48 protein-coding genes (1 of these 48 running past the window's edge) are annotated in these 57,671 nt (G+C 72.1%); 22 read left to right on the forward strand and 26 right to left on the reverse strand.

The annotated features are described in order from the left end of the window. The 4 genes from ACFYV1_RS26690 to ACFYV1_RS26705 all read left to right on the forward strand — a co-directional run. Positions 1-192 carry the 3' end of a diiron oxygenase gene (locus ACFYV1_RS26690; protein WP_389398127.1) on the forward strand. Its footprint begins 744 nt before the window's first position, so the window shows 192 of its 936 coding nt (coding positions 745-936); the start codon falls outside the window, past its left edge; it ends in the stop codon at positions 190-192. 42 nt (positions 193-234) lie between these two features. Further along, positions 235-963, forward strand: coding sequence for a TetR/AcrR family transcriptional regulator (locus ACFYV1_RS26695; protein WP_389398128.1), 729 nt, complete (start codon positions 235-237; stop codon positions 961-963). Positions 964-973: 10 nt separating this feature from the next. Further along, complete coding sequence (locus ACFYV1_RS26700; protein WP_389398129.1) at positions 974-1,249, forward strand: hypothetical protein; 276 nt, start codon at positions 974-976, stop codon at positions 1,247-1,249. Between the two features lie 464 nt (positions 1,250-1,713). Then, positions 1,714-2,610, forward strand: coding sequence for a hypothetical protein (locus ACFYV1_RS26705; protein WP_389398130.1), 897 nt, complete (start codon positions 1,714-1,716; stop codon positions 2,608-2,610). Here ACFYV1_RS26705 and ACFYV1_RS26710 read toward each other — a convergent pair. The 5 genes from ACFYV1_RS26710 to ACFYV1_RS26730 all read right to left on the reverse strand — a co-directional run bounded on the left by ACFYV1_RS26710 (position 2,583) and on the right by ACFYV1_RS26730 (position 8,662). Continuing rightward, positions 2,583-3,818, reverse strand: a complete 1,236-nt coding sequence (locus tag ACFYV1_RS26710; protein ID WP_389398131.1) for a styrene monooxygenase/indole monooxygenase family protein — start codon at positions 3,816-3,818, stop codon at positions 2,583-2,585. The two genes, ACFYV1_RS26705 and ACFYV1_RS26710, sit on opposite strands and share 28 nt — an antisense overlap. A gap of 120 nt (positions 3,819-3,938) precedes the next feature. Then, on the reverse strand, positions 3,939-4,598 hold the full coding sequence (locus ACFYV1_RS26715) for an ATP/GTP-binding protein (protein WP_389398132.1): 660 nt from the start codon (positions 4,596-4,598) through the stop codon (positions 3,939-3,941). Further along, complete coding sequence (locus ACFYV1_RS26720; protein WP_389398133.1) at positions 4,579-4,977, reverse strand: DUF742 domain-containing protein; 399 nt, start codon at positions 4,975-4,977, stop codon at positions 4,579-4,581. The genes ACFYV1_RS26715 and ACFYV1_RS26720 overlap by 20 nt, the downstream gene beginning before the upstream one ends. After that, a complete protein-coding gene (locus ACFYV1_RS26725) occupies positions 4,977-5,486 on the reverse strand; it encodes a roadblock/LC7 domain-containing protein (RefSeq protein WP_389398134.1) in 510 nt (169 codons plus the stop codon). The genes ACFYV1_RS26720 and ACFYV1_RS26725 overlap by 1 nt, the downstream gene beginning before the upstream one ends. Beyond that, on the reverse strand, positions 5,483-8,662 hold the full coding sequence (locus ACFYV1_RS26730) for a nitrate- and nitrite sensing domain-containing protein (protein ID WP_389398135.1): 3,180 nt from the start codon (positions 8,660-8,662) through the stop codon (positions 5,483-5,485). The genes ACFYV1_RS26725 and ACFYV1_RS26730 overlap by 4 nt, the downstream gene beginning before the upstream one ends. A 370-nt stretch (positions 8,663-9,032) precedes the next feature. Here ACFYV1_RS26730 and ACFYV1_RS26735 point away from each other — a divergent pair, with 370 nt between their 5' ends. Next, complete coding sequence (locus ACFYV1_RS26735) at positions 9,033-9,821, forward strand: hypothetical protein (RefSeq protein WP_389398239.1); 789 nt, start codon at positions 9,033-9,035, stop codon at positions 9,819-9,821. 112 nt (positions 9,822-9,933) lie between these two features. Here the strand turns inward: ACFYV1_RS26735 and ACFYV1_RS26740 are convergent, their stop codons facing one another. Beyond that, positions 9,934-10,365, reverse strand: a complete 432-nt coding sequence (locus tag ACFYV1_RS26740; protein ID WP_389398136.1) for a MarR family winged helix-turn-helix transcriptional regulator — start codon at positions 10,363-10,365, stop codon at positions 9,934-9,936. A gap of 283 nt (positions 10,366-10,648) precedes the next feature. Here ACFYV1_RS26740 and ACFYV1_RS26745 point away from each other — a divergent pair, with 283 nt between their 5' ends. Then, a complete protein-coding gene (locus ACFYV1_RS26745; RefSeq protein WP_389398137.1) occupies positions 10,649-11,473 on the forward strand; it encodes a lysozyme in 825 nt (274 codons plus the stop codon). A gap of 76 nt (positions 11,474-11,549) precedes the next feature. Here ACFYV1_RS26745 and ACFYV1_RS26750 read toward each other — a convergent pair whose 3' ends face one another. Both ACFYV1_RS26750 and lon read right to left on the reverse strand, forming a co-directional pair. Further along, positions 11,550-12,353 (reverse strand): pentapeptide repeat-containing protein, encoded by an 804-nt coding sequence (locus ACFYV1_RS26750; RefSeq protein ID WP_389398138.1) that lies wholly within the window; start codon positions 12,351-12,353, stop codon positions 11,550-11,552. An 83-nt stretch (positions 12,354-12,436) separates the two neighbouring features. Next, the gene (lon, locus tag ACFYV1_RS26755; RefSeq protein ID WP_389398139.1) at positions 12,437-14,848 is read right to left on the reverse strand and encodes an endopeptidase La; all 2,412 of its coding nucleotides are present in this window, start codon (positions 14,846-14,848) and stop codon (positions 12,437-12,439) included. A 139-nt stretch (positions 14,849-14,987) separates the two neighbouring features. On the opposite strand from lon, the gene ACFYV1_RS26760 reads away from it, so the two are divergent. The 6 genes from ACFYV1_RS26760 to ACFYV1_RS26785 all read left to right on the forward strand — a co-directional run bounded on the left by ACFYV1_RS26760 (position 14,988) and on the right by ACFYV1_RS26785 (position 23,634). Continuing rightward, entirely contained in the window at positions 14,988-15,812 is an 825-nt protein-coding gene (locus ACFYV1_RS26760) for a nucleotidyltransferase domain-containing protein (RefSeq protein WP_389398140.1), read from the forward strand. Between the two features lie 145 nt (positions 15,813-15,957). Then, positions 15,958-16,605 carry a GNAT family N-acetyltransferase gene (locus tag ACFYV1_RS26765; protein ID WP_389398141.1) on the forward strand — a complete coding sequence of 216 codons (648 nt, stop codon included), beginning with the start codon at positions 15,958-15,960 and terminating at the stop codon, positions 16,603-16,605. A gap of 244 nt (positions 16,606-16,849) precedes the next feature. Further along, positions 16,850-17,545: a spermidine synthase gene (locus ACFYV1_RS26770; RefSeq protein WP_389398142.1), complete on the forward strand. Its 696-nt coding sequence runs from the start codon at positions 16,850-16,852 to the stop codon at positions 17,543-17,545. Positions 17,546-17,648: 103 nt separating this feature from the next. Then, the gene (locus ACFYV1_RS26775; RefSeq protein WP_100111355.1) at positions 17,649-18,386 is read left to right on the forward strand and encodes a response regulator transcription factor; all 738 of its coding nucleotides are present in this window, start codon (positions 17,649-17,651) and stop codon (positions 18,384-18,386) included. Beyond that, positions 18,383-19,489: an ATP-binding protein gene (locus tag ACFYV1_RS26780; RefSeq protein ID WP_389398143.1), complete on the forward strand. Its 1,107-nt coding sequence runs from the start codon at positions 18,383-18,385 to the stop codon at positions 19,487-19,489. Before ACFYV1_RS26775 ends, ACFYV1_RS26780 begins: the two co-directional genes overlap by 4 nt. 323 nt (positions 19,490-19,812) lie before the next feature. Then, a complete protein-coding gene (locus tag ACFYV1_RS26785; RefSeq protein ID WP_389398144.1) occupies positions 19,813-23,634 on the forward strand; it encodes a multifunctional oxoglutarate decarboxylase/oxoglutarate dehydrogenase thiamine pyrophosphate-binding subunit/dihydrolipoyllysine-residue succinyltransferase subunit in 3,822 nt (1,273 codons plus the stop codon). Between the two features lie 336 nt (positions 23,635-23,970). On the opposite strand, the gene fxsT is transcribed toward ACFYV1_RS26785, so the two are convergent. From fxsT to ACFYV1_RS26820, 7 genes are all read right to left on the reverse strand, one after another. Beyond that, entirely contained in the window at positions 23,971-27,000 is a 3,030-nt protein-coding gene (gene fxsT / locus ACFYV1_RS26790) for an FxSxx-COOH system tetratricopeptide repeat protein (RefSeq protein WP_389398145.1), read from the reverse strand. Between the two features lie 55 nt (positions 27,001-27,055). Then, entirely contained in the window at positions 27,056-28,330 is a 1,275-nt protein-coding gene (locus ACFYV1_RS26795) for an aKG-HExxH-type peptide beta-hydroxylase (protein ID WP_389398146.1), read from the reverse strand. Positions 28,331-28,388: 58 nt separating this feature from the next. Further along, positions 28,389-28,583, reverse strand: a complete 195-nt coding sequence (locus ACFYV1_RS26800) for a hypothetical protein (protein WP_389398147.1) — start codon at positions 28,581-28,583, stop codon at positions 28,389-28,391. Between the two features lie 96 nt (positions 28,584-28,679). After that, positions 28,680-31,724 (reverse strand): SAV_2336 N-terminal domain-related protein, encoded by a 3,045-nt coding sequence (locus ACFYV1_RS26805; protein WP_389398148.1) that lies wholly within the window; start codon positions 31,722-31,724, stop codon positions 28,680-28,682. Positions 31,725-31,730: 6 nt separating this feature from the next. Beyond that, the gene (locus ACFYV1_RS26810; protein ID WP_389398149.1) at positions 31,731-32,720 is read right to left on the reverse strand and encodes an AAA family ATPase; all 990 of its coding nucleotides are present in this window, start codon (positions 32,718-32,720) and stop codon (positions 31,731-31,733) included. A 99-nt stretch (positions 32,721-32,819) separates the two neighbouring features. Beyond that, complete coding sequence (locus tag ACFYV1_RS26815; RefSeq protein WP_389398150.1) at positions 32,820-34,856, reverse strand: trypsin-like peptidase domain-containing protein; 2,037 nt, start codon at positions 34,854-34,856, stop codon at positions 32,820-32,822. A gap of 136 nt (positions 34,857-34,992) precedes the next feature. Continuing rightward, positions 34,993-35,388, reverse strand: a complete 396-nt coding sequence (locus ACFYV1_RS26820; RefSeq protein WP_389398151.1) for a CU044_2847 family protein — start codon at positions 35,386-35,388, stop codon at positions 34,993-34,995. A 134-nt stretch (positions 35,389-35,522) separates the two neighbouring features. Between ACFYV1_RS26820 and ACFYV1_RS26825 the strand changes: the two genes are divergently transcribed. Then, positions 35,523-35,705, forward strand: coding sequence for a DUF6104 family protein (locus ACFYV1_RS26825; protein WP_003961784.1), 183 nt, complete (start codon positions 35,523-35,525; stop codon positions 35,703-35,705). A 51-nt stretch (positions 35,706-35,756) separates the two neighbouring features. Here the strand turns inward: ACFYV1_RS26825 and ACFYV1_RS26830 are convergent, their stop codons facing one another. Next, complete coding sequence (locus tag ACFYV1_RS26830; RefSeq protein ID WP_389398152.1) at positions 35,757-36,539, reverse strand: hypothetical protein; 783 nt, start codon at positions 36,537-36,539, stop codon at positions 35,757-35,759. 158 nt (positions 36,540-36,697) lie between these two features. On the opposite strand from ACFYV1_RS26830, the gene ACFYV1_RS26835 reads away from it, so the two are divergent. Both ACFYV1_RS26835 and ACFYV1_RS26840 read left to right on the forward strand, forming a co-directional pair. Then, the gene (locus ACFYV1_RS26835; protein WP_389398153.1) at positions 36,698-37,567 is read left to right on the forward strand and encodes a DUF4097 domain-containing protein; all 870 of its coding nucleotides are present in this window, start codon (positions 36,698-36,700) and stop codon (positions 37,565-37,567) included. 1 nt (position 37,568) lies between these two features. After that, positions 37,569-38,567, forward strand: a complete 999-nt coding sequence (locus ACFYV1_RS26840) for a helix-turn-helix transcriptional regulator (protein WP_389398154.1) — start codon at positions 37,569-37,571, stop codon at positions 38,565-38,567. A gap of 228 nt (positions 38,568-38,795) precedes the next feature. On the opposite strand, the gene ACFYV1_RS26845 is transcribed toward ACFYV1_RS26840, so the two are convergent. From ACFYV1_RS26845 to ACFYV1_RS26870, 6 genes are all read right to left on the reverse strand, one after another. Further along, on the reverse strand, positions 38,796-41,552 hold the full coding sequence (locus ACFYV1_RS26845; protein ID WP_389398155.1) for an ABC transporter substrate-binding protein: 2,757 nt from the start codon (positions 41,550-41,552) through the stop codon (positions 38,796-38,798). Positions 41,553-41,682: 130 nt separating this feature from the next. Beyond that, the gene (locus tag ACFYV1_RS26850; protein WP_389398156.1) at positions 41,683-42,051 is read right to left on the reverse strand and encodes a hypothetical protein; all 369 of its coding nucleotides are present in this window, start codon (positions 42,049-42,051) and stop codon (positions 41,683-41,685) included. Positions 42,052-42,113: 62 nt separating this feature from the next. Further along, positions 42,114-43,079, reverse strand: a complete 966-nt coding sequence (locus ACFYV1_RS26855) for a zinc-binding dehydrogenase (protein ID WP_389398157.1) — start codon at positions 43,077-43,079, stop codon at positions 42,114-42,116. A 113-nt stretch (positions 43,080-43,192) separates the two neighbouring features. Then, positions 43,193-44,764 carry an alkaline phosphatase D family protein gene (locus ACFYV1_RS26860; protein WP_389398158.1) on the reverse strand — a complete coding sequence of 524 codons (1,572 nt, stop codon included), beginning with the start codon at positions 44,762-44,764 and terminating at the stop codon, positions 43,193-43,195. After that, positions 44,761-45,339, reverse strand: a complete 579-nt coding sequence (locus ACFYV1_RS26865) for a phosphoesterase (protein WP_389398159.1) — start codon at positions 45,337-45,339, stop codon at positions 44,761-44,763. Before ACFYV1_RS26865 ends, ACFYV1_RS26860 begins: the two co-directional genes overlap by 4 nt. Before the next feature lie 660 nt (positions 45,340-45,999). Then, the gene (locus ACFYV1_RS26870; protein ID WP_389398160.1) at positions 46,000-47,211 is read right to left on the reverse strand and encodes an NADP-dependent malic enzyme; all 1,212 of its coding nucleotides are present in this window, start codon (positions 47,209-47,211) and stop codon (positions 46,000-46,002) included. A 525-nt stretch (positions 47,212-47,736) separates the two neighbouring features. Here ACFYV1_RS26870 and ACFYV1_RS26875 point away from each other — a divergent pair. From ACFYV1_RS26875 to ACFYV1_RS26885, 3 genes are read left to right on the forward strand one after another with little or no spacing between them, the layout of a single operon-like run. Next, positions 47,737-48,684, forward strand: coding sequence for an ABC transporter substrate-binding protein (locus tag ACFYV1_RS26875; RefSeq protein WP_389398161.1), 948 nt, complete (start codon positions 47,737-47,739; stop codon positions 48,682-48,684). A 44-nt stretch (positions 48,685-48,728) separates the two neighbouring features. After that, entirely contained in the window at positions 48,729-49,697 is a 969-nt protein-coding gene (locus ACFYV1_RS26880) for an amino acid ABC transporter permease (RefSeq protein WP_389398162.1), read from the forward strand. Positions 49,698-49,705: 8 nt separating this feature from the next. Continuing rightward, a complete protein-coding gene (locus ACFYV1_RS26885; protein ID WP_389398163.1) occupies positions 49,706-50,470 on the forward strand; it encodes an amino acid ABC transporter ATP-binding protein in 765 nt (254 codons plus the stop codon). A gap of 68 nt (positions 50,471-50,538) precedes the next feature. Here ACFYV1_RS26885 and ACFYV1_RS26890 read toward each other — a convergent pair whose 3' ends face one another. Further along, a complete protein-coding gene (locus ACFYV1_RS26890; RefSeq protein WP_389398240.1) occupies positions 50,539-51,228 on the reverse strand; it encodes a class I SAM-dependent methyltransferase in 690 nt (229 codons plus the stop codon). Positions 51,229-51,404: 176 nt separating this feature from the next. Between ACFYV1_RS26890 and ACFYV1_RS26895 the strand changes: the two genes are divergently transcribed. Next, entirely contained in the window at positions 51,405-52,034 is a 630-nt protein-coding gene (locus ACFYV1_RS26895) for a CGNR zinc finger domain-containing protein (protein WP_389398164.1), read from the forward strand. Here ACFYV1_RS26895 and sodX read toward each other — a convergent pair. After that, positions 51,938-52,357, reverse strand: coding sequence for a nickel-type superoxide dismutase maturation protease (gene sodX / locus ACFYV1_RS26900; protein WP_389398165.1), 420 nt, complete (start codon positions 52,355-52,357; stop codon positions 51,938-51,940). The two genes, ACFYV1_RS26895 and sodX, sit on opposite strands and share 97 nt — an antisense overlap. Positions 52,358-52,507: 150 nt before the next feature. Here sodX and sodN point away from each other — a divergent pair, with 150 nt between their 5' ends. Both sodN and ACFYV1_RS26910 read left to right on the forward strand, forming a co-directional pair. Then, positions 52,508-52,903, forward strand: coding sequence for a superoxide dismutase, Ni (sodN, locus tag ACFYV1_RS26905; protein ID WP_100109020.1), 396 nt, complete (start codon positions 52,508-52,510; stop codon positions 52,901-52,903). Positions 52,904-53,071: 168 nt separating this feature from the next. Continuing rightward, positions 53,072-54,619 (forward strand): glycosyltransferase family 39 protein, encoded by a 1,548-nt coding sequence (locus tag ACFYV1_RS26910; RefSeq protein ID WP_389398166.1) that lies wholly within the window; start codon positions 53,072-53,074, stop codon positions 54,617-54,619. A 76-nt stretch (positions 54,620-54,695) separates the two neighbouring features. On the opposite strand, the gene ACFYV1_RS26915 is transcribed toward ACFYV1_RS26910, so the two are convergent. Further along, positions 54,696-55,676, reverse strand: a complete 981-nt coding sequence (locus ACFYV1_RS26915) for a LysR family transcriptional regulator (RefSeq protein ID WP_389398167.1) — start codon at positions 55,674-55,676, stop codon at positions 54,696-54,698. 193 nt (positions 55,677-55,869) lie between these two features. On the opposite strand from ACFYV1_RS26915, the gene snpA reads away from it, so the two are divergent. After that, entirely contained in the window at positions 55,870-56,526 is a 657-nt protein-coding gene (gene snpA / locus ACFYV1_RS26920; RefSeq protein ID WP_389398168.1) for a snapalysin, read from the forward strand. A gap of 181 nt (positions 56,527-56,707) precedes the next feature. Here the strand turns inward: snpA and ACFYV1_RS26925 are convergent, their stop codons facing one another. Continuing rightward, the gene (locus ACFYV1_RS26925) at positions 56,708-57,151 is read right to left on the reverse strand and encodes a DUF6304 family protein (protein ID WP_389398169.1); all 444 of its coding nucleotides are present in this window, start codon (positions 57,149-57,151) and stop codon (positions 56,708-56,710) included. Between the last annotated feature and the right edge of the window lie 520 nt (positions 57,152-57,671).

The following is a 57,671-nucleotide window of genomic DNA, read 5'->3' on the forward strand; positions in this document are numbered from 1 at the left end:
TTCATCAACCCGCGGGTGTACGACAACGTCGGCCTCGACCGCCGCCAGGCCGTCGCCCAGGTGAAGGCGAGCGGCCACCGGCGCGAGGTCATGCAGAGCGGCGCCCGCCGGCTGACCGACTTCCTGGACGACATCGGCGTGCTGCGCGGGCCCGGCCGCAGGCTGTGGAAGAGTTCAGGCCTTGTCGCATGATCGTATGAGGAGGTCATGGACGCTGCGGTTACGCTGCGGAGCATGACCAGTCCCGCTCCCGCGACCCGCGCGTACCGACGGCTCAGCGTCGAGGAGCGCCGCGAGCAGCTCCTCGCCGCGGCGCTCACCCTCTTCGCGCACCGGCCGCCGGAGGAGATCTCGCTCGACGACGTGGCGGAGGCGGCCGGGGTGTCGAGGCCGCTCGTCTACCGGTACTTCCCCGGCGGCAAGCAGCAGCTGTACGAGGCGGCCCTGCGCTCGGCCGCGGACCGGCTCGAGCAGTGCTTCGCCGAGCCGCAGGCCGGCCCGCCGACCGAGCGCCTGACCCGGGTACTGGACCGCTACCTCGTCTTCGTCGACGAGCACGACGCCGGCTTCAGCGCGCTGCTGCGCGGCGGGAGCGTCGCGGAGACCTCCCGTACGACCGCGATCGTCGACGAGGTCCGGCGGGCGGCCGCCGAACAGATCCTGGTCCATCTCGGCGTGGCCCGGCCCGGCCCGCGCCTGGGGATGATGGTCCGCACCTGGATCGCGGCCGTCGAGGCCGCCTCACTGATCTGGCTGGACGAGGACAAGAGCCCGCCGGCACACGAGCTGCGCGAGTGGCTCGTCGACCATCTGGTCGCGCTGCTGGCGGCGACGGCGGCGACGGACGCCGAGACGGCGGCCGTGGTCGCGGACCTGCTCGCCCAGGAGACACCGGACGGCCCCGTCGGCACGCTGGTGGGCAGGCTCGGGCCCGTCGTCGCCGGCGGCGCGCACCTGCTGTGAGACTGGTGCGGTGAGAAGCGAGAACACCCCCTTCGAGGGCGGCCCCCTGGACGGGCGGGTGCTGCCCGTGCTCGTCGGCCCCACCGGCCACCCGCCCAAGTGGTACAAGGTCCCCGTACCGAACGACGACGGCTCCCCGCCCACGGTGCACGCGTACCGCCGGGTGCCGTCCGGCCACACCAGGCGGCTCGGGCTGCAGCGCGGCTGGAAGTACGAGTACGCGCCGGGCGGTGTGGAACGGCCGGAGGTGCGGTGGCCGTGGTCGAAGCCGGGCGGCGCGACCTGACGGGTGCCCGGTTCCCGGGCCCTGCCGGGGTGTGAACACACTCCTGGGGGACCGACGGGCGCCGTGAACCCGACCGGGCCGGTCGGCGAGGCGGCACGGTACGGGCCGGCAGACCCGCCGACCGCTCCCCCGGGCCCCGCTGCCGAAGGCCCCTCGGCCGAAGCGCCCGGACGCGTCGGGGAGGACACCGAGGGGAGCAGGGGAGCATGTCCACGACGCGGGCCGGGCGGGCGGGCGGAATCGGTCGTGGCACGTTCCGCGTCGCGGGGACCGGCCCCGCGGTGGCGGGGACCGGCCCCGCGATGCCGGGACCGTACGGCAAGCCGACGCGCCGCAGGGTCGCACATCGTCCCTGCGAGAGTGATCGCGTTGCGCCGCGACGCGCACCCCGGTCGCCGGCCGGCCGTGCGCGGCGCAGCCTCCGGTAGGGCGGAGAAGCCGCCCGTACGACCGGAGGTGATGAGGTGTCAGGAAGGTACTCGTTGCGCGCCGTCGTCGTGGGTGCGCTCGTCGTCGCCGCGACGGCCACGACGCTGCCCGCGGCGGCGGACGGCCCGGAGCCCCGCAAGGGGGCCGTGGACAAGGTCCTCGGCGAACTCGGTGACGCCGTCATGGAGCAGTTCGACGCCGGGGGAACCGCTGCCGGCCCGCCGCTCCCGCTCCTCGGAGAACCGGCCGGCGCGCCCGACATGACCGGTGTGCTGACGCGTCTGCGGGAGCTGTACCGGCAGGCCGAGGAAGCCGGTGCCGCGTACCGGAGCATCGAGGCCGCGCTGCGGGCGCAGCGCTCGGAGACGGCACGGTTGAACAGGGCGGCCGACAGGGCCCGGGGCGCGCTCGCGCTGAGCCGCGCGGAGGCGGGGCGGATCGCCCGCGAGCAGTACCAGGGAACGTCCGAGCTCTCCGCGTACCTGGAACTGCTGCTCGCCCGCGAGCCGCAGCGGGCACTGGACCAGCGTCATCTGATCGAACGGGCGGCGGCCGGCCGGATCGCCACCATCGCCCGGCTCGAGGCGGGCGAGAAACGTTCCGGGGAGCTGGCCGCCGCCTCGCGCAGGGCACTCGAGCGTGAACTGGTGCTCGCGGCCCGGCAGCAGCAGGCGCGTGACCGGGCCACGGCCCGGCTGCGGTCCGCGGAGGGGCTGCTCGCCTCACTGTCCGCCGGGGAGCTCACGGCCCTGGCCGCCGAGCACGGTACGTCGTCGTACGCCCCGCCCGAACTGCCGCCCGGCGTGACGGGCGGCGGCTCGGGGGCAGGGACCGGCGGCTCGGGGACGGAAGCCGGCGGCTCGGGGACGGAAGCCGGCGGCTCGAAGGCGGGGACCGGCGGCGGTCAGGCGCTGGTGACGGAGGACAGGTAGGCCTCAGTCTTCGCCGGGTCGTAGAAGAAGTTCTCGAAGTCCGACGGATCGTTGAAGGCGTTGGCGAAGCGGTCCGCGACCGGCTGGAGCCCGTTGCCGGCGCCGATGAGCTCCAGGACGTGCTGCGGCGGCACACCGAGCATCGCGTTCGTCCACTTGGTGACGTGCTGCGCCGTCTCCCAGTACCGGTCGAACGTGGCCTGCATCCACTGCTCGTCGAACGGCTTGTCACCGTGCTCGATGATCGAGCCGAGGTAGGCGGCCGCGCACTTCGAGGCGGAGTTGGAACCCTGGCCGGTGATCGGGTCGTTGGCGACGACGACGTCCGCGACGCCGAGGACGAGTCCGCCGCCGGGCAGTCGGCCGATCGGGTTGCGCACGGTCGGCGCGTACCGGCCGGCGAGCGTGCCGCCCGCGTCGGTCAGTTCGACCTTGGTGGCCCGCGCGTACTCCCAGGGAAGGAACCGCTCCATCAGCTCCAGCGTCAGGGCGAGGTGTTCCGCGGGCTCCTTCACGCCCTGAAAGACGTCGAGCGGACCGCCCGGGAGTCCCTCCCAGAAGAGGATGTCGGCCCGGCCCGAGAGCGTCAGCGTCGGCATGACGAACATCTCGCCGACGCCCGGCACCAGGTTGCAGCGCACCGCGTCGTAGTCGGGGTGCTCGGGGCGCGGGCCCATACCGTGCACATACGCGACGGCGAGCGCGCGCTGCGGCTGCGTGAACGGGGAGCGAGAGGCGTCCCGGCCGAACATCGAGACCAGTTCGCCCTTGCCTGCCGACACCAGCACCAGGTCGTAGGCGCGGGAGAAGTAGTCGAGGTCGGAGACCGCCGCGCCGTGGATGACGAGCTGGCCACCTCGCTGGACGAAGGTCTCCATCCAGCCGGCCATCTTCACGCGCTGGTCGACGGACTGCGCGTATCCGTCGAGCTTGCCGACCCAGTCGACGGCACGGCTCGAGTCGGGGGCGGCGACGGAGACGCCGAGGCCCTCGATCCGCGGGGCCTGCGACTCCCAGAAGTTGATGCCGAGGTCACGCTCGTGCTGGAGGGCGGTGTGGAACATGCACTGGGTGGACATGACCCGGCCGGACCGGATCTCGTCCGCCGTGCGGTTGGACATCAGGGTGACCTCGTAGTCCTGCGACTGGAGGCCGAGGGCGAGCTGGAGCCCGGACTGACCGGCTCCGACTATGAGTATCTTCCGCATGGCGGGGGTTCTCCGTGGTTCTGCGTCGCGGCTCGGGGCGCGCTTACGGGGCGGGGTTCGGGGGGCGGCGCGGTCGGGGATCGCGGGTCGGGCGGCGCGGGGGGCGCGTGTCCGTCCGAGCTATTCGGGAGTGGCGTCGAGGGCGTGGGCGACCAGCGCCAGCAGCGACTCGATCACCGTGATCCGGTTACGGGCGTCCATGATCACGACGGGGACGTGCGGTGGCACGGTCAGCGCCTCCCGTACGTCCGCCGCCTCGTACACGGTCGTCCCCTCGAACTGGTTGACGGCGACGACGTACGGCAGCCCGCAGCTCTCGAAGTAGTCGAGCGCCGGGAAGCAGTCCGGCAGCCGCCGGGTGTCCGCGAGGACTATCGCGCCTATCGCCCCGCGCACCAGGTCGTCCCACATGAACCAGAACCGCTGCTGACCGGGCGTGCCGAAGAGGTACATCACCAGGTCGTCGTCGAGCGTGATCCGGCCGAAGTCCATGGCCACGGTCGTGGTGACCTTGTCCGGCGTGGCGGTGAGGTCGTCGGTGTCCTCGCTCGCGCGGGTCATCAGCGCCTCTGTCCGGAGCGGCGTGATCTCGGAGACGGACCCGACGAACGTCGTTTTGCCGACACCGAAGCCGCCCGCGACCACGATCTTCGTCGCGGTGGGCGCACGGGTGGTGTCCAGCTGCCAGGCCTGCGGCGCCTCTTCGGGATCGGGCGGACCGTCGGCCCCGGGGCCGGCCTGGGGGTGGACGAGGAGCGTGTCAGAGGCGGCGGAGTCCACTCAGCACCCTTTCGAGCAGTGCGCGGTCGGGCTGACCGGTTCCGTGACCGGTTCCGTACACGCGGATCTTTCCCTGGTCCGCCAGGTCGCTGAGCAGCACCCGGACGACACCGAGCGGCATCTTGAGCAGCGCCGAGATCTCGGCGACGGTACGCATCCGGCGGCACAGCTCGACGATCGCCCGCAGTTCGGGCATGACGCGAGAGGTGAGGTTGCCGCCGGGAAGTTCCTGACGCTCGGGCGGTGCCTCGAGCGCGGCGACGAACGTCTCGACGAGCAGCACGTGCCCGAAGCGGGTCCGGCCGCCGGTGAGGGAGTACGGACGGACCCGGGCGGGGCGTTTGCCGTCACCGCGTACCGGAAGTTTTGGGGCGGACATCAGAGGCCACTCTCCATGGACTTGCGCAGTTCGCTGCGGACTTCGGGGGTGAGTACGTGTCCGGCACGGCCCACGAAGAGAGCCATGTGGTACGCGACGACACTCATGTCGCAGTCGGGTGTGGCGTGCACGCCGAGCAGGGAGCCGTCGCTGATCGACATGACGAAGACGCTGCCCTCCTCCATGGCGACCATCGTCTGCTTGACGCTGCCCGCGTCCATCAGGCCGGCGGCTCCGAGGGTCAGGCTGCCGATTCCGGAGATGATGGTGGCGAGGTCCGCGCTCGAGCCTCTCGGGCCCCTTGGGCCCTTCGGTCCCTTCGGTCCCTCGGGCGAGGCACCGGCGGCGGGAGCGTCGGTCTGCTCGGGGTCGGACGAGAGCAGCAGCAGCCCGTCGGAAGAGACGACGGCGACGGAGTGCACCCCTGGCACCTCCTCCACCAGGTTGCCCAGCAACCACCGCAGGTTGCGGGCCTCGCGGCTCAGGCCGAACGTGCCGGTCGCAGTCAACTGCGTGCCTCCTCGACTGTGTCCCCCGCTTCCACTTCGGTGTTTGAGCTCTCGGAGCTCTCGGAGCTCTCCGCGACCTCTGCCTCGGCGTCCCGGCGGCCGTCCTTCGCGCCCTGCTGGAAGCCGCCGAGACGGCGGCGCAGGGCCTCCGCGTCGACGCTCCCGGTCCGTCCGGAGGGGACGGTGGCGGGCTGGACGGACTGGGGGGTCCGCTTGGGCAGGCCCTTGTCGGTGACGCGGTCCCACGTCACCGGGGCTTCAGACGCCTGCGGCGCCGGCTCCGGCTCCGGCTCTGTGAGTGCCGGCTGCGGCTGCGTGAGGGTCGGCTCCTCGAGCGGCTGCGGCAGGCGCATCGCGAACGTCGCCTGGTCGATGCCGGTGGCCTCCGGCTCACCGTCGGCGGTCCGCTCGTGCGTGTCGGGCTCGGCGGCGGCAGCGAGGATCGCCCGCTCCGCGGCCTCGACGAACGGGTCCGGCTCGAGGTCCGGGCCGTGGCCGTGTCCGGCCACGTCGAGGTCGTCGTCCACGAAGTCGACGTCCGCGTCGACGTCCGCGTGGTCGGACAGGGCCGGGTCCGATGCCTCAACCGGGTCCGGTACCTGGTCGGCGTCCGCGTCCGCATCCACACCACGGTCCAAGACCTCCGCCGCTGCCGGCTCCGGGTCCTCGTGACCGGACGGCTCCGAGTCCGGTACCTGCTCCGTGTCCGCGACCACGTCCGCGTCCACGGCACGGTCCAAGACCTCCGCCGCTGCCGGCTCCGGGTCCTCGTGACCGGACGGCTCCGGGTCCGGTACCTGCTCCGCGTCCGCGACCTGGTCCGGGCTCTCCGCCGCTGCCGCGGCGACGGTGTCCTCCCGCTCGGAGCGGTCCGCTTCGGCGTCCGCCTCCGGTGCCGCGCTCCGGGGACTCTGCGGCAGCGCGTTGGAGTTGGCCTCTGCCACCGAGCCCGGAAGGTTGAGCGCCGGAGCGGCGCCCGGAACCTGGACCCGGGGCCCGGCCGCGGCCGGCGGCCCCGTCGGCAGCAGTGTCTTGGGCACCACGACGACGGCGGTGATGCCGCCCTGCTTGTGCTCGCGCAGCTGGATCCGTACGCCGTGGCGCGCCGCCAGCAGCGCGGCGACCCGCAGACCGAGCCCCTCGCCCTCGCGCCCGGCCGGGGGCTCCGCCTCGTACGACTCCGGGTCGTCGAGTCGCGCGTTGACGTCGGAGATGCGGCCCGCGGTCATGCCGATGCCCGCGTCCTGGACGGAGAGCATCACCTCGCCGCTCGCCAGCAGCCAGCCGGACAGTTCGACCCGGGAGTCCGGCGGCGAGAATGAGGTGGCGTTCTCGAGCAGTTCGGCGACGAGATGGCTGAGGTCGTCCGCGGCGAAACCGGCGACCTGGGCGTGCGGCGGCAGGGACTGGATGACGACCCGCTCGTACCGCTCGATCTCGCTGACCGCGGCGCGCAGCACGTCGACCAGGGGTACGGGGCTCACATGCCCGTGGCCGTGTTCCGTGCCCGCGAGGACGAGCAGGTTCTCGCTGTGCCTGCGCATCACGGTGGCCATGTGGTCGAGCTTGAACAGCGTTGCGAGACGCTCGGGGTCCTGCTCCCGTTCCTCGAGCTTCTCGATGACGCCGAGCTGGCGCTCGACGAGGCCGAGGGTGCGCAGCGAGAGGTTGACGAAGGTGTGGTGGACGGTGTGGCGCAACCGTGCCAGCTCGGTGGTGATCTCGTCGGTGCGCTGCCGCAGTTCGGTGCGCGCGGCGGCCAGTTCGGCCTCGAGCGCCTCGCCCGATGCGACGAGGTCGCCGCGGCCGCTCTCCAGCTGCTCGGCGCGTGTCCCGATGTCGCGGAGCCGGCCGTGCAGGGTGTTCAGGGACCGAACGACCTGGGCGAACTCGTCGTTGCGGCCGGTGAAGCGGATCGGCTCCTCGGTCTGCGGGGCTGCGGCGTCGGCGAGCCTTGCGGAACCGATGCGCAGGACTGCGAGGGGGCGGGTGAGCGTGCGGGAGACGGCGGAGAGCACACCGATGGTGACGACGACCAGTCCGCCGAGGAGCGCGATGCGGATCTGGAGGGTGGTGAGGTCGTCGTCGCGCAGCTGCTCGAACCGTTCGGTCCGGTCGGTGGCGAGTGAGGACTCCGCGCCCCGCATCTGCTCGATGCGCGCGGTGAGCGCCGCCTCCAGCTTGACCGGGTCGGTGCCGCGTTCCGTGTCGGAGAGGCTGGGCTGGTCGGTGAGGCGGGCGAGGTAGCCCTCCGCTGCCTTGACCTCGGGTCCGGTGACGGTGGTGGCGAGCCTGTCGCGGGCGGTCTTGCCTGCGGCCTGGCCGAAGTCGGCGAGGGCGGCGAGTTCGCGCACCCGGGCCTGCTGCGCGGCGGCGGTGAGGGCCGCCCGGGTACGGGCGTCGGCGCCGGTGTCCTCGCCGGGGCTTTCCACGGGGAGGCCGGTGATCGGGTCGTAGCCGATCACCGGATCCGGCTGCGGCACGGCGAGCGCCGCGAGCAGCAGCCCGCGGGCCGCGGACGCCTGTTCCACGGCGAGGCCGAGCTCCGCGGGCGCCCTGGTGGCCTCGGCGGCACGGGACGGGGTCCGGTCGGCGAGCTCACCGGCGAGCGCGTGCAGCGCGGAGACGACGGCGGTGTAGGCCTGGTGGGCGTCCATCGCGGTGCCCTTGCCGGTGATCGCGGCACGGCGGACGGAGGGCACGGAGGCGAGCGACTGGCGCAGTTCCGCCCGGTCGGTGCCCAGGGCGTCGCGGATCTCGTCGATCTGCCGGTCGACGCGGGCCGCGAGGGTGCCGGAGATCTTGCGACGGTCCTCCTTGTCGCCCTCCTGGTCTTCGCGGCCCGCCGCGATGTACGCGGTGACCTCGTCGCGCTCGTCGGCGAGCGAGTGGGCGAGGGTGACGGCCTGCCGGTCGAGCGCGGCCAGCGTGACGAGCCGCTGGGACTCGGTCAGGTCCGCCGAGGTCCCGAGGATGCCGGGGGTGCCGGCCGCCACGACCCCCAGCACGGTGACGGCGACACCGGCGACCAGCCGGTTGCGCACACGACGGGGTCGGCCTGCCGGGGCCTGTTGGGGAGAAGCCGGGGCCTGTGGATCGTCCGGGGCTCCTGTGGTCGGGGCTCCCGCGGACGGGGTTCCAGTGGGCCTGCCGCCTTTGCCCCGAGGCCGCTTCATCTGCACCGGTGCTCGCAATCTTGCTCGACTCGTCCACCCTTGAAGCAGAGATGACGACCGGTCACACGCGTAAGCCCCACCCCTGGTACGGCTTCCGACCATTCCAGTGCCTTTGGGAGGGAGGCGCGCATCGGCCGCTCCGCCACCCGAACGAGTGAACAGCACTCAGGAGTTGAGGAACAACTCCCCGCGGTGGCCGGCGCACCCGCGCGAGGCTCGCGGGTTGGACCTTCGGGCCCCCCTTTGGCAGGATGCGCGCCCGCAGCTTCGCGCAGTCGCCCATTCGGGGCGAAGCACCACGTCTGACCTGCTGGTACGGGCCAATCGGTCACCACATGGCCGGCGGGAGGGTCTCATGCAGACTGGAGGCATGCGCATCGAGCTCGCCACCGCCCCCGGCTCCCCCGAACGCCCCAACGAGGACTGGGTGTCCGTGGCCCTGCCCGCCTCGGGCCAAGGGGGAACACTCGTGGCCCTCGACGGCGTCACGCCTCCGCGGGGCGACGACGGGTGTACGCACGGGGTTCCGTGGTTCACGACACGTTTGGGCGGCGCCCTGGCCGAACTGTCCGGTTCACGGCGCGATATGACACTTGTCGACGTTCTCGCGAAGGCAATCCGGCGCACCGCGGACGCCCATCGCGACTCCTGTGACCTTTCTCACGTGCGTACGCCGCAGGCGACGGTCGTCATGGCGCGTTGGGGCGGCCCGGATCAGGACGTGGAGTACCTGGTGCTCTCCGACTCGACGCTGCTGCTGGAGTCGCCGGACGGAGCGGTCCGGGCGGTGCTGGACGACCGCCTGGACCGCCTGCCGCGCGAGGCACTGCGCACCCATGCGTCGGCGGACGCGCTGCGGAACGCGGAGGGCGGCTTCTTCACGGCCGCCGCCGATCCTTCCGTGGCCGTCCGCGCGGTCACGGGCAGCGTTCCCCGTGACCGCGTGCGCGCCGTGGCAGCGCTCACCGACGGCGCGTCCCGCTGGGTGGACATGTTCGGCGAGGGCGACTGGGCGCAGTGCGTGGCCCTGCTGCGCAAGGAGGGGGCGCAGGGGCTGATCGACCGGGTGCGGGAGCTGGAGGAGACCGCCGGTACCCGTACCGCGGTGATCCGCTGGAAGCTCCACGACGACGCGTCGGCGGTCTTCGCCGAGCTGTGACGGGGACTGCGGGGCGGTGCTCCGGTTCGCCCGGCAGGAGCGGATGCTCCGGTTCGCCCCGCAGGGGCGTGTGCTCCGGTTCGCCCCGCAGGGACTGCCGCGGCGCCGCCCGTCAGCTCTCCGCGCGGGCGTTGAGCTGGTGCAGCAGGCGGGCGAGTTCCGCGACCTCGCCCCGGTCCCAGCCGGCGAGCTTGTCCATGTACCGCTCCCTGCGGGCGTCGCGCACATGCCGGAACCGGGCCACGCCCTCACCCGTGAGCCGTACGAGGGAGGCGCGCCCGTCGGCGGGGTCCGGTTCGCGGGTCACCAGTCCGAGTTCCTCGAGAGCGCGCAGTTGACGGCTCATGGTCGCCTTGCCGACGCCGAAGTAGCCGGCCAGTTCGGTCGCCCGCTGCTGCCCGGCCTCCTCCAGCCGTACGAGCAGTCCGTAGGCGGCCGGCTCGAGATCGGGGTGGACCTCGCGGGCCATTTCACCGGAGGACGCTCTCGCCCGCCGCAGGAACACGGACAATTCCCGTTCCAGCGCGAGGAATTCGTGGTCCACACCACTCCTGTCCTTCGGGTCGGCTTCACCCGCCGTACCGCCTTCGTGCACGTCAGCACCCCTCGCGCGCTTTCCGGTTCGTGAAAGTTTCTTCCGGCGGCCGGTATCGCCGCAGCTCCGCCAGTATTTCGCAGGCATAGACCAACGGCGGCGGCCGGTCCCTCTTCCTCCGCGGGGTCTACGTGCGTAGCGTCCTTCGTGACATGTCCACACCAGCACATTCCTCCACCGTGACGTGTCGGCACGACGTCGAGTCCCCCCACCGAGGCCTTCGGAGGCACGCATGCCCGTGCACAGATCCGGAACGAACGACCGCAGGCGCGCAGCCGCGATCGGCACTCTCCTCGCAGTCCTCTCCCTCCTCCTCGCCCTCCCCGGCACCGCCACCGCCGACCCGAAGCCCGAACGCGGCTCGGCCCACATGGGCATGGGCGTCGTCCCCCACGACGGTCAGGGCGGCCCCCCGCGCGACACCCGCGCCGTCCAGACCGAAGGCGTGGACGTCTCCAGCCACCAGGGCAACGTCGACTGGGCCGCACTGTGGAACAGCGGCGTCAAGTGGGCCTATGTGAAGGCCACCGAGGGCACCTACTACAAGAACACGTACTTCACACAGCAGTACAACGGCTCGTACAACATCGGCATGATCCGGGGCTCGTACCACTTCGCCACCCCCAACACCACGACGGGCGCCGCGCAGGCGGACTACTTCGTCGACAACGGCGGCGGCTGGTCCCGCGACGGCAAGACCCTCCCGGGCGTGCTCGACATCGAGTGGAACCCCTACGGCGCCGCCTGCTACGGCAAGTCGCAGTCCGCGATGGTCACCTGGATCCGCGACTTCGTGAACCGCTACAAGGCCCGCACCGGCCGGGACGCGGTCATCTACACGGCGACCAGCTGGTGGACGCAGTGCACCGGCAACTACGGCGGCTTCGGCTCCACCAACCCGCTGTGGATCGCCCGCTACAACACCACCCCGGGCACACTGCCGGCCGGCTGGGCCTACTACACGATGTGGCAGTACACGTCCTCGGGGCCGATCGTCGGCGACCACAACAAGTTCAACGGCGCGTACGACCGCGTCCAGGCACTCGCCTACGGCTGAAGCGACCGGTCCACACGGCCGACGCCGCCCGCCTACGGCTGACGCGGCCGCCGCGTGGCCGACGCCGCCCGCCCCGTCACGCCCAGTGCGCGGGGCGGGTGAGCCCGTCCGGCAGACGGGTCGCCCCGTCGCCCCTGGCCGCGTTGAGCTGCGGCTGGGTGAGGAAGATGCAGCCGGTCAGGTCCGCGCCCGACAGATCGGCGTCCCTGAGGTCCGCGCCGATGAGATCGGCGAGCCGCATATCGGCGCCCGTCAGGTCGGCCGCGATCAGATACGCGCCGCGCAGGCTGACACCACGGAGATCGGCGTTCCTGAGCCTGGCACCCATCAGGTCCGCTCCCCTGCGGTCCTTCTTCCTCCGGCCGGTCCCCGCACCCGCGCGCACGAGCTCACTGGTGCGCAGCAGAAGGACGTTGACCTCCTGGCGGCGCGCGGCGACGTCCAGTTCCAGCAGGGCCTCCGGGGCGAGCCGGGTGAGCTCCTCCACGATCTCCAGCTGCCGCCGCAGCTCCCCGTGGAGCTCACGGGCGGCGCCCAGCGTCCGGGCCTGCGTCAGGTACCAGAGCAGTTCGTGCAGCTGCCGTACGACGGGGAAGACGTCGAACATCTGCCGTGCCGTGTCCGGGGCCTCCCGCCAGCTCGTCCCGCCGTAGGTGACCTGCGAGACCTGCTGACCGGCGCCGAAGCAGTCGTAGACGGTGCAACCGGAGTAGCCGCTGTCGCGGAGCCGTGCGTGGATGCCGCAGCCGAAGTCCTCGCGCAGGTTGGCGCAGGGCGTGCCGGCGTTCTTGTTCACCGCGAAGTCGGCGGAGGCGGCGAAGGGCAGTGCGACACAGCACAGCCCGAAGCAGTTCGAGCAGTCGGCCCGCAAAGTGGTCATCCGATCATTGTGCGGGACGGACGGAGTCGACCGGCGCCCGGCGGTGGTGATCCACCGCCGGGCGCCGTGTGTCCGCCGACCGGTCAGGCCGCCGCCGTCACCGGGACCTCGGCCGCGGACAGCGCGAGCTCCAGCACCTGGCGGACATCGGTCACCGGGTGCACCTCGAGCTTCTCGAGGATCTCCGCCGGGACGTCGTCCAGGTCCGCCTCGTTCCGCTTGGGGATCACGACCGTCGTGATGCCCGCCCGGTGCGCCGCGAGCAGTTTCTGCTTCACACCGCCGATGGGCAGCACCCGGCCGGTGAGAGAGACCTCGCCGGTCATCGCCACGTCGGTGCGCACCTGGCGTCCGGAGAGCAGCGACGCGAGCGCCGTGGTCATCGTGACGCCCGCGCTCGGCCCGTCCTTGGGCACCGCGCCCGCCGGGAAGTGGATGTGCACACCCCGGTCCTTGAGGTCGGCGACCGGCAGCTCCAGTTCGGCGCCGTGCGAGCGCAGGAAGCTCAGCGCGATCTGCGCGGACTCCTTCATCACGTCACCGAGCTGACCGGTCAGGGTCAGTCCGGACGCGCTGGTCTCCGGGTCGGCGAGCGACGCCTCCACGAACAGGACGTCACCGCCCGCACCGGTGACCGCGAGCCCGGTGGCCACGCCCGGCACCGCCGTGCGGCGCTCGGCCGGGTCCTGGGCGGACTCGGGTACGTGGTGCGGCCGGCCGATGAGCCCGCGCAGCTCCTCGTGCGTGACCGTGAACGGCAGCTCCTGGTCCCCCAGCTCGTGCTGTGCGGCGATCTTCCGCAGCAGCCGCGCGATCGACCGCTCCAGGTTCCGCACGCCCGCCTCGCGGGTGTACTCGCCCGCGAGCCTGCGCAGCGCCGACTCGTCGAGGGTCACCTCGCCGGTCTCCAGGCCGGCCCGCTCCAACTGGCGCGGCACGAGGTGGTCCCGGGCGATGACGACCTTCTCGTCCTCGGTGTATCCGTCGAGCCGTACCAGTTCCATCCGGTCGAGCAGGGCTTCGGGGATGGCCTCGAGCACGTTGGCCGTGGCGAGGAAGACGACGTCGCTGAGGTCGAGTTCGACCTCGAGGTAGTGGTCGCGGAAGGTGTGGTTCTGCGCCGGGTCGAGGACCTCGAGCAGGGCGGCCGCCGGGTCGCCGCGGAAGTCGGAGCCGACCTTGTCGATCTCGTCGAGGAGGATGACCGGGTTCAGGGAACCGGCCTCCTTGATCGCCCGGACGATCCGGCCGGGCAGCGCGCCCACGTACGTACGCCGGTGGCCGCGGATCTCTGCCTCGTCCCGTACGCCGCCGAGCGCGACGCGGACGAACTTCCGGCCCATGGCGTGCGCGACGGACTCACCGAGCGAGGTCTTTCCCACGCCGGGCGGGCCGACGAGCGCGAGAACCGCGCCCCCACGCCGCCCGCCGACCACGCCCAGCCCCCGGTCGGCACGCCGCTTGCGCACCGCCAGGTACTCGGTGATCCGCTCCTTCACGTCCTGCAGCCCCGCGTGCTCGGCGTCCAGGACGGTCTTGGCGCCCCGGATGTCGTAGGCGTCCTCCGTGCGCTCGTTCCACGGCAGTTCGAGCACCGTGTCCAGCCAGGTGCGGATCCAGGAGCCCTCGGGCGACTGGTCGCTCGCCCGCTCCAGCTTCTCGACCTCCTTGAGCGCGGCCTCGCGGACCTTCTCGGGCAGGTCCGCGGCCTCGACCCGGGACCGGTAGTCGTCGGACTCGTCGCCCTCCGACTCGCCGTTCAGCTCGCGCAGTTCCTTGCGCACCGCGTCGAGCTGGCGGCGCAGCAGGAACTCGCGCTGCTGCTTGTCGACGCCCTCCTGGACGTCCTTGGCGATGGACTCGGCAACGTCCTGTTCGGCGAGGTGCTCGCGCAGCTGCTCGGTGGCGAGCCTGAGGCGGGCGACGGGGTCGCCGGTCTCCAGCAGCTCGATCTTCTGAGCGGTGCTCAGGAAGGGTGAGTAGCCGGAGTTGTCGGCGAGCTGCGAGACGCCGTCGATCTGCTGCACCCGGTCGACGACCTGCCAGGCGCCACGCTTCTTCAGCCAGGCGGTGGCCAGCGCCTTGTACTCCTTGACCAGTTCGGTCACCGCGCCGGGCAGGGGGTCGGGAACGCTCTCCTCGACCACGGTCCCCTCGACCCACAGGGCAGCGCCGGGCCCCGTCGTACCGGCGCCGATGCGGACGCGGCCGACGCCGCGGATCAGCGCACCGGGGTCGCCGTCGGAGAGCCGGCCCACCTGCTCCACGGTCCCGAGCACGCCGGTCGCGGCGTACGTGCCGTCGACGCGGGGAACGAGCAACACCTTCGGCTTGTTGCCGGAGGGACGGGCGGCAGCCTGGGCGGCCTCGACCGCGGCCCGTACATCGGCGTCGGACAGGTCGAGCGGCACGACCATGCCAGGCAGCACGACCTCGTCGTCGAGCGGCAGCACGGGCAGTGTGAGCGGTGAATTCGCCTTGATATCGGCAGCCATGATCTCCCCTTAGGCAGTCAAGTTGAGCTGTATCGACTCAATGGTTGTGAGCCGCCGAATGTTCCCCTCCGCGTGTTCGCTGTGAGCGATCAGCGAAATCCGGAGGACGATTCCGCTACCGGTGGGCGAAAGTGACCCGATGGACGACAAGGGGTTGAATCCGGACGGGACCATCGCGCGGGAGGGCTCACTGGAACGCGTGACGCCGACCTTCGCGCCGGTGGTGGCGGCCGCCCGCGAGGAGATCACCGAACGCTTCGGCGACGACCGGCTCCACAGCGCCCATCTCTACGGCAGCGTTCCGCGCGGCACGGCCGTGCCCGGTGTCTCCGACCTCGACCTGCTGCTCGTCCTTCGCGAGCAGCCGACCGTCCGCGACCGGGCCGACGCCGACGCCGCGGAGCGCGCGCTCGACGGGGCCTTCGACGCGATCGACGGCGCGGGCGTCCTCCTGGTCGGCGTCCAGGCGGCGCTCAGCGAGCTCGAGCGCTACGACCTGGGCTTCTTCATCTCGTGCCTCTGCACGCCTCTGCTCGGCGAGGATCTCGCCACCCGCCTCCCCGCCCAGCGCCCCACTGCACTCCTGGCGCGCGAGACCAATGGCGACCTGGCGCTCGCGGTGCCGCGCTGGCGTGAGCGGATGCGGGACGCCGGGACAGGGACGGACACCGGGGCGCAGACCGCGCGGCGAAAGCTGTGCCGTACGGCCGCGCGGCGCATCGTGCGGTCGGGCTTCACGCTGGTGATGCCGCTCTGGGGCGGCTGGACCAGCGATCTCGCCGAGTCGGCCGAGGTGTTCGCCGGCCACTACCCGCGGCGGGCGGAGCAGATGCGGCTGGCCGCCACGGTCGCCCGCAACCCGACGTCCGACCCGGCCGTGATCCACACCCTTGTCGAGGACCTGGGGCCGTGGCTGGCGGCGGAGTACACGGCGGTGCACGGGGAGAAGGCCGCGCGGACCTGACCAGGTCGAGGCCCTGGCTGATCGATTCGGACGACAGAGCGCCGACCAGTAGCGGGCCCGGAGACTCGTGTGTAATAGTCTCTCTTGCTTAGCATCTATTACTAACCCCAGCTGAAGTTCGAAGAACGCTGCCGAGGAGTCCCGTATGTCTTTCGAGTCGACGGCGGAGATCGTCCACGCCTGGGTTCAGGGCTGGGTCGTCTCGCGCGGAGCGGCGGACCCGGTGCACAGGCCCTGGGGCCTCACCGTCGACGTCGGCCAGGTCAAGCAGGCCACCCGCCACGTCCTGACCGCGGCCGACGAGGCCACGGTGCGCAAGGTCGCCGCCGAGGTGGCCGCGCCCACGGTGTGGCTGAAGGTCTTCGCCGACCCCGATGCCGTCGTCGAGTGGGCCGGCCCCGACTGGACCGTCGACGAGCCCGGCTGGCTGATGCACGCACGGCTCCGGCGCACCCGGACCGTGGTGCCGGACGGCTACACCCTGCGGACCTGGACCCGCGGTGGCGTCGTCCGTGCCCTGGTCGTGGCCGCGGACGGCTCCTTCGCCGCGCGCGCCCAGATCGCCCCGACCGGACGCACCGCGGTCGTGGACCAGGTGGAGACCGCTCCACAACACCGCCGCAAGGGCCTCGGCAGGCTCGTGATGGACACCCTCCACAACGCCGCCCTCGACCACGGCGCCACCGTCGGCGTGCTCGGTGCCACGCCGGACGGCCGCGCCCTCTACGAGTCCGTGGGCTGGCAGGTCCGGGTACCGCTGGTGAGCCTGTTCCACGCACCGGCCGGGACCTGACCGGGCAGGCGGGCGCGGACCGTGGCCGCCCGCCCGGTCACGACGCCGCGCGGCGCCGGTGGGCGGCAGCGGCGGCGGGGACGTGTGACCGGCGCGCGGACGGGCAGGAACCCGTCCGACCGCTGCCGCGTCCCTCCCCGTGGAAGGGGCGGCGGGGCCGATGGTTTGTCCGTTCACTCGGCACCCGGCCAAAATGGCCCCGGTCCGTGTCGTCATCCCACAGCCGCACCGGAGGCCGATAGCCATGCCGTTCCCCGCCACCGACGCTCCCGTCACACTGGACCGGCGCGAGGGCCCCTTCGGGGAGGTGGTGCTCCGCAGCCGGGGGGACGGCGACGGGAAGGTCTACGAGATCATCGCCAACGGCTGCTTCCTGATGGACACCTCCGACGGCCGGTCGGAGCGGCTGCTCGTCGACGCCGCCCACCAGGCGATCGGCACCGGCAACGTCGCGCCTCGGGTCCTCATCGGCGGCCTCGGGGTCGGCTTCTCGCTCGCCCACGCCGCCGCGATGCCGTCATGGCGACGGATCGCGGTGGTCGAGAGGGAACAGGCGATCATCGACTGGCACCGCGGCGGACCGCTCGCCGCGATCTCCGGCGAGGCGCTCGGCGATCCACGGTGCGTGATCCTTCACACGGATCTCATGAGTCACCTGACCTCGACTGCGGACCGTTACGACGCCCTGTGTCTGGACATCGACAACGGCCCCGACTGGACCGTCACCGAGGACAACGAGGACCTCTACTCACCGGCCGGACTCGCGGCGTGCCGAGCTGCGTTGGAGCCGGGCGGAGTGCTTGCCGTATGGTCCGCAAAGCCGTCCGCGGCCTTCGAGGAAGCGATGCGGAATGCCGGATTCAGCGGGGTAAGAACCGAAGAGATCCACCTTGCCCGGGGCGTACCGGACGTCGTCCACCTCGGCGTTCGCCCTGCGTAGCCGGGACGACGTCGCTGCCTTTACGCTGCTGGACTACACACCGAATCCACCTTCGAAGCAGAACCAGATGCAGCACGCAGAAAACGCGTACAAGGGCGGGGCGATGGAGCAGACACACACCACGCAAGGCGGCGTCGCGGCCACTCCCGGCGCCCAGCGCCGGGTGCTGGTGGTGGAGGACGACGCCACGATCGTCGACGCCATCGCCGCACGACTGCGGGCCGAGGGCTTCCTGGTCCAGACGGCGCTCGACGGCCCTGCCGCGGTCGACGCCGCGGACGCATGGCAACCGGACCTGATGGTCCTTGACGTCATGCTGCCGGGCTTCGACGGGCTCGAGGTCTGCCGCCGGGTGCAGGCACAGCGGCCGGTACCGGTCCTGATGCTCACCGCGCGTGACGACGAGACCGACATGCTGGTCGGCCTCGGCGTCGGCGCCGACGACTACATGACCAAGCCGTTCTCGATGCGGGAGCTCGCGGCCAGGGTGCACGTCCTGCTGCGCCGCGTGGAGCGGGCGGCGCTGGCGGCGGTCACCCCGCGCAGCGGGATCCTGCGCCTCGGCGAGCTGGAGATCGACCACGCGCAGCGCCGGGTGCGGGTGCGGGCCGAGGACGTCCACCTGACGCCGACCGAGTTCGACCTGCTGGTCTGTCTGGCGAACACGCCCCGCGCGGTCCTCTCCCGTGAGCAGCTGCTCGCGGAGGTCTGGGACTGGGCGGACGCGTCCGGAACACGCACGGTCGACAGCCACATCAAGGCACTGCGCCGCAAGATCGGCGCGGAGCGGATCCGCACCGTCCACGGGGTGGGCTACGCCCTGGAGACGCCGGCGCCATGAAACGGCGGCGGCCGTGCGGCACGCGGCGCAGAGGGCTGAGCACAGCGTCCATCACGATCTCGATCAAGACGAAGCTGAGCACGCTCGTCGTCGTCTCGGTCTTCATCACCACCGGTCTGATGCTGATGGCCTTCCACAGCAAGACCGAGGTGCGGTTCATCACGGTCTTCACGATCATCGCCACGCTGCTGATAACCCAGTTCGTGGCGCACGGTCTGACCGCGCCGCTGGACGAGATGAACAAGGTCGCCAGGGGCATATCGCACGGCGACTACACCCGCCGGGTGCGCGGCGCCGACCGCCGCGACGAGCTGGGCGACCTGGCCTCGACGATCAACCGCATGGCCGACGATCTCGAAGCCGTGGACCAGCACCGCAAGGAACTGGTCGCCAACGTCTCGCACGAGCTGCGCACCCCGATCGCCGCACTGCGCGCGGTGCTGGAGAACGTCGTCGACGGAGTGTCCGCCGCCGATCCGGAGACGATGCGCACGGCGCTGAAGCAGACGGAGCGGCTGGGCCGCCTGGTCGAGACACTGCTCGACCTCTCCCGCCTCGACAACGGGGTGCTGCCGCTGCGGGCCTCCCGTTTCGAGGTGTGGCCCTATCTGTCCGGCGTGCTGAAGGAGGCCAATCTGGCGTCCTCGCGGCGCGGCCTCGCGTCCGGCTCCGGGCATCACACGCGTACCGACGTCCATCTGCACCTGGACGTGTCCCCGCCGGAGCTGACGGCGCACGCGGACGCGGAGCGGCTGCACCAGGTCGTGGCGAACCTCATCGACAACGCGGTGCGGCACTCCCCGCCGCACGGCCGGGTGACGGTACGCGCGCGGCGCGGGCCGCACCCGGAGTCGCTCGACCTGGAGGTGCTGGACGAGGGCCCGGGCATCCCGGAGCAGGAGCGCCACCGGGTCTTCGAGCGTTTCAACCGGGGCAGCGTGCCCTCGCCGCACGGGCCGGGCAGCGACGGCGGTACGGGTCTGGGGCTGGCCATCGCGCGCTGGGCGGTCGATCTCCACGGTGGGCGCATCGGTGTGGCCGAATCCGTACATGGCTGCCGCATCCAGGTCATCCTTCCGGGGATCAGGTCGGCACGCAGTTGACGTAGGGTTCGAACCGGAAGCACAGATTCTGCGTGTAAGAGGTCACTACACGGGAAGCCGACGGACCGAGCAGCGGAAAGCAGCCGGTCAGAACGTCGCCGGGCATCCGACAGGGACGCGGGCCGAAGGCCCGCGACCGCCGTCAGGCGTACCCCGGCTCTACCGAACCATGCTTGTTTCCCGCCATTCCCAGCCCCGAAACGCGCCGTTCGGTGTGACTTGCACGACGTTGACCGGCCCGGCCTGCACCTCCCGGCCAGGGAGGCGTAGCCTTTATTTCCGCTGTCCATCACCTTGTGAAGCGGAAGAGGGCGGTTCTCGCCGTGTCGTCTCAGTCCCCCAGTAACTCGAGTCTCTCGACCGACCAAGCCGGGCAGGGTCAGAACCCTGCCGCCGCGTTCGGCGCGAATGAGTGGCTCGTCGACGAGATCTACCAGCAGTACCTCCAGGACCCGAATTCGGTCGACCGTGCCTGGTGGGACTTCTTCGCCGACTACAAGCCGGGGGCGGCCGCCACGGCCGACGCCCCTGCCGCGGGGGCGAAGCAGACTCAGAGCGACACCGGCACGGCGGCACCCGCCCCGGCCGCCGCCGCTCCGGCGCAGCCCGCGGCCCCGGCGCAGCCCGCGCCCGCCGCTTCGGCCCCCGCCGCCCCCGCACCGCAGGCGCCCGCTCCCGCGGCCCCCGCCAAGGCGGCCCCCGCGGCCGCCCCGGCGCAGCCCGCGAAGGCCGCCGCCAAGCCCGCGGCGGCGGCGAAGGCCGACGCCACGCCGGCCGACGGTCCCGAGTTCGTGACGCTGCGCGGCCCCGCCGCCGCGGTCGCGAAGAACATGAACGCCTCGCTGGAGCTGCCCACGGCCACGTCCGTGCGCGCCGTCCCGGTGAAGCTGCTCTTCGACAACCGCATCGTCATCAACAACCACCTCAAGCGCGCCCGCGGCGGGAAGATCTCCTTCACGCACCTCATCGGGTACGCGATGGTGCAGGCCATCAAGGCCATGCCGTCGATGAACTGGTCCTTCGCGGAGAAGGACGGCAAGCCGACCCTGGTCAAGCCCGACCACGTGAACTTCGGTCTGGCCATCGACCTGGTGAAGCCGAACGGCGACCGCCAGCTGGTCGTCGCGGGCATCAAGAAGGCCGAGACGCTGAACTTCTTCGAGTTCTGGCAGGCCTACGAGGACATCGTCCGCCGCGCCCGCAACAACAAGCTGACGATGGACGACTTCACCGGCGTCACCGTCTCGCTGACCAACCCCGGCGGCCTCGGCACCGTCCACTCCGTGCCGCGTCTGATGCCCGGGCAGTCGGTCATCATGGGCGTCGGCTCCATGGACTACCCGGCCGAGTTCCAGGGCACCTCGCAGGACACCCTGAACAAGCTGGGCATCTCCAAGGTGATGACCCTCACCTCGACGTACGACCACCGCGTCATCCAGGGCGCCGCCTCCGGCGAGTTCCTGCGGATCGTCGCGAACTTCCTCCTCGGCGAGGAGAACTTCTACGACGAGATCTTCGAGGCGCTGCGCATCCCCTACGAGCCGGTCCGCTGGCTCAAGGACATCGACGCCTCCCACGACGACGACGTCACCAAGGCCGCGCGGGTCTTCGAGCTGATCCACTCCTACCGGGTCCGCGGCCACGTCATGGCCGACACCGACCCGCTGGAGTACCGCCAGCGCAAGCACCCCGACCTGGACATCACCGAGCACGGCCTCACGCTCTGGGACCTGGAGCGCGAGTTCGCCGTCGGCGGCTTCGCCGGCAAGTCGATGATGAAGCTGCGCGACATCCTGGGCGTGCTGCGCGAGTCGTACTGCCGCACCACCGGCATCGAGTTCATGCACATCCAGGACCCGAAGCAGCGCAAGTGGCTGCAGGACCGGGTCGAGCGCGCCACCAGCAAGCCGGAGCGCGAGGAGCAGCTGCGCATCCTGCGCCGGCTGAACGCCGCCGAGGCGTTCGAGATCTTCCTGCAGACGAAGTACGTCGGCCAGAAGCGCTTCTCGCTGGAGGGCGGCGAGTCCGTCATCCCGCTGCTCGACGCGGTCATCGACTCGGCGGCCGAGTCGCGCCTGGACGAGGTCGTCATCGGCATGGCCCACCGCGGCCGTCTGAACGTCCTCGCGAACATCGTCGGCAAGTCGTACGCGCAGATCTTCCGGGAGTTCGAGGGCAACCTCGACCCGAAGTCGATGCACGGCTCCGGCGACGTGAAGTACCACCTGGGAGCCGAGGGCACCTTCACCGGTCTCGACGGCGAGCAGATCAAGGTCTCGCTGGTCGCCAACCCCTCCCACCTGGAGGCCGTGGACCCGGTCCTCGAGGGTGTCTCCCGCGCCAAGCAGGACGTCATCAACAAGGGCGGCACGGACTTCACGGTCCTGCCGATCGCCCTGCACGGTGACGCGGCCTTCGCCGGCCAGGGTGTCGTCGCCGAGACGCTCAACATGTCGCAGCTGCGCGGCTACCGCACCGGCGGCACGGTCCACGTCGTCATCAACAACCAGGTCGGCTTCACCGCCGCCCCGGAGTCGTCGCGTTCCTCGATGTACGCGACGGACGTGGCCCGCATGATCGAGGCGCCGATCTTCCATGTGAACGGTGACGACCCGGAGGCCGTCGTGCGCGTGGCGCGGCTCGCCTTCGAGTTCCGCCAGACGTTCAACAAGGACGTCGTGATCGACCTCATCTGCTACCGCCGCCGCGGTCACAACGAGGGCGACAACCCCTCGTTCACCAACCCGCAGATGTACAACCTGATCGACAAGAAGCGCTCGGTGCGCAAGCTCTACACCGAGTCGCTGATCGGTCGCGGCGACATCACGCTGGAAGAGGCGGAGCAGTCGCTCCAGGACTTCCAGGGCCAGCTGGAGAAGGTGTTCGCGGAGGTCCGCGAGGCCACCAGCCACCCGGCCCCGGCCCACGTCCCGGACGTCGAGGCCGAGTTCCCCGTCGCGATCAACACGGCCGTCTCCCAGGAGATCGTCAAGCGGATCGCCGAGTCCCAGGTCAACATCCCCGACCACATCACCGTGCACCCGCGGCTCCTGCCGCAGATGCAGCGCCGCGCGGCGTCCGTCGAGGACGGCACGATCGACTGGGGCATGGGCGAGACGCTCGCCATCGGCTCGCTGCTGATGGAGGGCACCCCGGTCCGCCTCTCCGGCCAGGACACCCGCCGTGGCACGTTCGGCCAGCGCCACGCGGTGCTGGTGGACCAGGAGACCGGCGAGGACTACACCCCGCTGCTCTACCTGTCCGAGGACCAGGCCCGCTACAACGTCTACGACTCGCTGCTCAGCGAGTACGCGGCGATGGGCTTCGAGTACGGCTACTCGCTGGCCCGTCCGGACGCGCTGGTCATGTGGGAGGCGCAGTTCGGTGACTTCGTCAACGGCGCCCAGACCGTCGTCGACGAGTTCATCTCCTCCGCCGAGCAGAAGTGGGGCCAGCACTCCGGCGTCACGCTGCTCCTGCCGCACGGCTACGAGGGCCAGGGCCCGGACCACAGCTCCGCGCGTCCCGAGCGTTTCCTGCAGATGTGCGCGCAGGACAACATGACGGTCGCGATGCCGACCCTGCCGTCGAACTACTTCCACCTGCTGCGCTGGCAGGTCCACAACCCGCACCACAAGCCGCTGATCGTCTTCACCCCGAAGTCGATGCTGCGTCTGAAGGCGGCGGCGTCGAAGGCGGAGGAGTTCACCACCGGCGGCTTCCGTCCGGTGATCGGCGACGACTCCGTGGACCCGGCCGCGGTCCGCAAGGTCGTCTTCTGCGCGGGCAAGGTCTACTACGACCTCGAGGCCGAGCGTCAGAAGCGCGGCGACAAGGAAACGGCGATCATCCGCCTCGAGCGTCTGTACCCGCTGCCGGGCGCCGAGCTCCAGGCCGAGATCGCCAAGTACCCGAACGCCGAGAAGTACCTGTGGACGCAGGAGGAGCCGGCGAACCAGGGTGCCTGGCCGTTCATCGCGCTCAACCTGATCGACCACCTGGACCTGGCCGTCGGCGCGGACATCCCGCACGGCGAGCGTCTGCGGCGCATCTCGCGTCCGCACAGCTCGTCCCCGGCGGTGGGCTCCGCGAAGCGCCACCAGGCGGAGCAGCAGCAGCTGGTCGACGAGGTCTTCGACGCCTGACGCGGCACCGCACGACGCCGGAGGGCCCGGCACCCCTAGGACAGGGGTGCCGGGCCCTCCGGCGTCCCGGCCGGGACGCACGCACCGGACCGGGGAATCGCGCGGAGCCCAAACCGCGCGCGCCCGAGCCGGAGCCCGGTCGGCACGGAGCCCGGACCGGGCGGCAGGGCGGCAGGGCGGGACAGACTGCCCGAGCCCAAACCGGACCGTGCAGGCCCCGACCGGGCCGCGCGGCCCGAGCCCGGAACGGACTGCCCGAGCCCGGAACGTACGGCACCGACCCCAGCCAGACCGTACGGGCCCCGAACCCGGCCGCGCCGGATCGGGCCGCGGGCCTCAGCCCAGGTAGGGCTCGAAGTCCCAGTAGGGGCGGATCCGCTGGCGGGCGGAGAGGGTGTGCTGATGCTGCGCGCCCATCGTCCGCGTCAGCTTCTGCAGCGTGTCCTCCTCGACCTTGCCCGCCTCCTCCCGCTCGCCCACCGCCCGCAGATCCGCCGCGAGAGCGGTCTGGCTCGACAGGGTCATCGGATGGTCGATGCCGAGCACCCTGCGCGCACGGGCGACGGTGTCCCTGCTGAGCTCCACCGCGTCGTCCAGCCGGCCGGAGAGATTGCGTCCCCCCGCGGCGTTCAGCGCGCAGCCCAGCGTCCACGGATGGTCCTCGCCCAGCACGGTGCGCAGCCCGGTCAGCGCCTGCTCGAACATGTTGAGCGCGCCGTCCCGGTCGCCCTCCGCCTGCAGGAGCAGCCCGGTGTTGGACTGCATTCCGGTGGGTACGGGGTGGGCCTGGCCGACGAGCCGGCGGTAGCTCTCCTCCGCCTCGCCGATCAGCTCCCGTGCCAGGCTCAGGTCCCCGTGCACCCGCAGGTAGTTCGCGTAGTCGGTGACCAGCATCAGGCTGTTGTGGTGGCCCTTGCCGTAGACCCGCTCGTGGCGCTCGAGCAGTTCGGCCATCTGCGGGCCGATGTCCGGACCGGGCGTGCCGGCCCGGCGCCGGCACATGATGAGGTTGTGCTGCGACCACAGGGTGTGGGGGTGGCGTTCGCCGAGCACCTGCAACTGGAGCCGCAGGCCCAGTTCCTGACGGGCGAGCGCGTCCTGGTAGAGACCCATCAGACGCAGGTCACGGGCGCAGGCGCTGCCCGAGTGGAGCGTCTCGGGGTGCCGGGCGCGCAGCACGAGCTCCCGTTTGCGGAGCGTGTCGAGGTCGATCTCGTACGCCTCCCGGTACCGGCCCTGGAGGCGCAGGACCACGCCGAGGTTGTGCTGGGCGCGCAGCGTGGTCCACTCCTCGGCGCCGAGCATGGCGCGGGCGGTCGTCACCACCTCGTCCTGCAGCCGGTACGCCTCGGGGTACCGGCCGAGGAAGCGCAGGTCGGACGCGACGCTGCTGTGGGCGTTCATCAGCGCGATCTCGTCGGCGCCCGGCTGCTCGCCCAGCCGCGCGAGGGCGGCCTTGTCGATCTCGTACGCCTCGTGGAAGCGGCCGCTCGCCCGCAGGATGACCGTGTGCTCGGTGATCAGGTCGAGCAGCGGCTGCGCGGTCGGCTCGAACAGGGTGCTCCACGAGTCCCTGACCCGCTCGGCGAGCTCGATGCCCACCTTGAACTCCCCGCTGACATGGCAGTACCTCAGGCAGCGCAGCACCAGCTTCACGGTGCGGTCGTCGGTGCTGGCCAGGGCCCCCGAAGGAGTCAGCTGGGGCAGGATCTCGGCGAAACGGGGCCACAGCCTGCTGTCGGACGGCTCGCCGGGGTCGGCGTCGACCAGCACCTGCCGGATCACCGCGCGGTACATGTCGCGGTCGTCGCCCGCGGTCAGTTCGGTGACGATGCCGTGCACGACCCGGTGCATGTGGACCGACTCGTCGCGCAGACCGGCCTCGCCGCCGGAGGCCACGTTGAGGCTGCGGGAGTCGCGGGTGATCACCGAGTAGTTGACGAGCGCGTCCAGGGCGCGGGGCCACTCCGGGGTGTGCCCGGCGATCCAGCGCAGTTGCTCGGGCAGGTCACCGGCGGACACTCCGCGGACCAGGCCGATGGGGATACGGCCGGGCGCGAAGCAGGCGCAGAGTTTGAGGACCTCGAGGGCGCGCGGTTCCGAGTCGACCAGGCTGTTGAAGAGGATCGACCAGGAGGTCAGCGAGGACTGCGGGTAGTCGCCGAGCTCGGTGACGCCGGAGTCGAGCGGGTTGAGCTCACCGGTGCGCACCTTGTCCAGGTACTCGGCGACGGGCATACGGGACACGGCGAGCAGGGCGGCCGCGTGCGCGAGCTGAAGCGGCAGGTCCTGGAACTCGACGGCGACCCGGTCGGCGTCCGCGGCGCTGATGTGGGGCGCCCGGCGCATCAGATAGCCGGTCGACTCGGAACGGAGGAAGACCGGCACCTCGAGGACGTTCGCCGTGCTCCGCCAGCCGTGGTTGCGGGAGGTGATCAGTACGTGGCCGGTGCCGCTCTGCGGCAGCATCTCCAGGGCCTCGCCGACCTCCTCCCAGCCGTCGAAGACGATCAGCCAGCGGCCGTGGGGCTCGCCGCGCCGCAGCGCGTCCCGTACGGCACGGATCCGTTCGCCGGGCTCGGAGCCCGTACGCAGCCCCAGTACGGGGGCCAGCTCGCCGAACCGGTCACGGCGGGTGCCCCGCTGGTCGGAGTTGACCCACCAGACGACGTCGTAGTCGGGGCTGAAGCGGTGGGCGTACTCGGTGGCGATCTGGGTCTTGCCGATGCCCGCCATGCCGACCAGGGCGCACACCGCGCCGCCGGGCTCGGCGTCGTTGAGGGAGTGCTGGATCTGGTTGAGCAGTTCGTCGCGGCCGGTGAACCGGGCGTTGCGGCGGGGTACTTCGCCCCACACCGGGGGCGCGTCGCTCGGGTAGCGGGAGCCCGCGGCGGAGGGCGGCAGGGTCACGCGCGGTACGACTTCGACACCGAGCCTGGCCAGCAGCCGTCGCTCGGCCTCCTGTTCGGTGATGCCCCACAGGTCGACCGGTTCGAGCACCGCGGTCGAGGGCAGCAGCGCGCGGTTGGTGAGGTTGACCGCGGCGAAGCGGTCGGCGTTCGCGGAGACGAAGCCGCGCAGCACGTCGTTCCACTCGCCCTCACGGCGTGGGCCCAGCTGGAAGAACCAGTCACTGAGCACCAGGAGCACCCGGCCGCTGGCCAGCAGCAGGTCGCCGAGCGCTTCCTCCAGCGGCTGTTCACGGTGCGGGTCCCAGCGGTGCGAGGTGACCCGGTGGCCGTGTGCTTCGAGCCGGTGCGCTATCCAGTTGGCCCACGACCTGTGGTAGCCCGGGAAGGCCACCACGAAGTGTTCGGACTCCCGAACGGGCGCACCGCCGTCCGCCACGTGCCGCTGAGCGCCCATGCGCGCGTCTCCTCATCATCGGCCCGCGTCACTCTCCGGTGACGCGACAGGAATGTTACCGAACGTCACCATCCGACTGCACGTCGTCGGGGCGTGCGAACGAGGTACCGGCACGTATCCCGAGATGCGCGTGATGCCTCTGCATGCCCATGACGAACTGCCGTCCCTCAACGGTGAGTTCACCTGATTCCAGCAGGATCGGCAGTGCCTGCGCGACCTGTTCGCGATACTCCTCACGGCGGACGCGGGAGCGTCTGCGCGCGGCGGGCGCGGCACCGGGACGGCCCGCCACCCGGTCCCACAGATCGGCGAGCGCCAGATGCGCGTACGTACCCTGCAGCACTCCCTCGAACGGCCGCGGGTCGGCCCGCCAGGCGACCCGGTACCGGGGGACCCTGTCGGCGCGGTGGAGGCGGACCAGGTCGCAGAGCACATTGAGCTTGCTGTGCTGCAGTTCGTGCACCAGCACCTCGGCGAACCGCCGCGCCGAGCCCGGCAGTACGGTGTGCACGGCCCAGGGCTCGGCCCGGAGACTGCCGCTGGACGGGCCGCCGCGGCCGCCGGCCATCGGCACCACGGAGCGCGTCAGGCCGGTGATCTCGGCCGCGCGCCGCGGGTCGGCCGCCTCGAGCAGGTTCACCGCGCCACGCCACTCGGCCCGCCAGGCACGGGCGGGCTCCACGGCCGTGCTCCGGTGTCCGACCACCGCGTCCGGCGCCCGGTGCACGGCGATGTCGTCGAGCCTCGCCCGGCTGCCGGGCAGCACCGGAAGGCCCCGCCAGCCGGGGCCCGTTCCGCGTCCGCCGCGCCACAGCAGGACCGTGGCGGTCTTCCGTCCGGCAGGGCTGAGCAGCAGTCCGCGTGGCACGGGGACCACGCGTGTCCGGTCGGTGCGCGCGTCGAGGACGCCGAGACCCGGCAGTACGAGCAGGCCGTCGGTGGCCGTGACCGTGGTGTGCAGGGCGGCGCCGGTGCGCAGGGCGACCGCGACGGCTATCTCGCCCAGGTGCGGCAGCGCGGTGGTCAGGGCCGGGCCGCTCGCGTTCAGCGTGTGGACCAGCCAACTGCCGGTGGACGGGTGGTCGAGGACCTGCCGCGCCCGCGCGGGCCGCCCGTTCTCCGCGCTCTCCAGCAGCCGCCAGTCGCGCCGGAAGTGTGCCGCTGCCGCGTCGGGGAGCGGTTCACGCCGCATCCGGGCGAGCAGGGCCTTGAGCAGGACCAGCCGACGGCTGTGGACCGCGCGGTCGAGCAGCCATTGGTCCTCGGGAGCGGGCCGGGTGGAGGCGAGCCTGGCCGTCGAGCCGGGCGGGACCGTGAACGGGGCGCTCACGGCCACGATCGCGCCGCGAGGCGTGATCCGGCCGGATTTCGCCGTTGTAACGAACCGCTCATGTCCCGTCCGCCCAGGCCTCCGTGAGGCTTCCCGGGCAGGCCAGCACCTGCTCCACGGCCGCACACAGTGCCGCGTCCTCGTCCATCGCGTGAAGAGTGTGCAGGTCGACGCCGGTCAGGTCGGGAAGCGCGGGACGGACGACGGGATCACGGCCCATCCGTACGGAGCCGGCCTCACGCTGCTGCAGCACGCTGTTCTCCTCCCTGATGCCCCCGTGGAGGCGATGCCGTGACGCTTTTACTTCCCGACCGGCGTGTTTCGGAAACCCGTTCCCCTTACAGGGAGTTCAGGATCCGGCCGGACCCTGGCCCTCCCCGCCGCCCGTGCCCTCCAGGGCCAGAAGCCGGTCCCTGGTCGCCCGTACCTCGTCCGACGCTCCCGGCGTCCCCTCGTCCGCCAGCCGGTCCCACAGCGCCGCCGCGGCCCGGTAGTCGTCCAGCGCGGACGCCGGGAGCTGCCGGCGTTCGTACAGCACGGCCCTGCCGTGCAGGGCCCGTGCCGCCGTCTCGGACGGTGCTCCGCCCACTTCCGCACTCTCGCGCAGCGCCCTGGTGTACGCCGTCTGTGCCGCGCCGAAGTGGGCCCGCGGGCCGGGGAAGGCGAGCTGCGCGCCGGCCAGGGCCAGCCAGGACGCGGCACGGGTGGCCGGGTCGCCGCCGTGGTGGGCCGCCTGTTCGATCAGGTGGCATCCCTCGTACAGGTCGGGCAGCGAACGGCCGCCGCCGTCCTGTCCCTTGAGATACCGCTCGACCAGGGCACTGCCCAGCAGCAGGTGCAGACGCCAGCGCAGCGGGCCCACTCTGGCGGGCAGGTTGGTGAGCGCCTCTCGGAGGATGGCGATGGCCCGGTCCGGCAGGCGGGCGTCCACGAGCTGCATCTCGCCCCATTCGGCGAGGACCTCGCACCTGACGGCGCTGTCGCGCGGCGCCCGGCGCTCGGCGTCCGCGTAGCCACGGGCCGCCGCGTCCCAGTCGCGCAGCTCCCGGTGGCAGCGGGCGCGCTCACGCAGGCAGCGCAGGAGCAGTGCGTCACTGCCGTCGGCCACCTGCTCCGCCGCCGCGACGAGGCCGAGCAGGGCCGTCTGGTCCGCGGAGCCCACGATCCGCAGCGCGGCCACGAGGTCGAGCAGGGCGGCGGCACGACGGCGCGGATGGGCGCCGGTCCGCTTCAACTGGTCGCACGCGTCGCGCAGTTCCCGTACGGCCGCCGGCGCGTGAGCGGGGTCGTCCGGTTCCGAGCGGGCCAGATCGAGCAGGACCCTGCCCAGTCGGAGCCGGCGTACCGCCTCGGTCTGCGGGGCATCGCTCACCGGTCCGCCGGCGCGCAGGCTGTCGCCGGCCGCGTACAGCCATGCGGTGCTCTGCCGCTCCTGACGCCACAGGTCGTGCTGGACGGCTCCCCGGCGCACCGCCGCGCCGGGGTCGTCGCCGGCCAGCAGCCGCTCCGCGCGCAGCAGCAGGCTCCGGGCGCCGCCGGGGCCGCTGTGCAGTTCCGCGGTGCCGGCGCGGGCGTGGAGGATCTGGCCCAGCAGGTGCCTGGCCCGTTCGCCGCCGCCGTCGTCCACGGCGGTCTCCGCCAGCCGCTGCGCGTCCAGCAGGAGCTGCTCGTCGCGCTGGTCGCGCCACAGGCCGAGCAGCCGCTCGGCCTCGTCCAGCCGTCCTGGCACCGGCCGGGCGGGCCGGTACCAGCGCACCACGCGCGCGGAGACGTGGGCGAACAGCGCCTCCCTGACGGCTTCCCCGGCCTCGTCGCCCTCCCGTGCCCCGTCGGTGTCGTCCGGACCGGCTCCGTCCGGGTCCTGGCCCTGAAGCCGGGCGACGGCCAGGGCGGGGAAGTTGCGCATCCCCCTGCCGAAGCGGCGGCCGATGTATTCGGAGAGGTACTTCAGCACCAGCTCCGCCGCGCCCCGGTCGAGCATGCGCAGCAGCACCTCACGGACCCCGGGGGCGAACTCGTACTGCGGGCCCGGCACGTCCGCCGTGTCCGGCAGCCGGTCCAGCAGGCCGCCGAGGAGCACCTCGGCCAGTTCCATCGGCCCGGTGTCCGGCAGCAGGGCCTCCTGCACCAGCTGCATCACCGGCAGGTAGAGCGGCACGGCCGCGAGATGCACGGCCAGTTCGACGGCGCCGGGCGAGGCGGAGCCCTGGAAGTCACGCAGCCGGGCACCCGGTGTCGCCGCCGTCCCGCGGGGACCGGGTCCGGGCCGCGGCGGGTGGCCCGCGCCCACCCAGGCGGCCGCGCCACGCATCGTGCGTCCGCCGTTCGAGCCCACGACCCGGGCCCAGTTGCCGAGCACCCGCTCGGTCGGCAGCAGGACGGGCACCGCGAGATCACCGGGGGCGGGCGGGGCGGCGGCCAGGTATCCCTCGTCGGGCACGAACCGGACGCCGCGCGAGGAGCCGGGCACGCGCTCGACGGTGCCGGGCCCCGCGGGCAGCGCGGTGCGGTCCCAGAGCCGGGGCGGGAGCGGCTGGACCACCGCCACGGGTGAGGACGCCGCCCACCGGTGCAGCAGCCGCTGCGCCCGGCCCGACTGCCACAGCGTGCCGGCGCAGTCGCTGACCACCAGGGTGAGGCGCCGTCCGGTGGTGTCGCGGTGCTGGTCGGCGGGGCGCAGCCGGGTGCGGTGCGGATCGGGGCCGGTGCCGGCCATCGGGGTGCCGTCGGGCCCGGCGTGGAGGTAATGGACCTGGACGTCGCGGAACGCGCCGAGGCGTTCGCACGCCTGCCGCAGCCGCTCCAGGGTGAGCTGCCACACCGACGCGGTCGGTGAGGCGTCCATGAGGAGCTGGATCTCTGTGGAACGCCGGTCGGCGGGCCTGGTCACGGGTACGAGGAGGGCTTCCCGGGCGCTGCGTTCCGCGGTCGCCCGCTCGTCGAGCTCCCTGCCGGGCGCGGGCGGCACGGGTGGGCGGTAGCCGCGCAGCGGCCGCAGCGAGCGCTGCAGGTCGAGCAGGCCGGACAGGGCCGCCGTGGCGGGTGCGCGTATCGGGAACGACCGCACCGGTGCGGCGTCGGGGGCCGACGGGACATAGAGGGAGACGGGTGCCGTGTGCTCGGTGGTGTGCGGGCCGGGACGCGCCCCCGGCAGCGGTGCGCCCGTACCCGGTCGCGTCGTGTCCGCGGGCGTGCCCGCGGACGGACGGCTCAGCGGTTCACCGGCCGGCGGGCCGCCGGCCGGTGGGCGTGACTCGGTGGTCAGGCGGGCCAGCCACAGGGCATCGGCCAGGCCCTCCGCCGAAGGCTCGAGGCCCGTCGCGCGCATCCGTGAGACGAGCTCCGCGAGGGGCTCGGTCAGGTGGTCCGCCTGCCGTCGGCCAGGCGTGTTCATCGGCCATCACCTCGGGCGGTCCAGCGGACGCAGGAGCATTTCGGCGAGCCTGTCCCTGGTGACCTGTTCGGCGTCGGCGGCCTGCCGGGTCACGTACAGGGCGTTCAGCAGCTGGTCGGTGGCGACGACCTGGCCCGGTGCCCGCTGCAGGAAGTGGCTGATGAGCCCGGCGCCCTCCTCCAGTGCCTCCTCGCCGAGGTGCGCGGTGACCATCGCGGCCAGCTGCTTCTCTCCGGGGGCCTTGAGGTCGAGCTGGATGCAGCGCCGCAACAGGGCCGCGGGGAAGTCCCGTTCGCCGTTGGACGTGAGGATGATGACGGGGAAGGTGGTGCACCGGACACGGCCGCCGGTGACCGTCGCGGTCGTCCCGTCGTCGGTCAGCACCTCGGTCTCCGGCTCGCGTTCCGCGCGGCGCTCCAGCTCACGGATCGCGAACTCGCCGTCCTCGAGGATGTTCAGCAGGTCGTGCGGGAGGTCTATGTCGCTCTTGTCGAACTCGTCGATGAGCAGGACCCGCGGCAGCCCGTCCCCGGTCGGCAGGAGGGCCGTGCCGAGCGGCCCCAGCCGGATGTAGGAGCCGATCGGCGGCTGCTGTACGGAACCTCCGGCGACGGCCCGGTCCAGCTGGACGTCCTGGAGCCTGCCGATGGCGTCGTAGTGGTAGAGCCCGTCCTGGAGAGTGGTGCGGCTGACGATGGGCCAGCGCAGCACGCGGCCGAGCTTCAACTCGTGCGCGAGAGAATGCGCGAGGGTCGATTTCCCGGTGCCCGGGTTGCCGGTGACGAGCAGCGGACGGCGCAGCAGCAGCGCCGCGTTGACGGCCTCCACCTCCTCCGGCCGGGGGTGGAACGACTCCACCAGCCGTCGTTCGACCCCGAGCCTGCGGGCGACGTCGGGCCGCTGGGCGCGGAAGTCGCGCCACGGCGGAGGATCCGGTAACCGCCGGATGTCGTCGTGCGGATAACCCGCTCCCCGGTAGATGTGCCAGTCACTCACTGTGGGCTCCTCATCGCTGCCGGCCCGGCGGGCACGGCATCCTAGGGGTCTCCTGCCCGCTTTGACCGCTCGCACGGGCGTCGAGGCCGGCTGGGTGTCTCACGGCGGTGGGTCGGGCGGTACGCCGGGGGGCGGGTCGTGGGGAACCCCGCCCGGTGGGCCGGGGGAAACGCTGTGGAGTGCCTGCCTGTCGGGTGGATCGTAGATGAGGACGATGTGCCGTGCCCAGGCTGCGTCGTGGTCCGGCAGTTCGGCCGCGGCGCTCATGTTGCGCAGCAGGCGGATGCGTTCGCGCAGGGCTCTGCCGGTGCCGGCCTCGTGCACCAGCCGGGCCGCCCGCTCATGGAAGTCGGCGCAGTCGTCGTGGTCCGTGTCACCGGTTCGGCGGCAGATGACGGCGGCGTGCCCGGCGTGGAACGCCCGGGTGAGGACCGCGGATCCACGTCCGTGCGCCGTGCTGGCGCAATACACCGGGACCGTCCCCGAAGGGCCGTCGAGCAGGCGGGTGTAGGCGGCCTCCTCGCTCTCCGGCGTCAGCGCGCGGTGCCCGGACGCGGGTACGTCGGCGCAGAGCGGCCGGGCGGACAACGGCCCCTGTTCCAGGGCGGTCCAGCCGCGCCGCCACTCGGGTGTGGCACCGTCGTGACGGCGGAGCTGGTCGCGCAGGGCGACGACCCGCCGGCGCCCGATGGGCAGCGTGTGCACGCTCGGCGGCTCGCCGGGCCGCGGCAGTCGCAACCGCCATTCGTCGACCGGTTCGTCGAACAGGGCGCGCGGCAGCAGGAAGTCGACGGCCGCCAGATGTTCACCGACGTCGGCGCCCACGACGGCGGCTGCCAGCGCCTCCCGCAGCGAGGACTCCAACTCCTCGCGCGTGGCGCCTTCGTCGTCGTTCCGCAGCGTCGTGGTCCGCCCGTCGGCGCCGACAAGCCGGACCTGCCAGCGGTAGGTGCCGTAGAGCTCGGGGCCTATCACCACGAGCACGTCGTCGTGGGCCTCCTGGCCGCCCTGCGCGCCCGTGGTGAGGAGGCCGGGGACGGACTCCCTGATCACGTCGTTGCGCAGGCGGTGCGCGGTGGCCTCGACCCAGTCGCGCAGGGCCGCCGCGTCCGGATCGCCGGGAGTGCCGACGGCGGCGTGCACCATGGCGGCGTAGAGGACCACGGCCTCCAGTTCGAGGTCCCGGCCCTGCGACTCGGACGCCTCTGTGGCGTCCCGCGGGTCGTAGAGCAGACCGGTGCCGTCGCGCCAGTCGCTGGGGGCGTCCGCGTCGAGCCGCCGGGGCCCGCGCAGGACGAGCCTGCGGGCCTCGTTGACCAGGTGCAGCACCTGGCCGGCGCCGGACGGCGGCGCGACAGCGGCGAACAGCCCGTACAGCCGGGCCCGCATGTCGGGGGCGAAGAGGTGCGGCCGGCGCTGCTGGGCGGCCAGCCGGGTCTGCAGTCGGGGCCAGCTGTCGCCGGCCCGGGCGTAACGGTCCATGTGGTGGCGGTCGTGGGCCGCGATGACCTCGTGCCACAGCCGGGCGTCGTCCGAGCCCGGTTCGTCGCACAGGGCGCGCAGCCGGGTGGTGGGCGAGGCGCGGCCGACCGTGGCGTCGCCCTGCGCCTTGCTCTTGACGACGCCGATGACGGCTCCGTGCCGCGCGTCGACGACGGGACCGCCCGAGCAGCCGTGCAGCACCACGGCGCTCTGCAGCGTCATCGGGTTGCCTCTGCGGCCGCCGGTGGCCAGGCCGGTGGGGGCCAGGAAGTCTGCCCCGCCGTCCTGGGCCTGGGCCCAGCCGTAGAGCCCCACTTCGGCCGGGGTGCAGTCGGAACGGTCGCTCAGCCACAGGCAGTCCGCGGACCGCGCCTCCGGTACGCGGACGAGGGCGAGGTCGGCTCCGGCCATCACCCTGACGACCTCGCCGGTGAGGACGCGTCCCTCGTCGGTGGTGATCCGGACGCGCTTGGGCTGCTCGTTGCCTGTCACCTCCGCCTCCCGCCCCACGACGACGTGCGCGCATGTCAGCACCCACTCCGGGGCGATGAAGAAGCCACTGCCCCAGAACCGGGAACTGCGTCGGTCATACCCGTCGCCGTCGGGACCGATGCGGACCACACACCGGCTTACGGGATCCTCCAGCGGGCTCACGCGAGACCACGGGGGGCGTACGGGGGCGGTGCGGCGGCACGCTGCCCCGCTCTGTGCGACCCGGCACCGGGCCGGTGTGTACGCGCATCAGCCATGAGCCCCCCGCTCCCCCGAGAGTGAGACATGTGGTGAGAGGCTAACCCGGTGTTGCGCCGGAGGGGAGTGGTTCCGGACCCGCGGCGGGCCGCCCGTCACCACCGGGATGCCAGGTGAGGGTGACGGAGATGGACGCCTTGGCCTCGCCGTCGGCGAGCACGGCGGCGACCGCCTTGCCGGGCCTGGCGGCCAGCTCTATGCCGAAGGTCGCGCTGATCTCGTCCGGCCGGGCGGCGCTCGCCGCGGCGACGACGGCCGAACCTACCGCCGCGATCACCTCGTTGACGCGGGTCGCGCCGGCGCGCAGCCGGTCCGCGGTCCCGACGTCCTCGAAGCCGTCGGCATCCGGTGCGCCGGGTCCCACGACGCCGACCCGGGCGAGAATCGTCTGCCCGTCGCCGAGCTCGACCTCCCGCACGTCCTGATCCGTTTCCATGTACGCCTCCCCCTGCTCGTCCTGCATGTCCGGCTCGCCCTGCTTGTCGCGCTCGCCCTGCTCGTCGAACGCCCTCCCCGGGACGACCCGTCCCGCATTCCTTCCCCCCTGCGACCACTGGTTACGCTGGTCCCATGTACTTCACGGACCGTGGCATCGAGGAACTGGAGAAGCGGCGCGGCGAGGAGGAGGTCACCTTCGAGTGGCTCGCCGAGCAGCTGCGCACGTTCGTGGACCTGAACCCGGACTTCGAGGTCCCCGTCGAGCGCCTCGCCACCTGGCTGGCCCGCCTCGACGACGAGGACGAGGACGAGTAGCCGAGCCGGACCAGGCCCGCCACCCGGCGGCGGAGCAGGACCGCCGTCGCGTCAGGCCTTCGGCCACCGCCCCCACGCCGGCGGCAGCAGCCCGTGCGCGACGAGCACCGCTCCCGCCACCGCCCACCCCCCGCTGCGCCGCCGCATCCCCCACGCCAGCAGGGCCACCCCGGCCACCAGCTGGGCCGCGCCCGCCGCGCGGAGCCATGACGGGTACGGCGCGGGCAGGAGGCGGCCACCGCCGGCGCTTCCCTCCCCCAGGTCCGCCGGGTCGGCCTCCTCGGCGCGCGCCGCGTGTGCGGCCGTACGCAGTCGCTCCGCAAAGTCACCGGGCGTCAGGCCGGTGGGGAGGGCGAGGCCGGTGCGCGAGAGAAGTGCGGTGAGGCCCAGGAGCCTGGCCCGTGCGTCGGAGTCCGGGTCGGGGCGGGTCAGCGGTTCCAGGGCCTGCAGATCGAGCACCGGGTCGAGCCCGAGGCGGGTCGCGAAGGTGCGCATCGCCTCGTCCTCGCCGACCGGCGTGCCGTCCGCGAGCCAGATGTAGCCGACGGGACGGCGGAAACCGGACGCGAGCGTGAACCCGGCCCGGTCGCTGTCCCACCACAGGGCGAGCACCGGCCAGTTGACCCCGATGGCGAGTGCCGATGCCCATCCCGACAGGACGGCGTCGACGGATTCGCCTCCGACGAGCCAGGGTCTGCCCTCCGGGACCGCGACGCTCCACCCGTCGCCCGCCGGGGCGAGGAGCATCCGTTCGCGCAGCAGATGCAGGTGGTCCCGTACGGCCGGCACCTCGGCACGGCACAGCAGCAGGGCTCCGGCGGGTGTCGCGTTCATGGCCCCACGCTAGGGCAGTTCATCCCGGTACGGGGTACTGCAGGCGGTCGTGTCACCGTCGGAGCGGGGCCGACCTTGACATCCCCGGGCCGCGATATATCGTGTTGTCATCGAGACGCGATATGTTGCGTCGTGGCCGGCCTCGGGAGGTCAGCACCATGGCAGAGACCACATGGGAAGTCGCCGAGCCCAGGAAGCTCACCTTCGACGACCCGCCGACGACGCTCAACGTCCGCGTCGTGGGCGGCACGGTCAATGTCGTGGGCACCGACGAGGGTTCCACCCGACTCGAGATCTCCGAGGTGGAAGGCCCTCCCCTGATGGTGACCAGGAACGGATCGACGCTCACCGTCGCGTACGAGGACGTGCCCTGGAAGGGCTTCCTCAAGTGGTTCGACCGCACAGGCCCGCGCCGCAGTGCCGTCGTGTCCGTCGTGGTCCCGGCGGCCACGGCCGTGGAGGTCGGCGTCGTCAGCGCCGGCGCGGTCGTCTCCGGTGTGCGGGGCACCACGGTGGTCCGAGGGGTCACCGGGGACACCACCCTCGTCGGCCTGGCCGGCACCGTCCGCGCCGAGACCGTCTCCGGAAACCTCGAGGCCCAGTCGGTCACCGGCGACCTGCGCTACAACTCGGTCTCCGGCGACCTGACGGTGATCGACGGCGCGGGCGCGTCCGTGAAGGCCGACTCGGTCAGCGGGGACATGGTCATCGACCTCGACCCGGGCGGGAAACCCACGGACATCCGGCTGACCACGGTCTCCGGCGAGGTCGCCATCCGGCTCCCGCACCCGGCGGACGCGCGGGTCGACGCGAACACCGCCGGCGGCGCGATCTCCAATGCCTTCGACGATCTGCGGGTCAGCGGCCAGTGGGGCGCCAGGAGGATCACCGGAACCCTCGGCGCGGGTACCGGCACCCTCAAGGCGACCACCGTCTCGGGGTCCATCGCCCTGCTGCGCCGGCCTCCCGCGGAGGACGATCCGTACGAGGAGGCGCCCGCGGGCGCCCCGAGTGGGAAGGTGCTCTGACATGCCCCCCGTCTTCGCCCACGGCAGGCTCCGCCTCTATCTGCTCAAGCTCCTCGACGAGGCGCCGCGCCACGGGTACGAGGTGATCCGCCTCCTCGAGGAGCGCTTCCAGGGCCTGTACGCCCCGAGCGCCGGCACCGTCTACCCGCGGCTGGCCAAGCTGGAGGCCGAGGGCCTCGTCACGCACGCCACCGAGGGCGGCCGCAAGGTGTACTCGATCACCGACGCGGGCCGCGCGGAGCTGGCCGGCCGCAGCGGCGAACTGGCGGATCTCGAGCTGGAGATCCGTGAGTCCGTCTCCGAACTGGCCGCCGAGATCCGGGACGACGTCCGCGGCGCCGCGGGCAGACTGCGCAGCGACATGCGGGCGGCGGCGACCCACAGCCGCGAGACGTCGGGCGCCGGGAAGGGCGGTTGGAGTCCCGGCCGCGGGGACTTCGGGGATCTGGGCGACCTCGCCGACAGCGAGTCGTGGCGGGCCGCGAAGGAGGAGCTCAAGCGGGCCAAGCAGGAGTGGAAGGAGCAGGCACGCCGGGCCAAGGACGAGTCGCGGCGGGCCCGTGAGGACGCCCAGCAGGCACGCCGTCAGGCGCAGGAGGCGCAGGACACGGCCCGCGCGGAGATGCAGCGCATCGCCCGGCAGGTGCAGGAGCAGGTCCAGGACCACTTCGCCCGCGGCGACTGGCCGACCGGTGTGCGCGAGGGCCTGTCGGAGCTGACCACACAGCTCGGCGGGCTGGCGCGGGGCGCGGCATGGCCGCCGTACGTGAAGCCGGAACCGGCGGACGCGGAGCCCGACTGGGCCGAGGACACCGTGGAGCCGGGGGTCTCCGCCGACCCGGCGCGTGACCTGGAGCGGCTGCTCGACCGCTTCCGTGACGACGTACGGGACGCGGCGCGGGACCACGGTGTGACGTCGGAGCAGCTGGGCGAGGCCAGGCGTCATCTGTCGACGGCGGCGGCCCACATCGCCGCGCTGCTGCACGGCCCCAAGGGGTGAGCCCGGGCCGGGCGCCCCACGGCCCCCGGCCCGCCTTCGCCACCCCGCGTCCCTCCCCGGCCCCACCGTCCGTCCCCGGCGGGGTCGGCCCGTTGTCGCCGCCGGGGACGAACAACGGAACGAACATCGCCCGCTCCAGGAACCGGCGCGTGCGTCACCCCGTGACCGGCGGGCACCTCGCGGACGCCTGTGGCGCCTGCCCGTTCACGGCGTCGGCCACAGCGGGCATCAGGGGCAGGGATGCTTCGCCTCGCCCCAGGTGCCGCGCACGTCGTCGCGTGCCACCGCCCCGCACAGCAGCACCGTCCGCGACCCGCCCGCCCCGCCGTGCTCCACCGCTGTCAGCTTCTGCTCCATGAGCCGGCCCCCGCCCGCGGCGCCGTGCGCGTCTATCCGCCCGGTGGCACCGTCGAAGCCTCCGCCGCCGAGGCCCTGGTAGAGCACCGCCTGCAGCAGGTGCCGTCCGAGCCGCTCGTCGTGACCGCCCGTTCCGCGCCACGCCTGGTCGATGCCCTCCGCGAGATACCGCATCGCGTCCCAGGCGAGCGCCACATGCGCGTCCTGCCGCATCGCGCCCGTGCGGGTGCCGTGGTCCTCCGCGTAGGTGCTGTCGTACGCGGACAGGAACGCAGCGGCCTCGCCGCTCGCCCCGGCCAAGGCCGGAGCCCTCCCGTGCGAGACGTAGTAGAGCGTCAGCCCGGCGAACACCTGCCACGGCCGGCGCTCCTCCGTCAGGGCATTGGTGACGTCGTCGCCGCCGAGCACGGTCACCTTCGGGCAGTCCCGCGCATCGCGCGCCAACTCCCCGAGGAACAGCTGGAAGTGGCTGCCCCGCCCCGCCCACACGATCGCCGTGCGGGGTTCCTCCGCCACTGCCCGGCACACCTCCCGCGCCAGGTCCTCCACGGAGGGGACCGAGGATCCTGCCGGAGCGCCCGGCACCGGGGAGGGCTCCGGCGCGTCCGTCGGCGTGTACAGGAGCATGCCGGTGCGCTCGTCCCCGTACGCCTGGCGGAACGCGCCCGCGAGACTCGCGCTGTACGCGTCCGCCGGGTCGGCGACCAGCCGCACCCGCACCGCGGTGCGGCCGCCCACCATGGGCGCGTGCTCGGCGAAGGACGCCATCACCTCCCCGGCACGGGCGTCGGTGGGCGCGGTCTGGTAGTAGTGCTCGCCCTGCCGCAGCAGTTCGTCGGAGGTTCCGGAGGTGCCGACCATCGGGAGACCGGCGTCGTCGAAGATGCGCATCGCCTCGTAGGTGCGCCGCCGGCTCTGGCCGAAGCCGACGACCCCGACGATCGAGTCGTCCTTGTCCGCGAGATCGACGATCCGGCGGGCCACGGCGGGGGCGTCCTTGAACCGGTCCCCCGCGTTCGCCGCCAGCACCCTCAGTGGCACCCGCTCGCCGGTGCGCAGCGCCTGCCCGTTCGCATACGCCTGGGCGAGGGCGAGGCCGCGCAGCTCCGCGAGGGTGCCGCCGCGCACCGGGTCCTCGGCGTCCTTGCCGCCGCTGAGCGGGCCGAAGTAGACGACCGTACGGGCGCGCGGTCGCGGGTCGTCGCGGTCCCGGCCGGCCAGTTCCTCCTCCACCTGCTCGTTCTGCCGCTCGATGCGTTGCAGCACGTCCCTCACGGCTCGTTCGCTGTCGCCCGTGCCGAACGACGCCGCGCCCTCCGCGACGCCGACGCACTGCCCGTCCGTACCCAGGAAGGTGGAGCCGAGGCACGGATCGGGGCCGACCCGCGAGAACGGGACCCCGGCGAGCAGGCCCGTGGTCACCACCAGGGCCAGCACCGACGCGCCGAGCACCCCGGCCACCTCGGTGCCCGGCCCCCACCGCTGGGTGGGCGGAGCGAGCGTCGGCCAGCGGCCCAGCCAGTAGGTGGCGGCCTGGTCGTCCTCCGGCCCGTCCTCGACCGGCACCACCATGCCCGACGGCCGCCCCGGCGGGGTGCCGCGCTGGGCGATGTTGGCCAGGTCCGCCCCGGCGGCGGACAGACCGGGGACCTCGATGTCGGGGATCCGGCTGGCGAGGGTCCGGACGCCGGCTGCCACCGCCACCACGGATGTGCACCTCAGGTCCTCCATCGCCGAGCGCAGTTCCCTCAGGAACCGCTGGATCCGCGACTCGGCCGGACCGGCCTCCTCCACCAGGAGCACGAAACGGCTGACCCGCCGGCGCCGCCACGGGTTGAACAGCCTTTTGCGGCCCGCGGCCTCCAGGTCGGCGAGCAGGGCGTGGACCAGGATCCGGTCGAGCTGCTCGGGATCGCCGTCCGGGCCGCCTCCCACGAGATCGAGTGCCGAACGGAAGAAGTCGGACGGCGGAGTGCCCTGCTGCTGGCGCACCCATTCCGCGTACCAGCGGCGGCCACCGGAACGGCCGCGGCCCAGCATGCGGCGCCCCGCACGGCGCCCGTACAGGGCGCGGGGCAACCGCTGGAAGAGCGGCCCGGCGATGAAGTTCCACAGCAGTTCGAGCAGGGTGCCGCCGTTGGCCTGGTCCCGGCCGCCCAGCCACCACAGTCCGCGGGCGAGCGCGGACACCTCGCGGTGCTCGGCGTAGCAGTGGTCGCGCAGCTCTCCCGGCCGGCGCTCCATCAGTCCCCCGACGGCGGGCGCCGAGACGACGGCTCGCAGCAGCCGGTACGAGGGCAGCCGCAGCCGTCCCGTGCCGCGCGGCATGGACTCGTCGAGCTGGAAGGTGATCTGCTCGAACAGGTCGAGCGGCTGCTCCGGCTCGCCCACGGGCACGGCGGGGACGCAGGCGTGCGGTGCGAGCCGCCCCTCACGTCCCCGGAGCCGGGTGCGTAACCCCGCGACGATCCGGCGCCCCGCCTGGCCGTCGCCCGGCTCGCTCAGCAGCACGACGGGCACCCGGCTGCGGGTGCGGCGCGGTTGGACGACGAGTTTGTCGAAGGCGTCGACGAAACGCTCGACGCCCGGATAGGCCGGAACCCGGCCGTTCTGATCCCCCGTTGACATGCCTTCCCTCCCTCTCACGTGCCACCACGTGAGTGTCACAGGACGTGCCCCGCAACAGCGGCGCGCAACCGTCCCCCGGCGGCGCACCGCCCCGTACCGCGGTGAAGTCCGCCGCGCGGCACGGCGGACTTCACCGCGGTACGAACGCTGTGCCGGCCCTCAGCGCGGTACGAGAGGCCCGATCCGCACCGTGACCCGCGCCCCCGGCCGGGCGTGGACGGTCACCGTGGCCGCCCGGCCGGTACGTCCCGCTCCCTGCGTCGTACCCCTCGGCCGTCACCCGGCCGGCCACCGCCGGTGCGTACGGGGCCGCGGTCCGCTCCTTGCCGGTGCCGCGCAGGGTCAGCACGCGGCCGCGGCCGCGGTCGTCGGTCAGACGCGGGACGCCCGGGACGTCAGGAGCGTCGGTACCGGCGTCGGCGTGGGCGTCGGCGTGGGCGGGCGGGACGCAGAACTGCAGGGCGGCGCAGACGAGTACGGCGAGCAGACAGCGGTGCATCAGGACCTCCGGCGCGGTCGTACGGCAGTGCCGGAGATCCCATCAGCAGAACTGACGGACCATCAAGAGCTCGTCAGGACAATCTTCCCGAACAGATCCCCGGAGGCGATCTTCTCGAAGCCCTCCCTGGCCCGGTCCAGCGGCAGCACCTCGTCGATCACCGGCCGTACACCCGTGGCGGCACAGAACGAGAGCAGGTCCTCCAGCTCGTCCTTCGAGCCCATCGTCGAGCCGACCACCTTCAGCTCGAGGAAGAAGATCCGGGTGAGTTCGGCGTGCGTCGGGCGGTCACCGCTGGTCGCACCGGAGATCACCAGAGTGCCTCCGGGGCGCAGCGACTTGACCGAGTGCGACCAGGTCGCCGCCCCGACCGTCTCGATGACGGCGTCCACCCGCCGCGGCAGCCGCGCCCCCGGCTCGTACGCCTCCTCCGCACCCAGCTCGATCGCGCGCCTGCGCTTGGCCTCGTCGCGGCTGGTGGCGTACATCCGCAGGCCGGCGGCCTTGCCGAGCACGATCGCGGCGGTGGCCACACCGCCGCCGGCGCCCTGGACCAGGACCGAGTCGCCGGGACGCACCCCGGCGTTGGTGAAGAGCATCCGGTAGGCCGTCAGCCAGGCGGTCGGCAGACACGCGGCCTGCTCGAAGGTGAGCTCCGCGGGCTTCGGCAGCACGTTCCAGGACGGTACGGAGACCTGCTCCGCGAAGGTGCCCTGGTAGCGCTCGGTGAGGATGGAGCGGGGCTCGTCGGGGCCGACACCGTGGCCGCTCTGCCCGATGACCGAGTGGAGCACCACCTCGTTCCCGTCCTCGTCGACGCCCGCGGCGTCGCAGCCGAGGATCATCGGCAGCTTGTCCTCCGCGAGGCCGACTCCGCGCAGCGACCAGAGGTCGTGGTGGTTGAGCGAGGCGGCCTTGACGGTCACGGTCGTCCAGCCCGGTCGTGCCTCGGGCGCCGGGCGTTCGCCCAGTTCGAGGCCGTTGAGCGGCTGGTCGCGGTCGATACGGGCGGCGTAGGCGGCGAACATGACCTTGAGAGTAGGCCGGGCCGGTGCGTGGCGGAACCACGCACCGGTGTGACACGCGTCCCTAGGGCTGTGACAGGGCAACGCCTGCCGTGAGGGGCGTCGAGGGCCGGCCCTCAGCCTTCCTCCCGCCGGTACTGCGCGGGCGAGCCCTTCGTCGCCGGGTCCTCGTACGAGCCGGTCCTGCCGCGGTCCACATGGAAGGACGTGAGCGTGGTGACGGGCGACGCCGCGTCGCGGCGGTCGCCGATGACCCGCATGTGGGCGGTGAATCGCTCCGGGGTGACCTCGTACACGTCGTAGCCGTAGCGGTTGCCCTCGAAGTACTTCAGATGCGGGTTGGCCGCGCCCATCAGCGGTCCGTTGGCCTTGTTCCAGTCGGCGCTGTACGCGCCCGAGGTGACCGAGTGGGCGGTGAACTCCGTGCCGACCAGCGGCGACGAGGGGTCGTCGAAGTCGGTTCTGATGTCGTCCACGAAGGCGGAGTGCCAGTCGCCGGTGATGACGACGAGGTCCTCGAGGCCGCTCGAGTGGACACGGCCCAGCACCTCCTTCCGCTCCGCGAGGAAGCCGTCCCACTGGTCGGTGAACATGTACGAGCCGCCCGGCCGGCCGCGGAGCTGGCTGAGCATGATCGAGTTGGCCCAGACGTGCCACGAGTCGGGCGCGCGGTCGATGCCCTGCCCGAGCCAGGCCTTCTGCTCGGCCCCGAGGATCGTGCCGTCCGCGAGGTTCTGCGCCGAGCGGTACGAGCGCAGGTCCAGGACGGTCAGTTCCAGCAGGTCCCCCCAGCGGCGGACCCGGTGGATCTCCGGGTCCGGCAGGGCGAAGGCGCTGCTGTCGCGGTGGGGCATGTGCTCGTACCACGCCTGGTACGCGGCGGCCCGGCGCCGCATGAACGGCGCACCGCCGCCGGTACCGGAGTAGTCGTTGGCCACCTCGTGGTCGTCCCAGGTCAGGAACCAGGGGTGGGCGGCGTGCGCCTCACGCAGGGAGGCGTCGCCCTTGTAGAGCGCGTGACGGCGGCGGTAGTCGGCGACGGTGAACACGGCCGGGCCCTCGTGGTCGCGCACATGGTCGGCAGGGACTCCGCCGACCTGGCCGTGCTCGTAGACGTAGTCGCCGAGGTGGACGACGAAGTCCACGTCCTCGCGGGCGATGCCGCGGTGGGCGGCGTAGAACCCGTCGTGGAAGGCCTGGCAGTTGGCGGCGGCGAACCGCACCCGGCCCACCCCGCCGACCGGCGCGGTCCTCGTACGGCCGAGGCGGCTGGTCCGCCCCAGCGCCCTGAACACGTACCAGTACCGGGTGCCGGGGCGCAGCCCCGTGACGGGTACGTGGACGCTGTGGCCGAGAGTCGCGGAGGCGGGCGCCGTACCGCGCGCCACGACACGGCGCAGGGAGCGGTCCAGGGCGACGGTCCACTCGACCTCGACGACCTCGGGCAGCGACTGCTCGGCGGCGAGCGGCTCCGGGGCGAGCCGGGTCCACAGCAGGACGCTCGTCGGCTGCGGGTCGCCGGAGGCGACACCCAGTGTGAACGGCGCGGGATCGTAGTCCGCCCCGAGTGCCTCGGCCGCCTCACGGGCCTGCGCGGGGCCGAGCCCCGCGCTCAGCGGCCACACGACGTTCAGCGCGCCGGCGGCCGCGGCGGCCTTGAGCAGAGTGCGTCGGTCGGTCCTGGTCACCTGGATCCCTCCGTGGCGGTGAGGCTGAGCGATATCGCGTCGGCGTAGCCGTCGTTGGAGGTGCCGCCGCCGCTGCGGGTGAACACGAGCAACAGGCGCGCGGTACGGGAGCCGGGCGGCACGGCCGCGGACGCGGTCCGCTCCAGCAGCCCGGTGCGGGCGCCGCGTTCGGCGGCGGTGACGGGACCGAGCACGCTGAGCGCCACCGGCGTTCCCGCCCTGTCCCTGAACTCGACGGACAGCCGGGCGCCGTCCTCCTGCGCGGCGTAGCCGCCGAGCCAGGCGGCGGCGGTGCAGCGCACCCGCCCGGCGTCGACGGCCGCGCGGCCGACCGGCCCGGCGGCGGGGAGCGCGATGTCCTGGACGAGCGCTGTGCGGGGCGAGTCGCCGCCGCTGAAGAACCGTGAGCCGCGGCGGACCGGGCCGGGGTCGGCGGCGGTGGGGTAGCCCCCGCCGACGTCGTATCCGACGAGAGCGGGCGCGCCCTGGGCGACGACCCAGCCGGTCACGGCGTCGACGGGCTGGGCGCTCCCTCCCGGACCGCTCTCGGCATCGCCGTTGACGACCAGATTCACAAGCGCCTCCTGGTGTACGCGGGTTGCGCGGAGCAGCACACCAGCACGAGGTGAACCTGAGAAGTCCCCCGACCGAACGCCCGCCGTGTTCCAGCCACATCTCCCGCTCAGTGCTCCGCACGGCACGAAGCGGATTCCGGCGGGCCGTTCCCGCGGTCCTCGCCACCGTGGCGCCCTGGGCGCTCCCCTCTTCAGGGCCCGACGTCCACGGGCGCGGTGCGATGACCGGCGACGGCGTCCGGGACCACTCACCGGAGCAGGAGGTCGCGCGGTACGGGGAGTTCGCGCTCGCCCTCGCCGAGCGGCCCTTCCCGCCGTCCGCGAGACCCTGCCCGCTCGCCCGGGCCGGACAAGGGGAGTCCGCCGCCGCGCTCCGCACCGTCGACGCGGTGCCGCAGGAGAGCGGGCGGATCGAGGCCGTCGAGCGGCCGCCCTTCGGTCCGGTGACCGTCCGACGGGGATCCGGCACACCTCCACCGGGTCCGGGTGCGGCCCGGAGCAGAGATCCGGAGCTTGTCCGGTTCACAGGGAACGGGACGCCCGCACCGGATCGGGCCGCCATCCCACGAGAACGGGCGGCCATCCCACGAGAGCGGGCCGCGCCGTCCCCCCGCGGGGGGACGGCGCGGCCCGTCACGAAAACCGCGCGACCGTGGAAGGTCAGCGCCGGGCGACGCCCTCCGCCCGCGCGGCCGCGGCCACGGCCGCGGTGACGGCCGGCGCGACCCGCTCGTCGAAGGGCGACGGGATCACGTAGTCCGCGGAGAGCGCGTCACCGACGACGTCCGCCAGTGCGTCCGCCGCCGCGATCTTCATGCCCTCGGTGATCCGCGAGGCCCGCACCTGAAGCGCCCCCGCGAAGATCCCGGGGAAGGCGAGGACGTTGTTGATCTGGTTCGGGTAGTCGGAGCGGCCGGTGGCCACGACCGCCGCGTACTTGTGCGCGACGTCCGGGTGGACTTCCGGGTTCGGGTTGGCCATGGCGAAGACGAACGAGCCCGGCGCCATCGACGCGACAGCCGCCTCCGGCACCGTCCCGCCCGAGACACCGATGAAGACGTCGGCGCCGGCGAGCGCGGTCTCCAGGGATCCCGAGAGTCCCGCCCGGTTGGTCAGCTCGGCGAGCTCGCGCTTGACCGGGGTCAGGTCCTGGCGGTCACGGCTGACGATGCCCTTGCGGTCGGCGACCGCCACGTCGCCGAGACCGGCCTCCAGCAGGAACTTCGCGATGGCGACACCCGCCGCTCCCGCACCGGAGATGACGCCGCGCAGGTCGCCGAGCGTGCGCCCGGTCAGCTTCGCGGCGTTGCGCAGCGCGGCGAGCGTCACGACGGCCGTGCCGTGCTGGTCGTCGTGGAAGACGGGGATGTCGAGGCGCTCCTGCAGCTTGCGCTCGATCTCGAAGCACCGGGGTGCCGAGATGTCCTCGAGGTTCACTCCACCGAAGGACGGCGCGAGGCGCACGACGGTTTCGACGATCTCGTCGGCGTCCGTCGTGGCGAGGGCGATCGGGACCGCGTCCACGCCGCCGAACTGCTTGAAGAGGATCGCCTTCCCCTCCATGACCGGGAGGGACGCCTCCGGGCCGATGTCTCCGAGGCCGAGCACCGCCGTTCCGTCGGTGACGACGGCGACGACCTGCGACTTCCAGGTGTAGTCGTGAACGAGCTCGGGCTGTTCCGCGATGGCGGTGCACACCTTGGCGACACCGGGTGTGTACGCGAGGGACAGGTCGTCCTTGTTCCGCACCGGCACGGTGGCCTGGACGGCCATCTTGCCGCCGCGGTGCAGCGCGAACGCCGGATCGAAGGGCTCCTCGGCACTCTCCGTGTCGGTGTTCTCGCTATGAGGATTGACGATCTCCGCTGCCATTTTTTGTTGACCCCTTAAGTCTTCACAGTTGAGGGTGGCCACTCCTGGTTGAGGAGGGGTGGGCGGGCACCGCGTCCGTTCCCTGCGCTGGGTCGGTTGGCCCGCCCCGGCAGGGGGAGGTACGTACGCGCGGGCGCGCCGCACACGCGCCCTGAGCCCCGGATGAGGGGTGTAAGGATCCTTCTTACCGGACCGACCGCACCGTGGACGAGTCGATATGCGCTCGGTGACGCGGCTCATAGCCTGAAACCGGGACAAGCCCGCCAGGTGCGGCGGTACCCGCCCAGAAGGCCGGGCGGCCGAAGATCTTCCGGCCGGAAGAAGGCTTTCCAGCGAATGGTCCGGCCTTGATGTACCGGCCCGCTGGGGTTCGGGGGTGACCCGTTATCCGATTTTGACATGCGCGCCCCCCTGAATGGGCTCGACCGAATGGCAAGATGCCGAAAACACACAAGGTCGCGACACTCGAAGACGAGTGCAGTACGACCTGGTAACTCCCACCCTCACCGCCGGAGGATCCCGATCATGACCGCAAGCACCACGCGCCGTACGACCGTCGCGAAGTCCCGCACCGTCGCGGTCAGCGCCATCGCGGTCGCGGGCGCCCTGCTGCTGACCGCGTGCGGCGACCAGACGGACAGCGGCTCCAAGGAGTCGGAGACGAAGGGCAACGCGTCCTCCGCGCCGCTCGCCGACAAGCTGCCCAAGGAGATCCGGGACAAGGGCGTCATCAAGGTCGGTTCCGACATCGCGTACGCGCCGATGGAGTTCATGGACGAGGGCAACAAGCCGGCCGGTGTGGACATCGACATCGCCAACGCCCTGGGCAAGGTCCTCGGCGTCGAGTTCAAGTTCGAGAACGCCACGTTCGACCAGCTCGTGCTGGGTATGAACAACGGCCGCACCGACATCGTCATGTCGTCGATGACGGACACCAAGGAGCGTCAGCAGGGCGCGACCGACGACGCCAAGGGCGGCGCCGACTTCGTGAACTACTTCCAGGCCGGCTCCGCGATCCTGGTCCAGAAGGGCAACCCGGAGAAGGTCACCACTCTGGACGACCTGTGCGGCCTGACGGTCGCCGCCCAGCGCGGCACCGCGAACGAGACGCTGCTGAACGAGACGCAGAAGAAGTGCGGCGCCGACAAGATCAAGCCGTTCATCTCCGACCAGGACAGCGACTCGATCACGCAGCTGCAGACCAAGCGCGCCGACGCGGTGATCACCGACTTCCCGGTCGCCCTCTACAACGAGCTGAACGCCGGGGGCGGCAAGCTCTTCGAGGTCGTGGGCGAGCAGATCGACGCCGCGCCGTACGGCATCGCGGTCAGCAAGAAGAACCCGGAGCTGCGCGACGCGCTCCTGGCCGCCGTCCAGAAGATCATCGACGACGGCTCGTACGCCGAGGTGCTCAAGGAGTGGAAGGCCGAGAGCGGCGCCATCGAGAAGGCCACGATCAACGCCGGCAAGTGACCGCCACTCCACGTCCCCACCTCCCCATGTAAGGCAGCAACCCTGTGACTGACCCCCTCGACAAGACGTCGGCCGACGTCCCGCCGGACGGCTCCGACCGTAAGGATTCCGCCGCGCACTCGGGCCCCATCAAGGCGGTCCCGGTGCGCCACTACGGACGCTGGATCAGCGCCGTGGTGGTCCTCGGACTCCTCGCACTGCTGGTGCGCGCGTTCGCGGACGCCCAGATCCAGTGGAGCGTGGTCGGTGAGCAGATCACCAACGGCACGTTCGCCTGGGGCGCCTGGGAGACGCTGAAGATCACCGTCTACTCGATGGTGATCGGTGTGGTCCTCGGCGCGATCCTCGCGGTGATGAGGCTCTCCCCGAACCCGGTGCTCTCCTCGGTGGCCTGGGGCTACATCTGGTTCTTCCGCGGCACTCCGGTGCTGGTGCAGATCCTGCTCTGGTTCAACCTCTCGCTGGTCTTCCAGTACCTCGACCTCGGTTTCATCTACAAGGACGAGATGAACCAGGTCATGACGCCGTTCGTGGCCGCGCTGCTGGCCCTCGGTCTGAACGAGGCCGCGTACATGGCCGAGATCTGCCGGGCCGGCATCCAGTCGGTCGACTCGGGTCAGACCGAGGCGGCGCACGCGCTGGGCATGAAGGGCGGCAAGACGATGCGCCGCATCGTGCTGCCGCAGGCCATGCGGGTGATCATTCCGCCCACCGGCAACGAGTTCATCAACATGCTCAAGACCTCCTCGCTGGCCTTCGCCATCGGTTACGGCGAGCTGTTCCTGCGAGGCCGTGAATTCGGCTCGCGGACGCTCGCCATCATGGAGGGCTACATCGTGATCTCGCTCTGGTACCTGCTGCTGACGACCGTGTTCAGCATCGGCCAGTACTACCTGGAGCGGTATTACGCCCGCGGTTCGAGCCGTTCGCTCCCGCCGACGCCGATGCAGCGTCTGCGCAAGCAGCTGTCCTCGTTCCGTGTGCAGAGCAACGTCGGAGGCGTGAAGGTATGAAGTCGCAAGTGACGCAGCCGATGGTGAGGGCCGAGAACGTCCACAAGTCGTTCGGCCATGTGCAGGTCCTCAAGGGCATCGACCTGGAGGTCGCACCCCGCGAGGTGTTCTGTCTGGTCGGCCCGTCCGGGTCCGGCAAGTCGACCTTCCTGCGGTGCATCAACCACCTCGAGAAGATCAACGGCGGCCGTCTCTCGGTCGACGGAAATCTGGTGGGCTACCGCGAGAAGGGCGACAAGCTCTACGAGCTGAAGGAGAAGGAGGTCGCGGCGCAGCGCAGGGACATCGGCATGGTCTTCCAGCGCTTCAACCTCTTCCCGCACATGACGGCTCTCGCGAACGTCATGGAGGCGCCGATCCAGGTCAAGGGCGAGTCGAAGGCCGTGGCCCGCGAGCGTGCGCTGCGGCTGCTGGACCGGGTGGGTCTGGCCGACAAGGCCAAGAACTACCCCACCCAGCTCTCCGGCGGCCAGCAGCAGCGCGTCGCCATCGCCCGTGCGCTGGCGATGGAACCGAAGCTGATGCTCTTCGACGAGCCGACGTCGGCCCTCGACCCGGAGCTGGTCGGCGAGGTGCTGGACGTGATGCGCGGTCTCGCCGAGGACGGCATGACGATGATCGTCGTGACCCACGAGATGGGCTTCGCCCGTGAGGTCGGTGACGCGCTGGTCTTCATGGACGACGGCGTGGTCGTCGAGTCCGGCCACCCGCGTGACGTCCTGACGAACCCGCAGCACGACCGGACGAAGTCGTTCCTGTCGAAGGTGCTGTAGCGGCTCGCCGCGTGCGAAAGGGGCGGTACGGATCCGATCCGTACCGCCCCTTCGCGTATGACGCGCCTCTACTTCAGCGCCAGCACCAGCGCGTCGCTCGGCGACGCCCACACGGGGCGGGCCTCGGCGAAGCCGGCCGCGCGGAGGGTCTCGGCGTGCCACTGGGCGGCGGGGGTGTCGCCGTCCGCGTGCTCGCCGTAGATGCGGAACCGTTCCGCGGTGGGCTCCGCGAGGACCGGGTCCTCGGCCGCGAGCGCCCACCAGTCGGCCCAGTCGAGGGCTCCGGCCGCCTTCGCCCGTTCCATGCCGGCGTGGCGGTGGGCGCGTTCGGCGGCGTTGATGCGGGGCGTGGACTCGTCCTTCATGTGGTCGGCGTTCATGAAGACGCCGCCGTCACGCACCAGCGCGGCGACCTGCCCGTAGAGGACGGCCAGCGGTTCGCTGTGCAGCCAGTGCAGCGCGGTGGCGGTGAGCACCGCGTCGTACGAGTCGTGCGGAAGGGCAGAGGTCCAGTCGGGGTCCTTGAGATCGGCGGTGACGAAGGCGGCCCGCTCGTCCCCGCCGAAGTAGCCCCGGGCAATGGTCAACAGCGCGGGGTCGAGGTCCACCCCGGTACTCGTCGCCTTCGGGAACCGCTTGAGCAGCCGGTCCGTGATACTTCCCGTACCGCACGCGAGATCCAGCACCCGCGGCTCGGGGCCGACCGTGGCCTCGAGCATGTCCAGCATCACCCTGAACCGCTCCTCGCGGTCGGGCATGTACCACTCCTGCTGCCGGTCCCAGCTCTCCTGCCAGGCCGGCCAGTCGGCACCGGCACCCCTGGCGGCACCCGCAGCCGTCTCCGTAGCGCTCACCGGAATCCTCCCGTCCGTAATACCCTCGAAGCATAAGCAGCCGTTACCTCCACCCTAGAACGCCGCGGTAAGGACTACAAGTGGAACTGGCCTATTACTCGGACTACGCCGTACGTCTGGTCAACACCGAGGAGCCGGACCGCAACAGGGACACCCTCACCTCGGTCGAGGCCGTCCGCGAGCTCTTCGGCCCGTCGTCGCAGGCCGCACGCCGCGCCACCGATTCGGACGTGACCCGCTTCCGGTCCGTGCGGGGCCGGCTGCGAGCGGTCTTCGCGGCGGCCGACGCGGGCGAGGAGACGCAGGCCGTCGACCTGCTCAACTCGCTCCTGCTGGAGTTCCCCGTGAGTCCGCAGATCTCCGGGCACGACTACCGGGACGAGGACGGCCGCCCCAAGTGGCACATGCACCTCGCCGACCACCCCTCCAACGCCACGGCGGGATACGCCGCCATCGCGGCCATGGGGCTCGCCTTCCACCTCACGGAGTACGGCGTCGACCGCCTCGGCCTGTGCGAAGCGGTCCCCTGCCGCAACGCCTACCTCGACACGTCCACCAACCGCTCGCGCCGCTACTGCTCCGACCGCTGCGCCACCCGCGCCAACGTGGCCGCCTACCGCGCCCGCAAACGCCTGGAGACCGCGCGGTCGGCGAGCACCGGACGCACGGCCGACGCCAGCCAGGAGACGACACGGAACACGGACCTCTGATCCGGGCCGAGCGGCCGGAAACGGCCGCACACCCGGCCGAGCAGCAGCTCGGGCGGCACCACACCGAACACCCGGCTGTCGCCGTCCGCGCCGGGATTGTCACCGAGGACCCACCAGCCCTCCTCGCGCCGCTCGGCCAGCCGCTTCACGATCAGCAGGTCCTGCTGCAGCGGATGGCGGAGCACCGCCACGTCGCCGGTGCGGAAGGCGGCCCGGTAGTCGACCAGCAACTGGTCCCCGTGCACCAGCGTCGGCACCATCGAGGGCCCCGTCACTTCGGCGAACCCGAAACGCGCCCTCGGCTCGTGCCACTGCTCAGTCATCAGCCACCTCCGGCCCCCACTGTATGTTCGGCCACCGGCCCGGCACGGACCCCGGACTTTTGACCTAAGCCCAAGGGGGCACCCGCCAAAACGGGTTCCTCACGGAGTAATGTCCCACCTGAGAAGACGATCACGAGGAAGGACAGCTCAATGCTCTCCCGCCTGTTTGCCCCCAAGGTGAAGGTCAGCGCCCACTGCGACCTGCCCTGCGGTGTGTACGACCCGGCCCAGGCCCGCATCGAGGCGGAGTCGGTCAAGGCCGTCCAGGAGAAGTACCAGGCCAACGAGGACCCGCACTTCCGCGCCCGCGCCACGGTCATCAAGGAGCAGCGCGCGGAGCTCGCCAAGCACCACGTCTCGGTGCTGTGGAGCGACTACTTCAAGCCCCCGCACTTCGAGAAGTACCCGGAGCTGCACCAGCTCATCAACGACACGCTGAAGGCGCTCTCGGCCGCCAAGGGTTCGACGGACCCGGCGACCGGCCAGAAGGCCCTCGACTACATCGCCCAGATCGACAAAATTTTCTGGGAGACGAAGAAGGCCTGACCCCTGGTCAGCCTGTGACCTGCGATTCCTGATCGCACGGTCTTCATGTCCGCACCCGGCCCGTCGGCCGCCGAACACGGCGTCCATGACGGACCGGGTGCGGTGTTTTCGCGTCCGTCGGCCTGCGGTTCCGGTGTTTCGCGTCCGCCGGCCTGCGGTTCCGGTGTCGTGGAGGGAGGAGCCATCGAGCTCCGTGAACAGGCCCCGGCCGAGGGTGCGCCGGCCGTCGCCTCGCTGCCCGGTCCGGCGGCGGGACGGCCTCGGGAGAAGGCCGGGAGACTGCCGTGTCTCCTCGTCCCGGCCGTGTCGGCACTGGCGCTCGGGCTGTGGGGCATCACCCGGCAGGGGACGATGTGGCGCGACGAGTCCGTCACGTACCAGGTGGCCCACCGCGGCCCGTCCGAGATCTGGGCACTGCTGGACAACGCCGATGCCGTGCACGGCCTCTACTACTTCCTCATGCACGCCCTCTTCTCGATCTGGGAGGGCGGGCTCGTCGCGCTCCGGCTGCCGTCCGTGCTGGCCGTGGCCGCGGCCGCCGGTCTGGTGGGGCTGACCGCGTACCGGCTCGCGGGACGCAGGGCGGGGGTGCTGAGCGGCATGGTGTTCGTCCTCACCCCGGAAGTGCAGATGTACGCCCAGGAGGGGCGGTCCTATGCGATGGTCTGCGCTCTGGTCGCCCTGGCCACCTGTCTGCTGGCCCACGCCCTGACGGGACCGTCCGGCCGGCGCCGGTGGGTCCTCTACTCGCTCGCGGTGCTCACCGCGAGCTGGCTGCACGAGTTCGCGGTGCTCGCACTGGTGGCACACGGGGTGAGCGTCTTCCTGCCGCGCACGGGCCGTCGGGTCGGACGTCCGTGGACGGTGGCCGCGGGGGCGGTGGTCGTCTGCCTGGTCCCCCTCGTCGTGTTCAGCATGGGGCAGTCCGGTCAGGTGTCCTGGATCGGCGGCCCCAAACCGAGGGAGTGGCTCGAGATCGCGGGCGTGGCGCTCGTCGCCGTCGTGTGCGCCAAGTACTGCGCCGGCGACGACCGGACGGCGCTCGTCCCCCGGGCGGCCCTGCCCCTGGCGCTCGTTCCGACGGCGCTGCTGCTGCTCGCCGCGGTCCATGAGCCCATGTACGTCGACCGCTACGTCCTCTTCACCAACGTGGGGTTGTCGCTGCTCGCCGGCACGGCACTGGGCGGACTCCTCACCTCGGTGTCCGCTCACGCGCCGCCGCGCGGCAGGCTGCCGCGGTCGGCGGCCGTGGCCGCGGCGGCGATCGCGGCGCTGCTCGCGCTCACCCCCGTCACACTGCAGATGCGCACACCGGACAGCCGGAAGGACGACGTGACGGCCATCGCGCAGGAGGTGCGGCGGGTCTCCGCCCCCGGCGACGGAGTCGTCTTCGCACCCTCCCGCCGACGCGAGTGGCGTCTCTCCCGTCCCGCGGAGTTCGGCGGTCTCCTCGATGTCGCTCTCAGCAGGAGCCCGCGGGCGTCGGCGTCGCTCCAGGGCGAGGAACTCCCGGCTGCGGAGATCCGCCGGCGCATGCTCGCCATGGAGCGGATCGTGGTCCTGAGTGATCCTCCCGGCCAGCCGGAGGACGCCTACGCCCAGGAGGCGGTGAAACGCGAGGTGCTGCGGACCCGCTTCCGCGAGTGCTCGCGCACTCAGGTGAAGGGTGCTCAGGTGACCCTCTACGTCCGCTCGGGCGACTGTCCCGCGACATAGGGCGTCGAACGCGCGGGCACGGCTCGCGGACCTTCGGGCCGCCGGGCACGGCACCGGACACGGGCTCGCGGACGGGTCAGGCCGCCGGCAGCGGGGCCGGTTCCGCGGCCCCTATGAGCGGGCTCTTGTGCCGGAGCAGCCACTGCCGGTACGCCGCCGACCGCAGCGCCGCCTCGCGGTACGCGGTGGTCAGGTCCGCGTACACCGACTCGTACGGCTCCGCCGACGGCCCCGCTCTGGAGAACAGCAGCAGCCGCACCGCGAGGGGGTCGCCGCGCAGCGGGCGGACGGCCATGTCCTCGCGGGGCGCGGACGTCGGCTGACAGGGGGCGACCACCTCACCGACCGCGATCAGGGACGCCGCGGTGTGGTAGTCGCCGTGCAGGACCGGCGGGTCGATGCCGGCCGCGCTCAGCACGCGGCGCAACCCGTCCCATTCGCCGTCCACAGTCGGGTCGACCATCCAGCGGTCGTGGGCCAGGTCGGCGAGTTCCACGACGGAGGCCGCCGCTGCCGGGTGATCGAGCGCCATGGAGACGAACTGCGGCTCCCGGTCGACGAGTACGCGTGCGAAGAGCCCCTCGGGCACCAGCAGCGGGCACCCCTCCACCTCGTGCACGAAGGCGACGTCGAGCTGGCCTGCGGCGACCATCCGCAGCAGGGCGTTGGCCGAGACGTCCATGTGGAGCGAGATGTCGGTCCCCGGCAGCCGCTTGCGCAGCAGGCGCAGCCAGCCGGCCAGCGCCCGGCTCGCGGTGGAACCGATGCGCAGCAGGGGACCGCCGTCACCCGCGGCCGCCGCCCTCGTCTCCACGACGAGCGCCCCCATCTCCGCGACGAGCGGCCGGGCGCGGCTGAGCACGGAACGGCCGAGCGGCGTGGGCCGGCAGCCGGTGCGTTCGCGGGAGAAGAGCGCGGCCCCCAGGTAGTTCTCGATGCGGCGCAGCTGGGTCGTCAGGGACGGCTGGCTGACACCGAGATGCCGGGCGGCTTTGTGCAGGCTGCCGGTGTCCGCAATGGCGCACAGCGCACGCAGGTGCCTCACCTCGAGCTCCATGGATTCGAGCGTAGAGCCGCACCAACTGCCACACCAGACACCGTAGTCGGGGCAGGACGGGCGGATCGGGACAGGCTGCTGCGGAGTGGGTGATGCCCTCGCGCTATCGCCCGCTGGCATCATCCGCCCGCGGGCCCGCCTCCCCGAGACTCTGGCTACCGAACTTCGTTCACCGGACGAGTAGGAGCCCCCCATGCTTCACTTCAGAACGTTGGTATCCGCCGCCATCGGCATCGGCCTCGCCGCCACCCTCGGCACCGTGCCCGCCACCGCCGCCAACTCCCCTGCGGCCGCGGTGACAACGTCCACCTCTTCGTACGCGGCGTACGAAGGCTCAGCCGAGGACTCGAAGGCCACCAGGGCCTTCTTCGACGCCGTCATGAAGTCGGTCGCCGAGAAGCGCGCCGCCGACCCGGGCGCCCAGGCCGTGACCGTCGTCTACAACGCCAGCAACGCCCCGACCTTCCGCTCACAGATATCGCGGAGCACCCAGATCTGGAACAGCTCGGTCAGCAACGTGCGGCTGGTCGAGGGATCCGGTGCCGACTTCGCGTACTACGAGGGCAACGACTCACGCGGCTCGTACGCCAGTACCGACGGGCACGGGCGTGGCTACATCTTCCTGGACTACCGGCAGAACCAGCAGTACAACTCCACCCGTGTCACGGCCCATGAGACCGGGCACGTGCTCGGTCTGCCGGACCACTACTCGGGCCCGTGCAGTGAGCTGATGTCGGGCGGCGGCCCCGGCACGTCCTGCCAGAACGCCTACCCGAACTCCCAGGAGCGCAGCCGGGTGAACCAGCTGTGGGCCAACGGGCTGGCTGCCGCGATCGCCAAGGTCTCCTGACGGAGACCCGGCTCACGGACAGGGGCGCCCCGCAGTGCACGGCGGGGCGCCCCGTCACATCCGCGGTCCCCCGCCGTCTCGTTACCGTACGCGTCCGCCCCGTTCGCCCCTCCCCGGCGGACCCGGTGGACGCGGTGGACCCGGCGGACGTGGTGGACGCGGCCACTACCTCGACCGGGGGTCAGGCATCCGCCGGCTCTCGCTGTCCGAGCTCGGTGCCGGGCGGCAGTTGGCGGCGGATGAGGCCGAGCGCGTCGTCGAAGTCTCCGTCACCGACGCCGGCCTCGTAGGCCGTACCACCGTAGTGGAGCGTCAGGTTGAGGTCCGATCGATCCAGGGGCGGGGCACCCTGGCAGGGCTCACCCAGGGTCAGCAGACAGCTGAGCGTGGCCTGCTGGGACGTCCCGTCCGTGTGGACGGGCAGCGGCATGTCCCATTCCAGGACGCACGAGGCGAGCACGTGGGGCGCGCCCGTCGCCCTGAGGGCGGCGAATGTGGCCCCCTCGTACTCAATACCCCTGATACGAGTGCGCAGTTGGCCGCCGCTCGCCGATATGGTGACCGATTCCGCGCCCTGCCGGTCGCGGTACCAGCCCGCCCAGGCTTCCGTAGACTCCGATGACATGCGCGGACTGTAGCGGTAGGGCCGGACCGACCGCGCCCCAGGTGCCCCTCACCGCCCACCGGCCCGGAATATGCGGTTCAGGACGTGCCGGCCTCCCGTCCGGGGGGCGACGCCGGACAGCCTCCGGTGACTGCCGGGACGCGCCTGTCGCCGGTCAACCGGTCCCGCCGGCCCTGCCCGCTTCGGTCGATCCCGCAGAGCCGGCCGATCCCGCGGAGCCGACTGATCCGTCCGGCGAATCCGTCCGCGACTCGCCCTCCGGGGAGACACGGGGAGAACAGTCCGGGTCGTGGCAGGGGCCGGGCTCCCAGATGGGGACGTACGCCCCCATCGTCTTGTGCTTCTTCGCCACCGAAGCCACCGCCCGCCCGCATGAGGCGCACACGTGGGGGTGCCGTGGATCGTGGCTCGTCCCGGATACTTCGCTCCCTTTGCTACCCATGCGGAAAGAATATGCCGGTATGAGCCACTCCGGCAGCGCGCCCGCCGTGTCGGTCCCGCGGGATTCCGTTCCTCTCGA

It is taken from the genome of Streptomyces sp. NPDC003023, from assembly GCF_042888225.1.
In the GTDB taxonomy this organism is placed as follows: Bacteria; Actinomycetota; Actinomycetes; order Streptomycetales; family Streptomycetaceae; genus Streptomyces.

Coding starts and splice junctions, on each gene's coding strand:
- ACFYV1_RS26710 (WP_389398131.1), bottom strand. CDS start 3,818: ATGCGGAAGATACTCATAGTCGGAGCCGGTCAGTCCGGGCTCCAGCTC.
- ACFYV1_RS26820 (WP_389398151.1), bottom strand. CDS start 35,388: ATGGAAACGGATCAGGACGTGCGGGAGGTCGAGCTCGGCGACGGGCAG.
- ACFYV1_RS26780 (WP_389398143.1), top strand. CDS start 18,383: ATGAAACGGCGGCGGCCGTGCGGCACGCGGCGCAGAGGGCTGAGCACA.
- ACFYV1_RS26760 (WP_389398140.1), top strand. CDS start 14,988: ATGGACGACAAGGGGTTGAATCCGGACGGGACCATCGCGCGGGAGGGC.
- sodN (WP_100109020.1), top strand. CDS start 52,508: ATGCTCTCCCGCCTGTTTGCCCCCAAGGTGAAGGTCAGCGCCCACTGC.
- ACFYV1_RS26770 (WP_389398142.1), top strand. CDS start 16,850: ATGCCGTTCCCCGCCACCGACGCTCCCGTCACACTGGACCGGCGCGAG.
- ACFYV1_RS26850 (WP_389398156.1), bottom strand. CDS start 42,051: ATGCACCGCTGTCTGCTCGCCGTACTCGTCTGCGCCGCCCTGCAGTTC.
- ACFYV1_RS26765 (WP_389398141.1), top strand. CDS start 15,958: ATGTCTTTCGAGTCGACGGCGGAGATCGTCCACGCCTGGGTTCAGGGC.
- lon (WP_389398139.1), bottom strand. CDS start 14,848: ATGGCTGCCGATATCAAGGCGAATTCACCGCTCACACTGCCCGTGCTG.
- ACFYV1_RS26720 (WP_389398133.1), bottom strand. CDS start 4,977: ATGTCCGCCCCAAAACTTCCGGTACGCGGTGACGGCAAACGCCCCGCC.
- ACFYV1_RS26745 (WP_389398137.1), top strand. CDS start 10,649: ATGCCCGTGCACAGATCCGGAACGAACGACCGCAGGCGCGCAGCCGCG.
- ACFYV1_RS26805 (WP_389398148.1), bottom strand. CDS start 31,724: ATGAACACGCCTGGCCGACGGCAGGCGGACCACCTGACCGAGCCCCTC.
- ACFYV1_RS26855 (WP_389398157.1), bottom strand. CDS start 43,079: ATGTTCGCCGCCTACGCCGCCCGTATCGACCGCGACCAGCCGCTCAAC.
- ACFYV1_RS26870 (WP_389398160.1), bottom strand. CDS start 47,211: ATGGCAGCGGAGATCGTCAATCCTCATAGCGAGAACACCGACACGGAG.
- ACFYV1_RS26825 (WP_003961784.1), top strand. CDS start 35,523: ATGTACTTCACGGACCGTGGCATCGAGGAACTGGAGAAGCGGCGCGGC.
- sodX (WP_389398165.1), bottom strand. CDS start 52,357: ATGACTGAGCAGTGGCACGAGCCGAGGGCGCGTTTCGGGTTCGCCGAA.
- ACFYV1_RS26890 (WP_389398240.1), bottom strand. CDS start 51,228: ATGCCCGACCGCGAGGAGCGGTTCAGGGTGATGCTGGACATGCTCGAG.
- ACFYV1_RS26925 (WP_389398169.1), bottom strand. CDS start 57,151: ATGTCATCGGAGTCTACGGAAGCCTGGGCGGGCTGGTACCGCGACCGG.
- ACFYV1_RS26830 (WP_389398152.1), bottom strand. CDS start 36,539: ATGAACGCGACACCCGCCGGAGCCCTGCTGCTGTGCCGTGCCGAGGTG.
- ACFYV1_RS26845 (WP_389398155.1), bottom strand. CDS start 41,552: ATGTCAACGGGGGATCAGAACGGCCGGGTTCCGGCCTATCCGGGCGTC.
- ACFYV1_RS26875 (WP_389398161.1), top strand. CDS start 47,737: ATGACCGCAAGCACCACGCGCCGTACGACCGTCGCGAAGTCCCGCACC.
- ACFYV1_RS26695 (WP_389398128.1), top strand. CDS start 235: ATGACCAGTCCCGCTCCCGCGACCCGCGCGTACCGACGGCTCAGCGTC.
- ACFYV1_RS26915 (WP_389398167.1), bottom strand. CDS start 55,676: ATGGAGCTCGAGGTGAGGCACCTGCGTGCGCTGTGCGCCATTGCGGAC.
- fxsT (WP_389398145.1), bottom strand. CDS start 27,000: ATGGGCGCTCAGCGGCACGTGGCGGACGGCGGTGCGCCCGTTCGGGAG.
- snpA (WP_389398168.1), top strand. CDS start 55,870: ATGCTTCACTTCAGAACGTTGGTATCCGCCGCCATCGGCATCGGCCTC.
- ACFYV1_RS26775 (WP_100111355.1), top strand. CDS start 17,649: ATGGAGCAGACACACACCACGCAAGGCGGCGTCGCGGCCACTCCCGGC.
- ACFYV1_RS26750 (WP_389398138.1), bottom strand. CDS start 12,353: ATGACCACTTTGCGGGCCGACTGCTCGAACTGCTTCGGGCTGTGCTGT.
- ACFYV1_RS26840 (WP_389398154.1), top strand. CDS start 37,569: ATGCCCCCCGTCTTCGCCCACGGCAGGCTCCGCCTCTATCTGCTCAAG.
- ACFYV1_RS26835 (WP_389398153.1), top strand. CDS start 36,698: ATGGCAGAGACCACATGGGAAGTCGCCGAGCCCAGGAAGCTCACCTTC.
- ACFYV1_RS26730 (WP_389398135.1), bottom strand. CDS start 8,662: ATGAAGCGGCCTCGGGGCAAAGGCGGCAGGCCCACTGGAACCCCGTCC.
- ACFYV1_RS26735 (WP_389398239.1), top strand. CDS start 9,033: ATGCGCATCGAGCTCGCCACCGCCCCCGGCTCCCCCGAACGCCCCAAC.